The sequence below is a fragment of the Streptomyces sp. NPDC059832 genome (genome assembly GCF_042731715.1).
Taxonomy (GTDB): Bacteria; Actinomycetota; Actinomycetes; order Streptomycetales; family Streptomycetaceae; genus Streptomyces.
The window spans coordinates 1-44,635 of the sequence record NZ_JBHWIY010000047.1; the positions used below are offsets into that span (position 1 = coordinate 1).

Below are 44,635 nucleotides of genomic sequence, written 5' to 3' on the forward strand. Positions count from 1 at the left end.
CCAGGCTCGACCGGCACACCGCCGATCACCCAGAAGAATCCTCCGTCGCGCTGGCAGCATGATCAACCCCCGAAGGACTTACGAACTCGACCACTAAGCTTGGAGCTCCGTGCGCTCACTTCGCGTCCTTCAGGTTGAGAGGGTTGGGTGTACGTGTTGTTGTCCGGCGCAGCCGGTGTCCGGCATTCACAGTTGGCAGACGGTGATGGACATCGGTTGCGCCGGAAGCTTGGACCGGCGAACAGGATGGTGACGCTCGTTCAGGGGAAGAGGGCCTGGATGCCGACGACGGCGGCGCCGCGGGCCCACTCCTCCCAGGGGAGCGGACGCAGGGTCAGCGGGCATTTCGCCGCTGCTTTGAAACAGTGCGCTTCGTAGGCGTCCCTGATGTGCATTCCGAAAAGGTCGTAGGTGTCGAGCCCCTCGCCTGTGACGACGACACGCTCGGGACCTACGAGGTTCACAAGGGTGGCGATGCCGACGCCGATGGCGTGGCCCGCCCTCGCGAAGACGCCCTGTGCGGCGGAGTCTCCACCACGGGCGAGCTGAACGGCGCCGTCGAAGTCCAGGTCCGGGTCGTCGGTGGCGCAGCGGATGGCGGCGAGGACGGCGTCGCTGGAGGCGATGGCCTCGACGCAGCCGACCTGGCCGCAGTGGCACCGTGGCCCGGCCGGGTCGATGCTGATGTGCCCCATCTCTCCGGCGACGCCGTACGCGCCGGCGACCAGCTCACCGTTGATGACGATCCCGGAACCGATCCCCGCTCCGATGGTGACCAGCGCGAAGTACTCGGTACCGATGCCCTCGCCGAACCAGTGCTCGGCGGCGGTGATGGCCTTGACGTCGTTCTCCACGGTGACGGTCAGGCCGGTCGCCGCGGCAACGGTCTCGGCCAGCGGCACGTCGCGCCAACTGGGAAGCACAGAGTAGCGGACACGTCCGCAGGGACGGTCCACGTCGCCGGAGACCGCGATGCCCAGGTGCCGGGTGCGGGCCCGGTACTCGGGTTTCACGTCAAGAAGTTCGGAGACGAGGTCGGCCAGGAGCGCACACACGGCGGCCGGGTCGCGGTCGCCCAGTGGCCGGCTGGCGGTGGTGCGCATCCGGGCCCGCAGGTCGCAGACCGCGCCGTAGAGGGTGTCGGCACTGATCTTCACACCGACGACGAACTCCCGGTCGGGAGTGACGGCCAGCGGGTTCACGGGGCGTCCGGCCCCTGGAGCGGTGCGCTCCGGGGGAAGTTCGTGCAGGTAGCCGTCCTCGATGAGTGGTCGCGCGGCCTTGGTCACAGCGGTCGAGGACAGACCTGTCCGGCGGGCCAGCTCCACCCGACTGAGCGGGCTTTCGGCCAACAGCAGGGCGAGGATGGCGGTTTCGGCCGGTGCCGTCACCAGTGGTCGCGAGTGGTTTGGAAACACGGCGGCAACCTACGATAAATAAATAACTTCGTCCAGTATTGATTTTCTCGTTCGAGCAGCCCTACGCTCTGGCCCAACTCCGGCCACTTCAAACGTCATTCGGCGTTTCCGTTTGCCCGGGTCCTCACCGACGCTCGACACCCCTCGGGACCTCCTGTGCCTCCCACTCCCTCATCCGTTTCCTTCGACCCCACACGCGGGCTGGTGGTCCTGCGGACCCCGAACAGCGTCTACGCCGTGCGCATCGGCGCGGACGGCAGCCCCCGGCATCTGCACTGGGGGGAAACGCTCGACACCGACGCCCTCTGTGGACTGCCCGCAGCCGCCTCACCTGCCGCGAGCAGCTTCGAGACAGACCCCACCCCGGACGAATTGGCCCCGCAGACCGGTGCTCGGTTCGGGCCGGCCGGCCTCCAGGTGCGGTTCGCCGACGGCACCCGGGGTGCCCAGTGGTCCTTCACCGGCCACACGGTCCGGTACGGAGAACTCCGTCTGCAACTGACCGACCGCCGCTACCCGTTGGCCGCCGAACTGGGCTACCGCGTCCGCCCCGGCAGTGACGTCATCGAGCGCTGGGTGGAACTCACCCACACCGGAGCCGACGACTCGGGTCCCATCACCGTCGACCGGCTGGACTCGGCCTCCTGGACGCTACCGGCACTGCCCGACTACCGGCTCAGCCACCTCGTGGGCGGCTGGAACAGCGAGTTCCAGCTACAGCGCGACCGGCTCCCGGTCGCCGAGACCGTGCTCACCAGCCGCCGCGGCGTCACCAGCCACCACGCCAACCCCTGGCTCGCCCTCGACGACGGCACCGCCGACGAGGAAAACGGCGAGGTCTGGAGCACCGCCCTGGCCTGGAGCGGAAGCTGGCGCATCACCGTGCACCGCGACCCGGTCGGCCGGACCGCCTGGACCGGCGGCTTCGGCCACGAAGGACTCAGCTGGACGATCCGGCCCGGCCAGAGCCTGCACACACCCGTCTTCGCCGGCCTCTACACCCCCGACGGTTTCGGCGCCGCCAGCCGCGCCTGGCACACCCACATCCGCACAAGCGTCCTGCCCGCCCCCGACCAGGACCGGCCCGTCGTCTACAACTCGTGGGAAGCCACCGGCTTCGACGTCGGCCAGCCCGGCCAGCTGCACCTGGCCCGGCTGGCCGCACGTCTGGGCGCCGAACTCTTCGTCCTCGACGACGGATGGTTCGGCGGCCGTACCAGCGACCGGGCGGGCCTCGGCGACTGGACACCCCGGCCCGAGGCATTCCCCGACGGGCTGCGCCCACTGGCCGACGAAGTGCACCGCCTGGGCATGGCGTTCGGGCTGTGGGTGGAGCCGGAAATGGTCAACCGCGACAGCGACCTCTACCGTGCCCATCCCGACTGGGTCATCCACGCGGCGACTCGAGACGCGACCGAACTGCGCAACCAGCTCATGCTGAACTTCGCCCGCCCTGACGTCGAGGCCTGGGCCCATCGGACCCTGGACCAGCTGGTGCGCGACCACGACGTCGACTGGTTCAAGTGGGATGCCAACCGGGTCGTCACCGAAGCCGGATGGGCCGGCCATCCGGACCCCGACCGGCTGTGGATCGACCACACCCGCGCCGTATACCGGATCATGGACCGCCTCCGTGCCGACCACCCCGGCCTTCGCATCGAGGCCTGCGCGGGCGGCGGCGGACGGGCCGACCTCGGCGTCCTCGCCCGCACCGACCAGGCCTGGACTTCCGACAACACCGATCCCGTCGACCGGATCAGCATCCAGCACGGCTTCAGCCAGCTCTTCCCCGCTCAGGCCATGGCGGCCTGGGTGACCGACAACCCCAACGTCACCACCGGCCGCACCACCCCTCTCCGGTTCCGTTTCCATGTCGCCATGGCCGGAGCGCTCGGCCTCGGCGGGGATCTCACCGCCTGGTCCGAGGAGGAGCTCGACGAGGCCACCGCGCTCGTCAGCCGCTACAAGCAGATCCGCCCCCTGGTCCAGCACGGCCGCCAGTACCGCCTCCACGGCCCCGACGGAGTGACAGCCGTGCATTATGCGGCCCAGGACGACACCGAACACGCCGTCCTCGCCTGGCGCCCCGCAACCCGCTTCGGCCACCAGGCCCCTGGGCTCGCCCTGCCGGCCCTGGACGCCACGGCCCACTACCTCGACATCGACGAGGGCATCACCCACAGCGGCGCCGTCCTGACCCGCCGGGGCATCGACCTGCGGCTACCCGCCGGCGACTACGCCAGCCGCCTGATCCGGCTGCGCCGCACCGTCTGACCCCCGCCCCCCTTCTCTGCCCGACCCACGAAGGAACCGAGAACATGCCCACACCCCGCGTCCTGGTCGTCGGAATCGACGGCGTCCGCCTCGATCTGCTGCCGATGCTGGAAACGCCCAACCTCGACGAACTCGCGAACGCCGGCTTCCTCGCGCCCGTCCACATCGATGACGACACACCGACCATGTCGGGCCCCTGCTGGACCACGATCGTCACCGGTGTCGGCGTGGCCAAGCACGGAGTCTGGGGCAACAACTTCACCGGGAACCGGCTTGGGGTGTTCCCCGACTTCACCACGCGGCTGGCCGCCGAGCAGGGACTTCGGACCTTCGCGGCCGGCGGTTGGGAACCCCTGTTCCTGGCCCGGCAGGGCGGCCCCGTCTTCGCGGCCCCGAGCAGGCTCGCCTACATCGCCCCGCGCGAGGACACCCCGCAGGGCTGGGAGGAATGCGACCAGAGCGTGACCGACGAAGCCGCAAGAGTTCTCAGCTCCGGCGAAGACCTCGACGCCTCCTTCGTCTACCTCGGCGCTGTCGACGAGACCGCCCACTTCCTCGCCTGCGGAGCCGAGTACCGAAGCGCGATCGAGACCGCCGACCGGCAACTCGGACAGCTTCTCACCGCCGTACGTAAACGTCCCGACGCCCGGTCCGAGGAGTGGACCATCATCGTGGTGACCGACCACGGCCACCGCGACGAAGGCGGCCACGGCGGTCGCAGCACTTTGGAGCGCACCGCCTGGATCGCTGCGAACGGCCCCTGCATCGCCTCCGCCACCCCACCGGACAGCCTCCGCCACGCCGATGTCGCCGCCCACGTCTACGCCGCCCTGGGTATCACGCCCGACCTGCACTGGACGCTCGACGGACGGCCCTTCCACTCCCTCACGCCGCAGACCGCCTGACGCCGGCAGGAAACCGCTGGCCGGCGGAAACCGCCGGCCGGCGCCCCCAAGGCGCGGCAGCCAACCACAAGGACGCCCCACTCGCGTCCCACAGAGAGACCCCCTCCGTGGATACCACGTCCCTCGATTCCATCGACTTGGCCGCCTTCGACCCCGGCCAGTGGGAAGACGGCGCGAACACCCTCGATGTGGGCAACACACGAATCAGCCTGCGTACCCTCGCCGACAGCGCCACCCTGACCCTGTCGCACGACGACGCTGCCGGAACCGAGGCTCTTGTCACGGCAACGGCGGACGGCACCGTGACTCTGCGCCTGGACGGCCCACTGGGCGACGCCGTGGGCTTCTGGCACCCCGACGCCGGCTGGGAGCGCACCCTGCCCGCCGACTGGTCGGCATGGCGCGGCCTGTCACTCGTACGATCCGCACCCGTCGGCTGCCTCCATGACACCGCCGGTCGCAGTCTGCTCGCTCTCGCCACCAACCGCACCGTCCAGGAGACCTGGATCCGCTTCGGTGTTTCCGAGGAGCGCAAGCGCTTCGGCGTGTGGCTGCGCCTCTCCCTCGCCGCCGGGCAGACCTGCCGAGTCCGCATCTCCGCGCCGGGCACCGCCATGGCTGCCGCCCTCCGTCGGCTCCGCCAGTGGCTCGCCGGCCTGCCCGGCGGAGAGCCGCTGCCCGTTCCAGACTTCGCCCGGACGCCCGTCTACTCGACCTGGTACACCTTCACCCAGGACGTGACCGCGGCCGAGGTCGAGGAGGAGGCCGCCCTCGCCGCCGCCCTCGGCTGCGGCCAGCTGTTCCTGGACGACGGGTGGCAACTGCACGGCAACGGCCGCGGCTACGCGGGCTGCGGCGACTGGCAGCCGGACCCCGTCAAGTTCCCCGACTTCCGCGCCCACATCAGTACCGTTCGCCGTACCGGACTGCACTACACCGCCTGGATCGCCCCGCTCCTCCTGGGAGAACACTCCTCCGCCTACCCAGCCTGGGCAGCGTACGCGCCACACCACGTCCCGCACCTCGACTGCCACATCCTCGACCCCCGCCACACCGAAGTGCGCGCACACATCGCAGACACCTGCCGCACCCTGGTCGACACGTACCGACTCGACGGCCTGAAGATCGACTTCCTCGACGAGGCCATGGCCTACGCCGCAGTCCCCGCACCCGACCAGCCTGCCCCCGGTTACATTCCGGACATCGGAGAGGCGATGGCCGCGCTGCTCGCCGATATCCGCGACGCCCTGCGGGCCCTGCGCGGTGACCAGTTCGTCATCGAGCTGCGCCAGCCCTACACCGGGCCGGCCATGACCGCACTCTTGCAACGCACTGCGCGCCACCGACTGCCCGGCCGATCCCGTCGCCAACCGCATCCGGACGCTGGACATCGCGCTGCTCGCACCCGGCGAGCAGTCCACTCCGACATGTTGATGTGGGATCCGCAGGCATCACCGGAAAACCTGGCCCGCCACTTCCACGGGGCCCTGCACTCCGTGCCGCAGATCTCCGTTGGGTGCAGATCTTGTGAGGGTGCTTCGTTGGGGTGATTCGCAGGGGTTCGGGATGTGCCGGTGTGGGGCGGTCTCTACCGTCGGCGAGGTGAGTCGGCCGTGGGTGCGGGCACCGAGTAGGCAGGGTGGTGTGGTGCCGTCGTTGATGGCCGCGTTGGATGCCAGAGAGAGTGAATGCCGGGCCAGGGTCGCGGAGTTGCGCAAGCAGATCGCAGAGCTTTCCGAAGCGGTGTCCCAGGCGGAAGCCGAACTGTCCCGGTTGCAGATCAGGCGGGAGACGGTGAAGCAGGTGCTGGCCGATGGTCCGGTGGCCACACGTGATGTCTCCGTGCCGGCGGCGTCCGGGCCGGTCGATGTTGCCGCGGCGCTGCTGGCCGCCGAGGCCGCAGGCGATGTGACGGTGATGTCGCCGGACTACCAGCGGATCACCGCGCTGTTCGCGATGTCGGGGTCGGCGTGGCGGTGCAAGGACGTGTGCGTGGAGCTGGGGCTTCAGACCGAGGCCCGTCACGTGGAGGGCATGCGCTCGAAGCTGAAGCGCCTGGTGGAGCGGGGGATCCTGGCCGAGACCGCGCCGGGGCTGTTCAGGGTGGACGGACGGGAGTTGGGCTGGTGAGCGCCGCCCTGGAGACCGGCGGTCTAGCGGTGGCCGAGACCGCGTTCGCCGCCTCCCGCGGCCTGTTCGAGCAGGTCGCCACGGATCTGACGTCGCCGGACGCCGCCGCGTTGACGCATGAGGAGCTGTGCTCCGCACAGGGCGCAGTTCCATCCCTGTGTGGCTTTGTCCATGAGAACGGGTTCTGGCTCGCTTTCCGTGATGCGCGCGCTGCGTAACATCTGACGCTCAGATTGGGCGCCGGAAGTTGCCTGAAAAGGACCAGGGCCAATCTTGGCGTGGTTGACAGTGCGGCGTCATGGAAGAGACGTTGCCCCGTCTGGAGGGGCTGTTGTTGCCGTCCATCACGGACGTGTCAGTGCTGTCGCTGGACGTGAGCCATGAGGCGATACGTATTGAGGCCTGCAGTACGGCGGCCGGGGCGGCGTGCCCGGACTGTGGAAGCGAGTCCAGCCGAGTACATAGCTCTTACCTGCGGTTTCCTGCAGACGTGCCGAGTGGGGGACGTCAGGTACTTCTCCATCTACGCGTCCGAAGGTTCTTCTGTCCGCAGCCTTCGTGCGAACGGCTGACGTTTGCCGAGCAGATGTCCGGACTGACCAGGAGGCACAGCAGGTGGACCGAGCGGTTGCGTTCGACTCTCGCCGCAGTCGGTCTCGCCCTCGTCGGCCGGGCCGGTGCCCGGATGGCAGAGGCCTTCGGGGTGTCCATCAGTCGCAGCGCGGTGTTGCGGCTGCTCGACGCCTTGCCCGAACCGGAAGTCCCGGCCCCAAGGGTGGTCGGTGTCGATGAGTACGCGACACGCACAGGACGGGTCTACGGCACGGTGCTGGTCGATGTGGAGACCCGTCGCCCGGTGGATTTGTTGCCTGACCGGCAGGCGTCCAGCCTGGCTGCATGGTTGGCGAAGCGACCTGGGATCGAGGTCGTCTGCCGTGACCGCGCGCTGTTCTTCGCGGAGGGCGCCTCGGCCGGGGCACCCCAGGCTGTCCAGGTCGCAGACAGGTGGCATTTGTGGAACAACCTTGGCGAGGCCGCTGACCGGGCTGTCGCCCACCACCGCCAGTGCCTGCGCGTCCTGGTCCCAGATCGGGAGGAGAAGGCTGAGGAACCGATGCCGCCCGAAGAGAATGCGAACTTTCCATGGCGGAGCGACCGGTTCGCCAACCGCATCCGCGCCAGGCATGCCACCGTCCATGCGCTGCTGGAAGCTGGCCACAGCCGCCGCTCCATCGGGCGTCAGCTCCACATGACCCACCGCACCGTCAAGAGCGTCGCCGACGCTGCCAAGCCGGAGGACCTCTTTCACGGTCAGTGGCAGCACAACAGGACCTCCGTCCTCGACGAGTACAAGCCCTACCTGGACAAGCGTTAGGACGAGGGCTGCACCAACGCCTGGCAGCTCCGGGAGGAGATCGTTCCCTTGGGTTACCGAGGCAGCTACGGCCGGGTCAGCGCCTACCTGCGGGAGAAGCGCACCTCACCGCGGCCGGTCACCGCACAGCCGCCGGCACCCCGCGTGGTGACGAGGTGGATTCTCAGCCGACCCGAGACGCTGACCGAGAGCGAACAGCTCCGGCTCAAGGCCGTCCTGGCCAACTGCCCTGAACTCGACGCCCTGACCGGCCACGTCCGGTCCTTCGCCCAGATGCTCACCGAGCGCCAAGGCGAACGGCTCCCACAATGGCTCGACGCCGTCCGCCAGGACGACCTGCCCAGCCTCCACACTCTCGCCGCAGGCACCGACCGAGACCGCGACGCGGTCATCGCCGGACTCACCCTGCCCTGGAGCTCCGGCGTCGTCGAAGGACATGTCAACAGGATCAAGATGCTCAAGCGCGCCAGATGTTCGGACATGCCGGCTTCGCTCTCTTACGCAAGCGAGTCCTGTTGGCGCACTGATCGATGTCAGATGCGCGCTGTAACTTCCTCACATGGGTGTGTACCTGGTGAGCGTCGGCGCGGAGGAATGGTTCGGTGAGGAGGAAGATGGATGGGGCGAAGTTGCTTCAGCGCTCAACGCTGAACTCAGGCGGCGGGGCCTGCCGCCCTACGAGGACGTACCCCCGGAGACGGACTTCGCCGCTGGCTCAGGGCAAGCCTTCGAGGAGAAGCTGACCCCTTCCATGACCGGGTTCCTCGCCTTGTGCGAGACGCACCTGTCGCAAGAGGAGTCAGAGGTCCTTTGCGGCTGGACCGTACTCGTACCCTTCTCGCTCGATGAGGAGATCTGGTTGCCCATCGACTCCGGCTACCACGAGTCCGAGTCGACCATGGTTGTCGGTGCTCCCCAGGTGCTACCGCTCGCGGAGAAGCTGGCGGCAGCCATCGAATTGCCGCCCGAAACCCCGGCGACATGCGACAACCTCGACGTGAGCATGTGGTTCAGGGAGCAAGCAAAGGAACTGGCCACTACTCGAACAGGACTGTGGGTGACGGACCTGGACGCAGCCTTCTACGTCTCACTGTTCCTGCGCGCTGCCCAGCACTCGATCCGGCGTGGCTGCCCCATCGTCTGCACCTGAGACCCATCTTCGGTCCCGCTGGTCTCCCAGCGGATATCACTCACCGTGCACGCGTCACGGAAAGCGAGCCAGAACCTGAGAAGGTTCTGGCACAACTTCTGTGATGACGGCCGGCCGATCGCTGCATCGGCTCGGTAAGTGAGCGGAAACAGCAGGTCAGCAGGTTGACCCGGCGCGAGCACGAGTACAGGCGGTGCGGCATCACGGAAGGGCGTTGACCCCGGATTTTGGACACCGGAGAGACTTGACCATCGCCGTCCGGCTGGCACACAAACTGGCCCGCCACTATCCGGATGGGCAGCATTTCGTGTCGCTGGACGGATCCGCGTCGTCCTCCACGGCCAGTGTGTCCAGCGCGCTCGGGGTACTGCTGAGGCAGAAGGGCGTTCCCGACGACGAGATCCCGTCCTCCGAGGAGGGGCGCCTGGCACAGTGGCGAACCCTCACCGCGAGGCAGAAGCTGCTCGTCGTGCTGGACGACGCGTGCAGCATCGCGCAAGTGGAGCCGCTCATCCCGCCTTCGCACGACAGCGCGTGCGTCATCACCTCCCGCATCATCCTCAGCGGAATCGACGGGGCCCATCACATCTCGCTCGGGCTGCCGGACGAGAACGAGTGTCTGAAGATGCTCAGCTCCATGGTCGATCAGCACTTCGACGACAGGCAGACGCAGGATGCCCTGGGCGCTGATCCAGATGTGCGCCAACCTGCCGCTGGCGCTCCGCCTGGCAGCGGCGCGGATATCGACACGCGACTTCCTGGATCTGCGCGAGCTCAGCAATCGCCTCTCTTCCTCGGCCTCCGTCTTCGGCGAACTGGAAGTGCCCGGGCGCAGTCTGGTCGGTCGGCTCATGACCTCGTTCACCTGCCTGGAGGAGTTCGATCACGACCGCTATCTGCGGCTCTCGCTCCTGCCCTGCCCCGAGATGGACGAGACCTCGGTCGCGGCCTCGCTCGGCGCATCGGCCGACTGGGCCCGGCGCGCGTGCCGGCGCTTCGCCGACCGGGCGCTGCTGCAACGGACGCGGTCGGGCACGTACCAGATGCACCCGCTGCTGTTGCACGCCGCGCATCTGGAAGTACAGAAGAGCATCCCCTACGAGGAGCAACGCCGCATCGCCCGCGCCGCGTTACACCACTACAAGGCGTCGTACGGGCTGGTGGGAGCCAGCCGCATCAGTCCCTCGCCTAGCGCCGACGGCCATGTGGTGCTGCGGACCCTCACCCGGTCCGCCGAGCTGGCGGCACGCCTGGGCCTCCAGGAGGACTTCGTCGATCTGTGCGTCGCGTGGGAGGGGCTGATCTCCCGGCTGCTGGACACCCAGCAGCAGGAGGCGGTGTGGAATCTCGCGCTCGACGCCTCGCGACAGCACCCGAACGGGTCGGTACGAGCGCATCTGAAGAAGGTCGTCCGAGGCCGTGAGCCGGCCAGGCCGTCCGGTCCCAGGCCGTATCCGTATCTGGATGTGAGCTGACGATGGACCGCATTCTTCCGTATCCGCCTGCCGACGAGGCGCTGTTGTCGCCCGGTTCGTACGGCTCCGCCGCGCGTGAGGAATCCGCCGGGACGACGGAAGTCGTCGTGGGCGGCGGTGGACTGCTGGGGAGGCACATCCTCGGCGTGCTCGGCCGGCGTCGGGTCCGACGGGTGTCCGTACAGTGGGGCGACCATGCCCAGGCGTGCCGACTGCTCTACGCGCTCGGAAGGGACCTGGCAGGGCAGCCGGCCGGTGCCCGTCGCGCACGAGCCCGTGGCGGCGGGTCCGAACGCCGATCTCTCGGTCACCTCGCAGGTGTGGACGGACCTGGCGTCTTCCCCGTTCCTGAACATCGAGGAAGGAATGCGGGCCGTCCGTTCCGATCTCAGGTACCGGCTCGGTCTGAACTGACCGGCTCCGGCGCCCGCTCGCCGGACAGGGGCACCCCGGCGTCGAGACGGCCGACCACCTGGCGGGCCGCTTCGGCGAGTTCGGACGGGCCTTCGACGGTGAAGCGGCAGTTGAAGGTGACGAGGAAGCCGATGAGCGCCGACCAGGACCACGCCCCCATCCGAATCCGGGTGATCCGCTCGTCGATCGCTTCGAAGCTCGCCGCACCCGGAGCCCACTTCGCCACCAGCGTCGCGGGGCACTCCATCAGGACGGTGCCCCAGCACGGCCAGGTGTCCGCGGTGTCCCCCCGGTCGGGCTGGCTCTGAACGAAGCGGGTGATGTCCGCCTCCGGCACTTCCCGCCGGCCGAACCGCCAAGCGGTGGAGGTCAGTTGCCCGATGCGGTCAAGCCGGTAGGTGCGCCAGGAATTCCTGCGTTGGTCGTAGGCCACCAGATACCAGCGCCCGGACCAGACGACGAGCCGATGGGGTTCGGCCAGGACCTCGTCATCCTCCTCCGGGTCGCGGTCGATGGACCGGTAGGCGAACCGCACCAGCTCACGCTGCTGCGCGGCAGCGCTCAGCTGCGCCAGCAGCGCCGGATCGACCTGCGGCGGGGCCAGCTCCCAGGCGTTCTCTATCTGCTCGATCGAGAAGGTCGCCAGCCTGCGGGCCAGGTGCGGAGGCAGGAGCTCCTTGATGGAGTTCAGCGCCCGCTTCGTGGCGTCCCCCATGCCGGTCACCGAGGCCGGAGCCGTCTGCAGGGCCAGCGCGATGGCGATGGCCTGCTCGTCGTCGACTATCAGCGGGGGCAGCCGCGCTCCGCGGGACAAGCGGTAGAAACCGGAGGGGCCCTTGCGCGCCGTCACGGGATAGCCCAGTTCGCGCAGTCGGTTGATATCGCGCCGGACCGTCCGCGGGGACACCCCCAGCCGCTCGGCCAGACCGTCGCCGGTCCACTCCTTCTGGGCCTGAAGCAGGCTGAGCAGTTCCAGCGTTCGGTTGGCGATCACGGATTGCCCTCCAGATTGATGTCAGTAGAGGTCAAAATACGTCCTCTTCTTCTGGCAGGGTGCCACTGGCTCGGAGGCGGGACGCCTCCCCGACACCCTCAGTACCTCGCCCTCGGCGACCGAACCGGGTGCACCCCCATCGAACAGAACGGAGGAACGCTGTGTCCGAGAATCCGGCTCGGCCCTCACCCACCAACCGGGACGCCTGGTTGGGCCTGGTCGCCATTTCCCTCGGTGTCTCGCTGGTGGTCGTGGACTTCACCATCGTCAATGTGGTGATGCCGCCGATCATCGACGACTTGGAGATCTCGGCCTTCGGTGCCCAGTGGATCCAGGAGTCCTACGCGATCATCCTCGCCGCCCTGCTGCTGGTGATGGGCCGCTTCTCGGACATCCTGGGAGCGCGCAGGCTGTTCATGATCGGGACCGTGATCTTCGGGCTGGCCAGCATCGCCGCGGCGGTGTCGCCCACCGGGGAGCTACTGATCGCCAGCCGGTTCGCGCAGGGTGTCGGTGGCGCGATCATCATGCCGACGTCACTGGCGCTGCTCAATCTGACCTTCCGGGGTCCGGACCGCGGCAAGGCGTTCGCCATCTGGGGCTCGACGATCGGGGCGGCCGCCGCGGTCGGACCGCTGCTGGGCGGCTGGCTCGCCGACTACTCCTGGCGGTGGGCCTTCGGCATCAACATCGCGGTCGTCGCGCTGATCCTCGTCGGCGTCATGAAGTTCCTCCAGCCCTCCCCCCGCCAGCCGGGACGGATCGACGCCGTCGGCGCGGTGCTGTCGGTGCTGGGCCTCGGACTTCTCGCGTTCGCGCTGATCGAGGGACGCAACTACGGGTGGTGGGAGCCGCGCAAGGACTTCGGTCCCTTCGGGGACGGCACGGGCCTGTCGGTCATCCCGGTCGCCCTGGTCGTCGCGGTGGCGTGTCTCGCCCTCTTCCTGTTCCTCCAGGTGCGGCTCACCCGGGGCAGCGGCACGGCGCCGCTGATGGACACCTCACTGTTCGGCATCAAGTCCTTCAGCACGGGCAACATCGCGACACTCATCATCGCCCTGGCCGAGTTCGGCATGCTCGCCGTGCTGCCACTGTGGCTCCAGTACGCCCTGGACTACTCCCCGGTCCAGACCGGGCTGCTGGTCTTCGTCGTCGCGGTCGGCAGCTTCTTCGCGAGCGGTGCGAGCTTCGGCATGGCCGAGAAGACCGGGCCGGTCGGCCTGGTCCGGATCGGTCTGGTCCTGGAGGCCGCCGGCCTGCTGATGTTCGGCCTGCTGGCCGACAGCGACTCCCGGTGGTGGGTCATCGCCATCGCCCTGTTCCTGTACGGCATGGGGGTCGGCTTCGCCACCGCCCAGGTCACCAACGTGGTCCTGGCGGACGTGCCGCCGCGGCAGGCCGGCCAGGGCTAGGGAATCCAGAGCGCCGCGCGCCAGCTCGGCTCCGCACTCGGTATCGCGGTCCTGACCTCGACGTTCTTCACGGCACTGGCATCCGACCTGTCGGACCGGCTCGTCAAGCAGGGAACGCCCGAGGCCGACGCCGACCAGCTGTCCTCAGCGGTCTCCGACAGCGCCGGCGCAATGATCTCCGGGCTGGGCGACAACCCGCAGACGGCGTCCGCCGCCGACGCCGCCCGCGACGCCATGTCCCACGCGATCCAGATCAACGGCTACACCTGTGCCGCGCTGCTCGCCCTCGGCATGCTGGCGACCTTCCTCATCCCCCGGCCCAAGCAGGGCGCCCAGCAGTGGGGAGAGGGCAACGCCGCCGAAGCGGCACCGGACACCGGGATCAACACCGGTCGGACCCAAGCCTCCTAGGGCCTGTCCGACCCTGATCCGCCGGACACGGCCCGGAGGCAGTCAACCGAATGACGGCGGTACTCGGCCCACGCCGCACCGTCCGTCTGGCTACACCCCCGCAGAGTGCTGCAGGACGGGTGCCCATGCCCTGTCTCACAGCACTCTGCGTCGTTCGGGCACCGCTTCCCAGGACCATCCCATGGGGATACCTAGCGCCGCCTCTGCATCGGCAACAGAGTGTGACGAGCACGGACTCCCCCTGCAGCGGTGCCCCACCTCTCACATGGCCAACAGCCGAAGGGACATCATGACCATGGCAAATACACAATCGCTGCCCCCGTCGCCGGCACCTGTCAGCCTGCAGCTTCTCGACCTCCTCATGGGGAGTTGGCGTGCCGGTGTCGTCAGCACCTTCGCGGAACTCGGGGTGGCCGACGCCCTGACGCCCGGGGCTCTGGGATCTTCCCAGCTGGCGGTTCGGCTCGGGCTCGAGCGCGACACCGCGGACCGGTTCTTCCGCGCCGCCGCAGCAGTCGGCCTGCTGCGCCGGACCGGCCAGGACACACTGCAGCTGACCGCTCTGGGCCGCGCCCTGACCACCGACGACGCCGACTCCATGCGCAATTTCGCACGGTGGGCGGGCTCCACCGCCGAACGGGCGACCTGGGCACACCTGCCCACCGCGGTGCGCACGGGGCGCTCGCCCTTCGCCGCGATGCACGGTTCGGGCGTCTGGGAGTTCATGGAGTCCAATCCCGACACCGCGGCCATCTTCAACTCCGCGATGACCGAGCTCTCCAAGAGGGTCATCCGTCCCGTGGTCGAGGCGTTCGACTTCTCCCGGTTCGGGAGCGTCACCGATGTCGGTGGCGGGCGAGGGGCGCTTCTGTCCGCCGTGCTGCAGAAGCACTCCGGTATCTCCGGCGTCCTCTTCGACCAGCCGGACGTGGTCTCGCGGGCGTGGCCCGAGCTGTCGGACGCGGGGGTCTCGGACCGCGTGACGGTGAAGGCCGGCTCCTTCTTCGACAGCGTGCCGCCCGGGAGCGACCTGTACGTGGTCTCCAACGTGTTCCACGACTGGGACGACGCTCGGTCCCGCCACATTCTCAAGAACATCGCGTCGGCCATGCGCGAAGGGGCGCATCTCGCCGTCGTCGAGGCCGTGGCTGGTCTGGACGACACGGCGGACCGGGCGATCTCGCTCATGGACATGGACATGCTCGTCCTCTGCGAGGGCAAGCAGCGCACCGTGCAGGAGTTCCGGTCCCTGATGTCCGAGGTCGGTATCGAGCTGGTCGGAGTCGCCCGGGCCGGCCTGCAGTCCGTCATCGAAGGAAAGAAAATCTCATAGGAGGACGCATGCCGATCATCGAGCCGGAGAACGGCTCCCTGACCGTGTTCAACCTGTTCAACACCACGGACTCGGAGAAGCAGAAGACTCTCCTGGACGCCATGCGGGGCATCATCGCCAACGCGAACTACCCGGGCTGGCGGTCGTCCACCCTGCACGCCGGAGTGGCGCGTCCCTGCGCGGCCAACTACATCCAGTGGCGGTCGATCGACGATCTCAAGGAGCGGTACGACGGCGAGAACTTCAAGCACAACACGGTTCCCTACTTCACCGATCTCACCACGTCGGTGCACCTGCTGAAGACCGAAGTGGTGTCCGTCCAGACGAAGGACGGCGGCTCCCTGACGGAAATCGGCCCGGACCGCGACGACTTCACCGTCATCGTCCTGATGGGATGCGATCCCAAGCACCAGAGCGAGCTCGTGTCCATGTTCGAGAAGCCGGACTCCTGGATGCGGCAGGTGCCGGGTTACCGCTCGCACAGTATTCTCCGGGCGCTCGACGGCGACATGGTCGTCAACTACGCGCAATGGGACGACGCCGCCTCCTACGAGGCGTTCCACACCATGCCGGAGGAGCAGCGTCCCACGCACGACCGGCAGATGCGCGCACGCGGCAAGTCCCTGCTGACCTCGCGGGAGTCCAATACCTACGAGGCCGTCTTCTCCCAGTCCCGCCAGGGCGACGCGTCGTGACGGCGCCGATGACTCCGCTCACGGTGGGCCCCGAGGATCCCCGGTACATCGAGCTCTCGCACTCGGACAACCACCGGTTCACCGTCGAACCCGCACAGTTCGTGCTTCCCGTCACGCCGGACGAGACCGTCGCCGCTCTGCGCGGGGCTGTCTCGGACGGGCGTGGCGTCGCCTGCCGGTCCGGTGGCCACTGCGGCCAGGACTTCGTGGGTACGCCGCGCCGTGACCTCGTCCTGGACCTCCACAACCTCAACGGGGTCGGCCTGTCCGAGGACGGACTCGGGGTGCGGATCGGTGCGGGTGCGACGGTCGACCAGGCCCAGAAGGCCCTGTACCGCCGGTGGAACACGGTCCTGCCCCTGGGGGCCTGCTCCGCGGTGGGCATGGGAGGGCTGGTCGCGGGCGGCGGCTACGGTCCGCTGTCGCGGCGGCTGGGGCTGGTGGTGGACCATCTGCGCGCCGTGGAGGTCGCCGTCGTGGACGAATCCCGGCAGGTGCGTCTGGTGACGGCGCGCGCCGACGACACCGGCGACCTCGGCGAGCTCTTCTGGGCCCACACCGGCGGTGGCGGCGGCAACTTCGGCATCGTCACCGCCTACGAGTTCCACAGCCCGGAGCACCTGGCCGACGGGCCGGTCGGCCTGCCCCGCGCCTCCGGCCGGCTGCACGTCCAGAAGATCATGTACCCCTGGGCGGCCCTGGATGAGCAGGCGTTCATCACCCTGCTGCGGCGCTTCTTCGAGTGGCACGAGCGCCACAGCGCGCCGGGAACGCCCGATTCGTCGCTGTTCGCCACCCTCTTCGTCCAGCACCGCAGCTCGGGGTTCCTGCAGCTGATGGTCCAGCAGGACGCCGACGTGGACCCCGAGGGCAGGATTCTGCGGGAGTTCGTCGCGTCGTTGACCGAGGGGACGGGCGCGGTGGGCATCCCCCCGAGGGGGCGTCATGAGCTGGCTGACCGGCACCCGTTACATGAGCCAGGCCGACTGCGGCGACGTCATGGGGGCCCGGTCGGCCTCCAAGTCCGCGTACCACCGCACGACGCCCACCGACGACCAGTTCGCCGTGCTCCACCGGCACCTGAACTCCGACCACCCCGGCCAGGCCTCGTACGTCATGCTCAACAGCTACGGGGGAGAGATCAACCGGCGGGACCCGTCCGACACGGTCGCCGCTCAGCGGGACTCCATGACAGAGGTGCCGAGATCGTCGGCCTCGACGATCCCGGGCAGCGATCCGCCCTCCCGCAGGGGCGTGACGTAGCGGGTCGCTGTGACTTCGGTGAGCATTTTCCCAGGCTATCCGCCCGGCTGAGCCGCGGAGCCCAGGCACTCGATTGGCCCTGTGCTCCCTGGCGGATGACGCCTGGGCCGACTCGACGCCCCTATGGCACGCGGCAGAAAGAGCTCCATGGCTCACGCTGTGGTGATCACGACGTGAACCAGGATCGGACCGGTCGAGCCGGGTGGTGCGGTGGCTGTCGCTCCGATTCCCTCCTGGACCTTGCTCGGGCGGCGGAGGTCAGCAGCTGTGCGCGGCGTTCGCGGGAGACGCTGTCGGCGAAGAGCTCGTCGAGCGCGTGCAAGAGCCGCTCGGGGATGTGGAGTTCGCCTTCGTACGGGGCGTGGAGCTGCGGTCCGTCCCACGGGGCGATGAACCGGGCGGCTTCGGCCCGGGGATTCAGGTCGGGTCGGACCAGTCCCTGGGTCTGCAGTGAGTGGAGTTCATCGGTGAGCACGTCGAGGACGCGGGCGTAGCGGTGCGCGAAGTGGGGATGTGCGGGGTGCCCGGGGTCGATGGCCTCGCACAGCGGGGCGGAGTAGAGCCGTACGCGGTCGGGGACCGTCTCGTTGTACACGGCTCTGCGGTAGGCGTTGACGACCTTGTCGTGCGCAGCGTCAGTTCCTCGACCCGGGCCTGGTACTCGTCACCCGCGTGCGCGATGACCAGTCGCAGGTCCAGGGACCTGAGGAACTCCTCGCTGGAGCCGACGTGTTCCTGCTCGGCTCGTTGGCGCCGGAAGCCGGCCTGGTACATGGCACGACGGTTCGCCGCGTCCTGGGTGACATGGGCGGGGCTGAACTCCGGCAGCCCCGTCAGCTCCGCGGCGCGCTCGGCCTCGTAGGTCCGTACGGCGGCCGGCTCGTGGGCCACGCGGACGCCCTGCACAAGATGTCCACTGCTGTCCGAGGTCGTCGAAAGGACGACGCATGAAGCGGAGGCCGGCACCGCCGCGGGGCGGCCTTCAGCGGATGGCCGAGCGGCCACAACACCGGGTCAGCGCGTCACCACCCGCAGCCTGCCGTGCCGGACGCCGGCAGACTGCGGGCCGGGGGTCCGCGTCCGTCAGCTCGCCCCGGTGCTGTCCCTGGCCTTCAGGATGCTGTCCTCGCCGTCCGGAGGCTCGGTGGGGACGGTGGCGGGCTGCAGCCAATTCAGGGCCGGACCGGTCAGTGCGGTAGTGACCAGGGCCATCATCACCAGCATGGTGAACACCTCGGCCCCGATGACATGCATGTCGTAGCCGATGTTCAGGACGATCAGCTCGGTGAGCCCGCGGCAGTTCATCAGAACACCGATGACGGCGGCCGACCGGGTGTCCTCGCCCACCGCACGGGCCGCGAGGGCGGCGCCGCCCCACTTCCCCGCGACGGCGATCAGCAGGATGGCGGCAGCCCACAGCCACTCGGACGCGTCGTGCAACCCGCCCAGGTCGGTGCGCAGCCCCGTCTGTACGAAGAACAGCGGAAGGAGCAGCGGAACCGCCACCGCGCGAAGCTGGCCGGCCGCGCGCTCGATGGCAGGCGTGCCACGTGGCATCACGCTGCCCAGCAAGAACGCCCCGAAGACGGTGTGCACCCCGATCCGCTGGGTGGCCAGGCCGGCCAGGCACACCGCGCTGAACAGCGCAGCGACCACGGCGGTCTCGTGCCGGGTGGTCCCGGTACCCCACCGCTCGTGGCGGGCCCAGCGGAGAAGCAGCGGCCGTACCCCGAACACGAGGGCGGCCGCGAAACCGGCGGTGAGCGCCGCTGTGTTCACGGCGTCCATCGAGGAGGTACCGGCGGCCAGCGTGACCACGAGGGCCAGCAGGCACCAGGCCATCACATCGCAGATGGCGGCGCAGGACATGGCCAGTGCCCCCACCCGGGTGCCGAACAGCCCTCGCTCGGCGAGGATCCTGGCCAGCACGGGAAAGGCCGTGATGCTCATGGACACGGCGATGAACAGAACGAACGGGAGTCGGCCGACACCGTCCGGAGCCTGGGAACCGTACATCGCGAGGCCCAGACCGGCGCCGAGGAGCAGCGGCAGGGCGATGGACGCCTGGCCGATGGCCAGGGCTGTCCCCCGGTGACCGCGCAGCAGGCCGAGGTCGAGCTCCAGGCCGATGAGGAACATGAACACGAGCAGCCCGATCTGGCCGAGCACGTCGGTGAACGGCAGGACCGACGGGGGCAGCAGCCAGTGCTCCGCAGCGGGCCAGAGCCGGCCGAGGAGAGTGGGGCCGAGCATGATGCCCACACACATCTCGCCCACCACGGGCGGCTGGCCGAGCCGCCTCATCAGCGCACCGCCCGCACGGCAGGCGAGGATCACCGCCGGCACGGCGATCAGCACCATGGGCAACGGGTCAGTGGCCGCCACGAGCGCCGCCTTCTCTCTCGGCCGCGGCTGCGCTTCCGGGCACCGTCGACGCCACCGCCGACCAGGCCGCGTACCGGCGCAGCCCGTACAGCAGCGGTTCGGGGGTCGGGTCGATCGCGATGACGCGGATCACCTCGCCCAGGACCGCGGTGTGGTCACCGACCTCGATGGTGCGGCTGACCCGGCAGTCCGCGACGGTGTGGGCGGCGTCCACCAGATGGGGCCCCGAGGCGCCCAGCGGCAGCCGCCACTCTGCGCGCTCGAACCGGTCGGGGGCGCCGGAGGAGAACAGATCGGAGGTGCCCCGGCCTCGTTCGTGCAGCAGGTTCAGCGCGAACCGGCCGGTCTCCCGGACGGCCTGGCACGTGCGGCTCGCGGTGCGCAGACAGGCCACGATGGTCGGCGGGGACAGTGCGACGCTCGCCAACGAGGAGCAGGTCATGCCGTGCGGGTGGCCCTCCGCGTCCAGGGCCGCGATGACACTGACCCCGCTCGGGAAGGACGCCATCAGTGGGCGTATGTCAGGTTCGTCTGCGGCGGTACATGCCGGGGCGGACAGCGGATTCTGCATGGTCGCTCCCTTGGAATGACTCCGGAAAGAAACGCGGCCCGCCGCCGGCGAGGCGAACGGGCCGCAGGTGGGGTGTGGGGCTCAGGCCTTGCCGTGAAGCTGGCGCAGGTAGTCATAGGTGCTGGGCAGCGTGTCCAGCAGGTCCCGCTGCTGGCGCTTGACCCGCTCGAACAGCGGCTGCGCCCCGGCGACGGACTCCGGCTTGTACGACAGCGCCGGCAGCGGGCTGTCCGGGACGAGGCCGAGACCGGCAAAGATGCAGTAATAGCTTCCGTTGGTCCAGAAATTCCGGAACTCTGCCTCGAAGTTGCCGTAATAGGTGGACTCGTCGGTGACCGGCGAGTTGATCGGCAGACCGGCGCGGTAGGCGGCGATCTTCTCCCGGATGTTCTCGGGCAGCACCAGCTCCTTGTTGGCACGCCAGAACGGCGTGTCATTGCGCGGCGCGTAGTAGAAGTGCGCCTGGATGAAGTCGCGAGTGTCGTCGAACATCGTCTCGATCTCGCGATTGAAACGGCTGACGAGCGTCTCGTTGAAGCTGCGGTCGGGGAAGTGCTTGGCGAGCTGATAGATCGCCGCGGTGATGAAGTAGATGCCGCTCGACTCCAGCGGCTCCACGAAACAGGAGGACAGACCGATGCTGACGACGTTCTTGACCCAGGCACGGCGATTCCGGCCGACGCGGAACCGGATGTGGTTGAACGGCTGGTTCTCCGGGTCCAGGCCCCACATCTCGCTGAACTCGCGAGTGGCCTCGTCCTGGTCGGCGAACTTGCTGGAGTAGACGTAGCCGGTGCCGAAGCGGCCCAGCATCGGAATCTTCCAGGACCAGCCGGACGACATCGCGATCGCGGAGGTGTACGGCTCGACGCCGTTGGCCTCGTCGTCGTGCGGGATGTTCGTCGCCACCGCCGAGTCGCACAGCAGGTGGTCGCTCATGTCGATGAACGGCTCCGCCATGGCCTTGTTGATCAGCAGGCCGCGGAAGCCCGAGCAGTCGACGAACAGATCGGCGTCCAGGACCATGCCCGACTTGGTGTGCAGGGCGGTTACGAAGCCCCGCTCGTCCTGCTCCACCCGGGTCATCTCGTCCTCGGCGTGCCGCACGCCCTGCTTCTCGGTGGCGAACCGGCGCAGGAACTTCGCGACGAGGGCAGCGTCGAAGTGCCATGCATAGCGGGTGGCGTGACGACCGTCGAGCCAGCGCGGGGACAGCTTGGCGTCCATCACCGGGGGCTCTCGGAAGCAGGCGTAGTCGAACGGCTCGTCGGTCAGGCCCTCGTGCTTGTTCTTGTACCAGTAGTGCGACAGAGGCGTGTGGTCGTAGTCGGGGAGCAGACCGAACGGGTGGTAGAAGTGGTCCGGGCCTCCCTGCGGCAGCTGCCGCGCCCCGGCCTCGCCCTGGCCCTCGGTGCGCCAGTTCACGAAGCGCACGGCCGTCTTGAAACTGGCGTTGCACTCGCGCATCCACTCGTCCTCGTTGATGCCGAGGAAGTCGAAGAGCACGCGCTGCAGGTTGGGGACGGTGGCCTCTCCGACGCCGATGCGTGGAATGGTGGGGGCCTCGAGAACCGTGATCTCCACGGTGTTCTGCAGGGCCTTGCCAAGGTAGGCGGCGGTCATCCAACCCGCCGTACCTCCACCAAGGATGACGACTTTCTTGATACGGCTGTCTGCACCGGTCATGAGCGGCTTTCTCCTCCGGACGGAAGCGATGGCGGACGGAATCGGTCACAGCGGTGCGGAGGCCGGATCAGGCCAGCGGGGCAACCGATGCCAGACACGGTCGCCAACCCAGCTATGCCGCCTCTATTCGTCGCCCGGCCCGGAACGTATGGAGCGGATATAGCCACCCCGGACAGCCTGTGGGGGCAGAAGGTCTGCTCGGCGCAACCCGCAATCGAGGATGGCTTGCACACAATGCCGTACGACGAAGGGAAGGCCACCGTCGAGCGCCTCGCCCCCGCACCGGGGGCGAAGGGCATCCTCTCGACGGTGGGTGGCACTCCGCTCATCGAACTGGAGCGGCTGGTCCCGGGTTTCACCTCCCGGATCTACGCGAAGGCCGAACGGTTCAACCCCGGCGGCAGCATCAAGGACCGGTCAGCACTCAGCATGGTGCTCGGCCGGATCCGCTCGGGCGAGCTGGTTCCGGGCAAGTCGACTGTGGTGGAGTCGAGTTCGGGCAATCTGGCGATCGGGCTGGCCCAGATCTGCGGGTACTTCGGGCTGCGCCTCATCTGCGTCGTGGATGCCCGGACCACCGAACAGAACATCCGGATCCTGCGCGCGTACGGCGCCGAGGTGGAGGTCGTCACCCAGCCGGATCCCGAGACGGGGGAACTGCTGCCCCAGCGCCTGCGCCGGGTCGCCGATCTGCTCGACCGGATCCCGCACGCCTACTGCCCCGACCAGTACTCCAACCCGCTCAACCCTCTCGCCCACCAGGCGACCATGCGGGAGATCACCGAGGAGCTGGGCGGCAACGTCGATCACTTGGTACTCACGGTCGGAACCTCCGGCACGCTGAGCGGCTGCGCCGAGTACATCCGCGCCACCGGACTGCACACCGTCGTGCACGCGGTGGACGCCGTGGGCAGCCGCCTGTTCGGCTCACCGGTGTCCTGTTCCCGCCTGGTCCCGGGGCACGGCGCCTCGGTCGTGCCGAAGCTGCTCGATCCGTCGGACGCCGACGACGTCGTCCATGTCACGGATCTGGAGTGCGTGGTGGGCTGCCGCCGCCTGGTGCGACGTGAGGCCATCCTCGCCGGAGGCTCCTCGGGAGCCGTGGTCTCAGCCCTCGAACGGCTGGCCCCCACGGTACGGCCGGGCTCGAACGTCGTCCTTGTCCTGCCGGACGGGGGCGACCGCTACCTCGACACCATCTACGACGACGCCTGGGTCCGTGCGCAGTTCGGCGAGGTCTTCCATCTGTGGAAGGAACCGGAGCGCGGACCGGGCGGTCAGAACCGTGCGAGCCGGCACGGTCCGTCCCGCACCACCGACCACATGACGCAGAGGGAGACCGTGCTGTGCTGATCATCGGCCACCGCGAGGTGCGTGACATCTTCAAGAGGAAAGAACCGGAGATCCTCTCACTCGTCGCGGACGCCTACCGGCTGCACGACGAGGGCCGCTCGGCGCTGCCGCACTCCGTCTTCCTGCGCTTCCCCGGCGACGACCGCAACCGCATCATCGGCCTGCCCGCGCACCTCGGCGGTGAGCAGCCGGTCGCCGGCATGAAGTGGATCGCCAGCTTCCCGGGCAATGTGGAGCGGGGCCAGGAGCGGGCCAGCGCCAGCATCGTGCTGAACTCCATGCGGGACGGTCAGCCCGAGGCGTTCCTGGAGGCGTCGCTCATCTCCGCCAAGCGCACCGGGGCCTCCGCGGCCCTGGCAGCCGGGCTGCTCGGCACCGAGGCGGAGCCGCAGGGCATGTCGCTGATCGGGCTCGGGCCCATCAACCTGGAGGTGCTGCGTTTCACCAAGGCGCGGCTGCCGTCGCTGATCGAGGTCACGCTGTTCGATCTGGACGGCGAGCGCGCGCACGCCTTCGCCGCGAAGGCACGCCGCATCGTGCCGGGTCTCGCCGTGCGGTACGCGGCCACGTGCCAGCAGGCAATCGCTGCCCACCGCCTGGTCTCCTTCGCGACCACGGCGGGCACACCCCATGTGGATCTCACTGCCGCGACCCCCGGGACGACCGTGCTGCACGTGTCGCTGCGTGACCTGTCGGTGCCGGCGGTGCTGGGCGCGCAGAACGTCGTCGACGACACCGACCATGTCTGCCGCGAGCGGACCTCACTGCACCTGACCGAACAGACAATCGGTGGACGGGAGTTCGTCGATGCGGAGATCGGCGCCCTGCTGCGCGATCCGGAGTCCTTCCGGCGTGATCCGCAACGGGTCACGGTCTTCTCGCCGTTCGGTCTCGGCGTCCTGGACCTGGCGCTCGCCCAGTGGGTGACGCAGCAGGCCAGAAAGTTCGGAATCGGGACACATGTAGACGACTTTCTGCCAATGAGCGTGGCAGGAGCACCTCTCTGATCCCGCCGCCCGGTCTAATCCATCGGTGGCCCTGGCCCCGACGGGCCGGCCTTTCGGCGGTCGCCCGTCCCTTCCCCCCTCACCTGGAGAGCCTCCTTCGATGAAGATCCGTTTCCGTGCGTTCCTGCTGTCGGGCGTCATGGTGCTGGCTGCGGCCCCGGTACTGAGCGCGTGCGACCAGTACGACGACTCCGATTCCCGGTCCTTCGACGTGAAGGACCGGGTGACCGGCGTGACCATCGACTCCAGGGGCGGTGACATCACCGTGGTCGCCGGCGACGGCGATGCCGTCAATGTGACCGAGAACCTCAAGTACAAGAGCGACAAGAAGCCCAGCACCGAGCACTTCGTCCGGGGCAAGCAACTCCATCTCGACGTCGCGACGGACTGCGGCAGCAGCCTGGGCTCCGCCGACTGCTCGGTGAACTACCGGGTGGAGGTTCCGCGCGGGGTGGCCGTGGACCTGAAGAGCGGAGGCGGCGACATCCACCTCGACGGCGTCTCCGGCGGCGTCGACGCCTCGGCCGGCGGCGGGGAGGTCAAGGCCGAGAACATGGCGGCCCAGAAGCTGAAGGCGGCGTCCGGCGGCGGGTCCATCGACCTCACCTGGGCCAAGACCCCCGACGACGTCGACGTCAACGCCAAGGGCGGGAACGTCACCCTCCACGTACCGGACAGCGGCTACCAGGTTTCCGCCTCCACCACCCTGGGATCGGAAAAGGTGGAGGTGAAGAAGGACTCGAGCAGCGAACGGCGCATCAAGGCGCGTACCTTCGCCGGAGACGTCAAGGTACTCGTCGCCGGCTGACAGCCATCGTGCGCTCGCGAACACTGGAGAGCCCCCTTTCATGCTGAACATTGCCTGGTACACGCTGCGGAGCCGGCTGTCCGCCTTCACCGGGACCCTCATCGCGCTGATGCTCGGCGCCGCCCTGCTGTCCACGATGGGCCTCGTCCTCGCGGCGAGCATCACCTCGCACGAGCACGGCCCCGGCCGGTTGTCGAAGGCCCCGCTGATCGTCCGCAGCGAGCCGGACCTGAGCATGCCCGACCCGTGGGGCGGCACCCAGAGCGAGCCGCTGAAGGAGCCGGGGGGACTGCCGTCGGCGGTGGTCCGCGATGTCTCCGCGGTCGGCAGAACTGCCACCGACCGCACGTTCTACGCCCAGCTCGAAGCCGGTGGGGCGAGCCGCTCCGGACCGTCCGACCAGGTCGGGCACCCCTGGGCGTCCGCCGCGTTGGGCGGCTACCGGCTCGTCGACGGCCGGGCGCCGTCCGGGCCCGGCCAGGTGGCCGTGCCCAAGAAGTCGGGGGCCTCTCCCGGCGATCAGGTGACCGTACTGACCGCGTCGGGGCCGCATTCGTTCACCGTCTCGGGCGTGACCGAAGACGTCTCCTTCGAGTCGGCCCTGCTCTTCTCCGACGCGGAGGCCGCTGCTCTCTCGCCCCGCGTGGACGCGCTGGTCTCCTACGGTGACGAGCAAAAAGTACGCACCGCCGTCGCGGGACGGGCACAGGTGCTGGCCGGAGCGGACCGCACCCAGGCCGATCCGCGCGCCCACGCCGACGAAGTGGCCCTCGTCGGCGTGTCCACCATGCTCGGCATGGCGACGGGTGTGGCCGCATTCGTCGCCGCGTTCGTGGTCGGCACCACATTCGCCTTCTCGGTGGCCCAGCGCCGCCGGGAGCTCGCCGTGCTCCGGGCCACCGGGGCGACCCCCGTCCAGGTCGGACGGCTGGTGCTCGCCGAGGCAGCACTGGTCGGCGCGGTGGCCTCGGCCGCGGGATGCCTGCTCGGGCTGGCCGGAGGGCCGGTGCTGGCCGGCCGGATGAGCGCCTGGGGGCTCGCGCCCGACTGGTTCCAGGTCCGACTGGGCTGGAGCACCGTGTTGGTGCTGGTCCTCGCCATCCTGATCGGCATGCTGCTCGCGGTGCTGGGTTCGGGTGTCGCGGTGGTGCGGGCGGGCCGCGTCCGGCCGCTGGAGGCGCTGCGGGAATCCGTGGTCGAGCGGCGTGCCATGAACGTCGTGCGCTGGCTGGCCGGCCTGGCCGCGCTGGCCGTCGGCGTGCTGCTGCTGCTGTCCACGCCGCTGCTGCCGCCCGCCTACTGGGGCGACATCACACCGATGGCAGCCCCGGCCCTGATCCTGGCGGGTGCGCTGCTCTGCCCGTTGGCCATCCCCTTCGTCAGCCGGGTCACCACGGCGCCGTTCGCCATGTCGCGGGGCGCCGGCCCGATGCTGGTGCGCGCCAACACGGTGACGGCGCTGCGCCGGACCGCGGCCACGGTGGCACCGGTCCTGATCACGGTAGGTCTCTTCTCCGCGTTGTGGAGTACCTCCGGAACGCTGTCCGAGGTGGCCCACAGCGAGGCGTACGAGCGGGTGCGTTCCAACGACTTCGTGGTGACACCGGACGGCACTCCGGGCCTGAGCCGGGCCGTGGTGGACAAGGTGCGGGCGGTGCCGGGCATCGAATCGGCCACCACCGTGCCGACCGGCGTGTACACGATCCCCGGCCGCAACCTGCTGGTGTTCCCGGCCGGAGCGCCCCTGCTGCCGTACGACGCGTTCACTGTCGATCCCAAGGCGATCGGCAGTCTGCTGACACTGCCGGTGGAGCATGGTGACGCGCGCCGGCTGGACGACAACTCGATCGTCGTGGACGAGACGTGGAACCGGCATGTGGGCGAAGCCGTGACGGTGTGGCTCGCGGACGGTACGAAGAAGAGGCTGAAGGTGGTGGCCGTCACCAAGGCGAGCGCCGGCGGCAGCGCCGCGGTGCTGACCCCGAAGTACGCCGGCCGGGCACTGCCGGACGCGGTGCATGTCAAAGTCGCGGCGGGCGCCGACAGGGACGCTGTGCAGCGGGATCTGGCCGCGGCCGCCCGCGGCATGTCGGCACGGGCGGTGCCGATCACCGAGTACCGGGCGACCGTGAACGACACCGTGAACCAGCAGACACGGATGGCCCTGGTGATCGTCGGGGGCATCGCGATGCTCTACACCGGCGTCGCCGTGGCCAACACCCTGACGATGTCGACCGGGCAGCGGGCCCGTGAACTGGCCGTACTGCGTCTGGGCGGCGCCACGCCGGGGCAACTGCTGCGCATGATCGCCGGCGAGAGCCTGCTGGTGGTCGGTACGGGTGTGCTGATGGCCGCGGTGGTAGTCGGGCTCAACGCGGCCGGGTTGTGGGCCGGGCTGCAACAACTGGTGGTGAGCACGCGGGTGACGCTGCCGGGGCTGCCGTTCGCGCTGACCGCGGGCGTCTGCGCGGTGGTGGCGCTGTTGGCCACGGTGCTGCCTGCCTGGGTGGCGCTGCGTACTCCTGCGGTCAGGCTGACCACGACGGAGTGAACGAGCCGCCCGGCACGACCTGCGCACATCCGCGACGGCGGCTTCCGCGAGCAGGAGCCGTCGTCGCTCCATGAACGGGGCGCGCGTAGCAGGCACACTCCGTACGCGGCAGTCACCTGTCGGCCAACCTGCCCCGGGAAAAGGGTGATTGACGGCCACTTATAGGGGGCGGATAGCTCATCGTCGCAGGATCTCCCTGAGCTCACCCAGAGCTCTCCACCGAGAAAACCCGGGAGACCGACATGAGCGCAGCCAGAGCCGGCGAGGGACTGAGTACGGAGACCAGAGCGGCGATCAAGAAGATCGTCTGTGACGTCCTCGAAGTGGATCCCGCGGACGTCACCGGCACGACCCTCTTCGTGGAAGACCTCGACGCGGACTCGCTCCGCACCATCGAGATCCTGGCCGAGATGGAGCGGCTCCTCGGCTTCGACCTGTCCACCGCGCCGATCGAAGGCATGATCAACCTGGACGGCGTGTACGCCGTCGTCGCGGAGCGCGGAACGAAGTGACGACCAGCCGGAGAGCGGGTGGCCGACGAATCGTGGTCACCGGCATGGGCGTGGTCTCCGGTCTCGGGACGGGGGCTGGGGACTTCGCCCGGTCGCTGCGCGCGGGGCGCAGCGGGATCGGGCCTCTTGAGGAGTTCGGACGGGCCGGCTTCGCGCACTGCAATGCGGGCGAGGTCGGCCGCTTCGAGGCCGCGGACTGGTTCCGCACGGAAGACTCCCGGGAGTACGGAAGGGCCGCCCAGTTCGCTGTGGCGGCCACCCGGCTGGCCATTCAGGAGGCCGGCCTCGACGCGGAGGAACTGCGCCGCCACCGGGTACTCGTTTCCGTCGGCACCACCGACGGCGGTGCCAGGGAGATCGACCAGCTGGCCGAGATCCGCCACCGGACCGGCCAGGTCGCACCGGACCGGGACATCGCGCTGCGTACACCGGCCGAGCGGCTGTCCGACGCCGTCGTCAACGAACTGCGGCTGGAGGACGTCGAGTCGGTCACCGTGCCCACCGCCTGTGCGGCGGGGAACTACGCGGTGGGACAGGGCCTGGACGCGCTGCGTGCCTGCGAGGCCGAAGTGGCGCTGTGCGGCGGCTCGGACGCGCTCTCGCGCAAGACCTTCGCGGGCTTCTACCGGCTCGGCGCGATGGCTCCGGACGTGTGCCGGCCCTTCGACGCCGAACGGAAGGGGATGATCGTCGCCGAGGGCGCCGGCATGCTCGTGCTGGAGCCTCTTGAGGCGGCACTGGCGCGCGGCGCCCGGATCCATGCCGAGGTGTTGGGCTACGGACTCAGCTGCGACGCCCACCACCCGACCGCGCCGGAGCGCGACGGGGTGGCGCGCTCGGTACGAGCCGCGCACCGGGACGCGGGTGTGACCGGCGCCCAGGTCGGCTACATCTCCGCGCACGGCACCGGGACCAAGGCCAACGACGTCGTCGAGACGGCAGCGCTGCGTGAGGTGTTCGGAGCGACACTGCCTCCCACCAGCGCGGTGAAGTCAATGCTCGGGCACACGCTGGGCGCGGCCAGCGCCCTCGGAACCATCGCCTGCGTGCTGGCGATGACGGAGGGCTTCCTGCCGCCGACGATCAACCACCGGCGGACTGACCCGGAGTGCGACGTGGACTGCGTGCCCAATGTGGCCGTGACTGCGAAGCCGGACGTCACCCAGAGCAACGGAATGGCCTTCGGCGGCAACAACGCCGTGATGATCCTGGGGCGTTACGACGAACCAGGGACGACGAGTACGGGGGGAAGCCCATGACAGCCGGCACGGCCGATCGGCCGGTGATCAGCGCCTGGTCGGCGCTGTCCCCCTGGGGGGAGGGCGCCGATGCCTTCCGGGCCGGGCTGGCCGCCGAAGAGAACGCGATCACCACGGTGGACAGCGAGTTCGTGCCCGGCACGCCTGTCCGGGCGGGTGTCGTGCCGGGATTCCCGGTCGACTACCCGGGCACCCGGGGCACGCGCTCGCTGGACCGGCTCACACGCCTCACGCTGCGGCTGAGCGGACTGGTGATCGCGGATCAAGGGGGCTCGCTCGGGAGCAGGCCGGAGGACACCGGGATGGTGCTGGCCACCTCCGGCAGCCTCCGGACCTCTCTGGAGTTCACCGGCCAGTCCTACCGTGAGAGGCAGCCCTTTCACGTCGATGTGGCCCGGTACCCCTCGACCGCCACCAACTGCGCCGCCAGCCGCAGCGCGATCATGCACGGTCTGAAGGGACCCAACACCACGCTGACCGCGGGTCCCGCCGGGGGGCTGCTCGCCCTCGGTCAGGCGGCCAGACTGCTGCGCCAAGGCCGGGCGGAGGTGCTGCTGGTCGGGGCGGCCGAGGAGTACACCGAGGACCGGGCCCTGCTGGAAGAGGCGCTGCACGGCGATGGAGGTACGGCCCCGCCGGTCGCGGAGGGCGGTGCGCTGTTCGTGGTCGAACTCGCCGAGGGGGCCGCGGCGCGCGGCCGTACCGCGCTGGCCACGCTGCTCGGCTGCCGATTCCGCGCCTACCACCCGCGGTCGGGCGGCGACGCCGACGGGGCGCTCCGCCGCTGCGTGACCGACCTGCTGGCCGACACCGGCACCAGCAGCGACGAGCTCACGCTCGTAGTCCGCTCGGACCCGGACGGCCCGCTCGGCGAACAGGAGAACAGCGCGCTCATCAGCCTGCTGGGCGGCCCGGAGCATGGCGTCCGGCAGCTGGCTCCGGGCCACCGCCTGGGATACGCGGGTTCCGCCGGGCCGGCCTTCCAGGTCGCGGCGGCGCTCGCCGCGAACGGCCCGCTCCCCTTGCGGGCCCCCGCACTGATCACCTTCGTGGCCGACGGCAGGGTCGGCGCCGCGCTGCTGGGCGCCCCGGCCGGCCGGCCCACACGACACATGGGAAGAGGAACGACATGAGCGAGACCGGTATGCGACCGGTGGCGCTGATCAGTGGCGGCTCACGCGGCATCGGCCGTGTGGTGGCCCTGCGGCTCGCCCGCGACGGCTACGACATCGCCTTCTGCTATGCGTCCGACCAAGAGGCCGCCGAGGCCACGGCCAAACAGGCAAGGGTACACGGGGCGGACGTACTGGCCCGCCGCGTCGACGTCACCGACCGGGAGGGTGTCGTCGAGTTCGTCAGGGACACCGAGCGGACCCTGGGGCCCGTCGACGCCCTGGTGACGGCGGCCGGCATCATCCGCGACGCTCCCGTGGCCCGGATGCCGGACGCATCCTGGGACGACGTGGTGCGTACCAACCTGGACGGCACCTTCAACCTGTGCCGTGCGGTCGTCTACTCGATGATGCGCCGTCGTACCGGTGCCGTGGTCACCCTGTCCTCGGTGGCCGGCATCCATGGCAACGCCGGGCAGACGAACTACTCCGCCTCCAAGGCCGGCATCATCGGCTTCACCAAGGCACTCGCCAAGGAGGCAGGACGCAGCGGGCTCCGCGCCAACGTGGTGGCTCCGGGACTCATCGAGACCGATATGACCGCGGGGCTGTCCGAGAAGGTGACCAGAGAGCTTCTCGGCTCGATCGCGCTGCGCCGGTTCGGACAGCCCGAGGAGGTGGCCGAACTGGTCGCGTTCCTGGTCTCGGACCGGGCCGCCTACATCACCGGTCAGGTCCTGCAGGTGGACGGAGGGCTGTCGTGGTGAACGCACCCCGGCCGCTGAGCGCGGCCCAGCGAGCTCTGTGGACCGCCTACCGGATGGCCCCGGCCGGCCACGCCTACACCATGCTGCTCTCCCTGCGGATCCGAGGCCGCCTGGACACCGAGGCGCTGGCGAGCGCCCTCGACCTGGTCTGCCGTCGGCACGAGGTGCTGCGGTCGTGTTTCGACGAGGTGGCCGGCGAACCCGTACGGCTGCCCCGTCAGGATCCGCCCGCCGGGCTGGAGATCGTCGACGTACCGGTGGCGAGCGACGGCTCGCTGCTGGACCTCCTGTCGAAGGCGGCCCGGCTGCCGTTCTTCCTGGAACGCACCGGCCCACTGCGTGCCCTGCTGTACCGGCACGGGGACGACGACTTCGCACTGTCCCTGGCCGTGCACCACATCGCCGGCGACTTCTCCTCGTACTCCCTGTTGCTGCACGAACTCTTCGCCGTCTACCGCTCCATGGTGGCCGGCGAGGAGCCGGATCTGCCCGAACTCACCCGCGGTTACGACGAGTACGTCGCGGAGGAGGCCGCCCACCCCGGTACCCCGGCCGGGCGGCGCGACCACGACTACTGGACCGGGCTGCTGGCCGGTGCCGTGACCACCGAGCTGCCCACGGACCGGCCTCGTCCCCCCTTGCCGAGCCACACGGGCGGCACCGTGCACCTGGACCTGGCAGCGCTGTCGGACGATCTGCAGCAGGCCGCCAAGTCCGTGGGGGCGCGGCCCTTCCCACTGCTGCTGGCCGCCTACCAGGCACTGCTCGCCCGGTGGACGGGCGAGCAGGACATCATGGTCGGGACGCCGGCGAGCACGCGTGCCCGGCCCGACCGGACGGTGTTCGGCTGCTATTTGAACAGCATGCCGGTCCGGATCCGCGTCGGCGCCGACGCCACCTTCGCTTCGCTGGCCGCGGAGAGCGGCAGACAGCTGCTGCAGGGCATGCGTCATGTCCGGCTGGCGGCCACCACGGTGGTGACGGGCCGACGTGGGCCCCTGGTGCGGCTGGGGGCTCTGCTGCTGCAAATGAGCGCTCTCGACGCGGAGTTCCCGCCGCCGGCGCCGGGAGAGCCGGAGGGCGCACCGGCGGAGTTCGCGGGCCTTCGGGTCAGCCGCATCGACGAGCCCAGCCAGGAGGGGCAGCTGGACCTGATGCTCACCCTCCACCAGGGCGTGCACGGGCTGGTCGGAGTGCTCACGTACGACTCCGACCTGTTCGACCACGAGAGCGTCGAGCACTTCGCCCGCTGTTACGAGCGTTTTCTGCGGGCCGCGGCGGACGACCCCGGCCGGCGGGTCGGGGAGGTCCCACTGACCGACGAGGACGACCTGGCGGCGCTGCTCGCGCTCGGCGGCGCCTGACGCCCCCGCTGCCCCGCTCCGGGGCAGCCGAAAGAAGGGTGAAACCGCACCGATATCCCCGGCTTCTACGGTCTTCTTCGGGTGCGGGAACCGCCCTTTGTATCCGATTCGCAGCAAGGAGCCGAGGTGGACTTCAGCCTTTTCTATTTCGCAAACGACAGTGACGATCCGGATTCCGCGGGTCGCTACGCACTTCTTCTGGAAGGCGCCCGGTTCGCGGACCGCAACGGCTTCACGGCCGTATGGACGCCGGAGCGGCATTTTCACCGTTTCGGCGGCCTCTACCCCAACCCGGCGGTCACCGGCGCTGCGCTCGCCATGGCCACCGAGCGGGTTCGGATCAGAGCCGGCAGCGTGGTGGCGCCCCTGCACCACCCGCTGCGGATCGCCGAGGACTGGTCGGTCGTCGACAACCTCTCCGGCGGCCGGGTCGGCATCTCCTTCGCCTCCGGCTGGCACCCCGCCGACTTCGTGATGCGTCCCGACGCGCACAGCACGCGCCGCGAGGTGATGGACGAGACGATCGAGACCGTGCGCAGGCTGTGGCGTGGGGAGTCAGTGACCCTGCCGGACGGTAAGAACGAGCCTGCCGAGGTGCGTGTCTTCCCGCCGGCTGTCCAGCGCGAGCTGCCCTTCTGGATCACCAGTGCCGGCAGCGTGGACACCTTCCGAAAGGCCGGCGCCCAGGGCGGCGGTGTCCTCACGCACCTGCTCAGCCAGGACATCGAGGAGCTCCGCACGAAGATCGCCGCCTACCGGGAGTCGTACCGCGCTCACCACTCGGACGGCTCCGGGCACGTGGTGCTGATGCTGCACACTTTCCTCGGCGCCTCCACCGAGGAGGTCCGCGAGCTGGTGCGTGGCCCGCTCTCGGCCTATCTCAAGACCTCCTTCGGGCTGATCTCCGGCTCCATCGGCAGCCGCCCCGGCACCTTCGACTCCGCCGACATCAAGGAGTCCGACGTCGCCTATCTCGTCGAGCGCGGATTCACTCGGTTCTTCGAGCGGCAGGGCATGTTCGGCACCGTTGAGCAGGGCGAGCGTGTGGTGGACCTCCTGGACGAGGCCGGCGTCGACGAGATCGGCTGCCTCGTCGACTTCGGCGTCGGCGTCGAACAGACGCTCAAGAGCCTGGAGTTCCTCGCCGATCTGAAGAACCGCCGCGGCTGAGAAACCGCTCCGGCCGGGAAAAAGGCTCCGGCGTATGGGCGCGATATAGCCGCCCACCGAACAGTTGTACCGGGCGCAGGCCGCGTAGCCGGCCGGCACATCATCATCCGACAGGGAGTCATCCACCATGAGTGAGAGCCACAACGACGAGCGCGCCTATCGCGTGGTCCGCAACGACGAGGAGCAGTACTCGATCTGGTGGGCCGACCGTGACCTTCCCGCCGGCTGGCAGGCGGAGGGCACCGAGGGCCCCAAGGCGGCGTGCCTGCAGCGGATCGAGGAGATCTGGACCGACATGCGTCCGCTCAGTCTCCGCCTGCGCATGAAGCAGAGCCAGGACGAGCGCGACCGTCTCGCTTCCTGACCCCGACCGCGCCGGCCCGGATCCCCCGCCGGGTCGGCGCTCCCTTTTGCCTTCCGGCCCCGACGCCCGCTTCCACGCCTTCGCCGCACGGCGGGCATCCGCCGTCCGGATGCGCACGTGTCCTGCCGCGCTCCCCGACCCGCCGTGCACCGCCGTTCGGCCGCAGCTGTCCAGCAGAGGAATCCCAAGATGACCACGCAGATACGTCAGGACGACGCAACCGACACCCATCTCGCGACGCTCGCCGAAGTCGTCGCGCAGCAGACTGTCTGGACGCCGGACGCCGTCGCGGTCGTCACCGCGACCGGGGACTCCCACAGCTACGCCGACCTCGAGGCACGCGCGCGTCGGCTCGCAGTGCTGCTCAGGCGGTCGGGGGTCACCCGCGAGTCGTTGGTCGGCGTGCACCTGCACCGCGGCCTCGACCTCGTCGTCAGCCTCCTCGCGGTGTGGAAGGCCGGTGCGGCCTATGTACCGCTCGACCCGGCGCATCCGGCCGAACGGCTGGAGTGGATGGCCAAGGACGCCCGGCTCGCCCTGGTGGTGACCGAGTCCGCGCCCGCCGGAACGCTGTTCGGCGTGCCGGCGCTCGGGCTGGCCGAGCAGCGCGAGACCCTGGCCGTCCTGCCCACCGACGCCCCGGACACCCACGCCGACCTCGACGGTGCCGCGTACGCCGTGTACACCTCCGGCTCCACCGGCCGTCCCAAGGGTGTGGTCGTCACCCACGAGGGCATCGCCAACCGGGTCCGGTGGAGCGTGCGTGAGCACGGCATCGGCCCCGGCGACCGGGTGCTGCAGAAAACCACCATGGGCTTCGACGCCGCCACCTGGGAGGTGTTCGCGCCGCTGGTCAGTGGGGCGACCCTGGTCCTCGCTCCGGTGGGTGCCGAACGTGACCCGGCTGCCCTGGTGCGCTGCGCGGTGGACCGGAACATCACCGTGCTGCAGGTGGTGCCGTCGGTGCTGCGGCTGCTCGTCGACGAGCCCGCCTGGGCGGATCTCACCGGTCTGCGGCTGCTGTTCTCGGCCGGTGAACCGCTCCACGCCGAACTGTGCCGCCGCGCCCTGGACCGCTGCGCCGGCACGGAACTGCGTATCTGGAACACGTACGGTCCGACCGAGTGCTCCATCGACATCACTGCCCACGCCTACGCCGCCGGGCAGGACAGCGGCCCCGTCCCGATCGGTCGCCCTCTCGACGGCATGCGGGTGCTGGTCCTCGATCCCAATGGGCGTCCGGTACCGGTCGGGGTCATCGGCGAGCTGTACGCCGCCGGCGCCGGTGTGGCCCGCGGCTACCTGGACCGCCCGGGACTGACTGCCGAGCGTTTCGTGCCGGACCCCTACGGGCCGCCCGGCTCCCGGCTCTACCGCACCGGCGACCTGGTTCGATGGCGTTCGGACCGGACCCTGGAATACCGGGGCCGCGCCGACGAGCAGGTCAAGGTCAACGGGGTCCGGGTGGAACCGGGCGAGGTCTCCGCGGCCCTGGTGACGCACCCGGACGTCGAGGCGTGCGTCGTCGTCGCCGCGCCCGCCCATGACGGCGGGAACCGCCTGGTCGCCTACAGCGTCACCGGCGACGGGCACCCGCCGCGCGGCTGGCGGGCCTTCCTGTCGGGCCGGCTACCGGCAGCGCTCGTTCCCACCCAACTGATCCAGCTCACCGAGCTGCCACTGACCGCCAACGGAAAGGTCGACCGGGGCTCGCTGCCCGCCCCGGCGCCGGAACTGTCCACCGAGGTCGAGCACATCGCGCCGCGCACCGCCGAGGAACGCGCCGTGGCCGCGATGTGGACCGAGGTGCTCGGCGTGGCCGCCCCCGGGATCCACGACGACTTCTTCCAGCTCGGCGGCACCTCGCTCACCCTGACCCGACTCGCCGCACTCCTGCGGGAGCGGTCCGGCGCCGCGGTCGAACTCGCCTCCCTGTTCACCTCCTCCACGCTTCATGCGCAGGCGAAGCTGATCGCCGAGGCGTCGGCCGACCAGCCGTTCGCCACCGTCCCCCGGGAGGGGCGTCTGCCGCTCTCCTTCGGCCAGCAGCGCCTGGCCGTCCTCGACCGGCTGGAACCCGGCAGCGCCGAGTGGGTCTCTCCTTTGCTGATCGACCTGCCGGAAGGGGCCCGCACCGAGGACGTCATGCGCGCCCTGGACCTGCTGGAACAGAGGCACGAGGCGCTGCGCACCCGCTTCCCGGCCGACCTCGCCGAGCAGGGTCCGTGTGTGGTGGCGCCTGGCCAGGTCGAGCTGACGGAGATCACCGCCGAACGGTCCGCGCTGGGCGACCTGCTGGCCGAGCGGTTCGCTCAGGGATTCGACCTGGAGCGGGGCCCGCTGTGGCGGGCCGCCCTGGTCCGCTTCCCGGAGGGCGCTCCGCTGCTGGTAATCACGGTCCACCACATCGCCTGCGACGGCTGGTCGTCGGTGATCCTTGAGCGCGAGTTCACCGAGGCACACTCGGCATTCGCCTGTGATCGCACTCCCGACCTGCCCGAACTTCCCTTCGGGTACGTCGACTACGCGGCCTGGCAGCGGGCCCGGCTCACCGAGGACCGGCTGTCGGCCCACGCCGCCCACTGGCGGGAGACCCTCGCGGGTCACACCCCGCTGCCGCTGCCCACCGACCACCGGCGCCCCGCCCGGCGCGACCACCGCGGTGCCGTTGTCCCGCTGACCATCCCGGCCGAACTGGTGCGCCCGCTGACGGACCTGGGGCGCGAGCAAGGCGCCACCCTGTTCATGACACTGCTCACCGCGTTCGCCACGCTGCTCGCCCGGCACAGCGGGGAGAGCGACATCGTCGTCGGCACCCCGGTCGTCGGCCGCACCCGGCCCGAGACCGAGAACCTCGTCGGCTTCTTCCTCAACTCCCTTCCGCTGCGCTGCGACATGGATGGCGCCCTCGGATTCGATGAGGCACTGCGCCGGGTGCGCGCCGTGGCACTGGACGCGTTCGCCCACCAGGACCTGCCCTTCGACCGGCTCGTCGAGGAGGTCCAGGACGGTCGCGACCTGTCCCGCACCCCCGTCTACCAGGCGGCCTTCGACCTTCTCGACGCCGAACTCACCACGGCGGGGATCGACTTCGCCGACCTGGCCGAGCTCGGTGACTCCTGGCGGATCGCCAAGACCGACCTCAGCCTGTTTCTGAGGCCCGGCCCGGACGGCGCGATCACCGGTGTGCTGGAGTACTCCACGGCCTTGTTCGAGCACGCCACCGTCGAACGGTTCGGTGCCCAGTTGGTCCGGCTCCTGACCCGGGCGGTGGCGACCCCGTCGACCCGGCTCGCCGATCTGGAAGTGCTCACCGACGAGGAGCGCCACCGCCAGCTGGTGACTTTCAACCGGGGCGCGGGCGAGACTCTCGCCGACCCCGAGGACCGTACCGTCCTGGAGATGATCGAGGTCCGGGCGGCCGAGCAGCCGGGCACCACCGCGCTCCGTGGGGCACAGACCGTCACCTTCGGCGAACTGGACGCCGCCGCCAACCGGATCGCGCACCGGCTGCGCCGCTCCGGCGTCGGCACCGAGTCCGTGGTCGGTGTCCTGCTCGACCGCGGACCGGACCTGATCAGCACGTTCCTCGGCAGTTGGAAGGCCGGCGCCGGCTATCTTCCGCTGGACCCCGAGCACCCCGCCGAGCGCATCGCCACGATGCTCGCCGACGCGGGTGCGGGCGTACTGATCACTTCGGCGGCGCACGGCGCCCGGGTGGCACACCTGTTCCCCGGTGAACTCGTGGTCCTGGACCGTGACCGCGAACTGCTGCGGGAGCTGCCGTCCGAACCGCCCGCGCGTCAGCTCGACCCGCGGGCCACCGCCTATGTGATCTTCACCTCCGGCTCCACCGGCCGCCCCAAGGGCGTGCGGGTCGAACACCGGGGTCTGGCCAACCACGTCGCCTGGGCGGCCCGGGACCTGGCCGGCCGCAGCGGTACGGGCGCGGCTCTGTTCTCCTCCGCCGCCTACGACCTCGTGGTGCCCAACCTGTACGCGGCGCTGGCCGCCGGTCAGCCGCTGCATCTGCTGCCCGCGGACCTCGACCTCGCCGACCTCGGGGCGACGCTCGACGCCCACGCACCGTACAGCTTCCTCAAACTGACCCCCGGCCACCTGGAGATCCTCTCCCACCAGCTGACCGACACCCAGGCCGCAAACCTGGCCGAGGTGGTCGTGGTGGCGGGCGAGGTCTTCCCGGGCGAGGCCGCCTCGCGCTGGCTGGAGCTGCTCGGGCCGGGCCGTCTCGTCAATGAGTACGGACCCACCGAGTGCTCCGTCGGTACCTGTGTGCATCCGGTCGACGGGCCGGTCGAGGGCACCGTGCCCATTGGGCGCCCCCTGCCCGGCATGTCGATGTACGTCCTCGACAGTGAACTTCGCCCTGTGCCGCTGGGCGGTGTCGGCGAGCTGTACGTCGGTGGCACCGGCGTCGCCCGCGGCTACACCGGCCGGCCCGGCCAGACCGCCGAGCGCTTTGTGCCCGACCCCTGCGGCCGGCCCGGCGACCGCATCTACCGCACCGGTGACCTGGCCCGGCAACTCCCCGACGGAACTGTGGAGTTCCAGGGCCGCATCGACCACCAGATCAAGGTACGCGGCCACCGCGTCGAACCCGGCGAGATCGAGTCGGTCCTGGTCTCCCACCCCCGGGTCCGCGAGGCCGTCGTCCTCGCCGGCCAGGGTCTGACCGCCTACGCGGTACCTGCCGGACCGCAGCTTCCGGCGGCCGACGAGCTGACCGCGTACTGCGCCCGGTTGCTTCCCGCGTACATGGTCCCCACCGAGTTCATGGCGATCGACGCCGTTCCGCTGACGCCGAACGGCAAGCTCGACCGGGCCGCGCTGCCGAACCCCGCCGAGGCCGTCACGGACGGGCACACCGGCCCGCGCGACATCGTCGAGGAGCGGATCGCCGCCGTCTGGAGCGGCCTGCTCGGCCGGGAACCCGGCATGAACGACGACTTCTTCCACAACGGCGGCAACTCCATCCTCGGTATCCGCCTGATCTCCGCGATCCAGAACGAGTTCCAGGTCGCGCTGCCACTGCGCGCCCTCTTCGAAGAACCCACCGTGGCCCGGCTCGCCCGCGCCGTCGAGGCGCTCGTACAGGCCGAACTCGACAGCGCGGACGCCGACCAGTCCTCCCCGACCCTCCCCCACTCCTCGCAGACCAAGGAGCACTCCGCATGACCACCGGCGCAGAGCACCCCTCCACCGGCGACCGCCTGCGAGCCGAACTGCTGCGCCGGTTGTCGGGCCGTACCACCGAACAGCAGCCGGAAATCCCGCGCGCCGACCGGGAGCAGCCGCTGCGGCTGTCCCCGGGCCAGCAGCAGATGTGGTTCCTGCAGCGTATGGAGCCGGACAGCCACGAGTACGTCGTCCCGCTGGTTCTGCGGCTTACCGGGCCGCTGGACGAGACCGCGCTGCGCCGGGCCGTGGACGCGGTCGCCGCCCGCCACGAGATTCTGCGTACCCGCTACGACTTCGTGGCCGGCCGCCCGGTTCAGCTCATCGACCCGGCCGGACTCGTGCCCTTCACCACCACCGACCTCGGTTCGCTGCCCCTCGACGAGCGCGAGGCCGAGGCCCGCACCCGGGCCGCGGCCTGTGCCCGCGTCCCCTTCGATCTGGGTGCCGAATGGCCGCTGCGGGTCCATCTTTTCCGGCTGAGCGACCACGACTGGGTCCTTGCCCTGCTCTTCCATCACATCGCCTGCGACGCCTGGTCCACCCAGATCTTCGCCCGTGATCTCAGCGCCTCCTGCCGGGGCGAACAGGCCGGCACGGCGCTGCCGGTGCAGTACGCCGACTACGCCGAGTGGCAGGCCGGACGCATGGACGGGCCCGCGCTCGTCTCACACCTCGCCTACTGGCAGGAACAGCTCCGGGGCATGGTCCCGCTCGAACTCCCCACCGACCGACCGCGCCCGCCGGTACGTGACACGGCCGGCGCGACCACCCGATTCGCTCTGCCGGACGAGCTGTCCGCGCGGCTGCGTGACCTGGCCGCCGCCCATGGCACCACGCTGTTCACGGTGCTGCTCACGGCCTACCAGGCCCTGCTGTCCAAGTACACGGCGAGCACCGACATCGCGGTCGGCACCGTCGTCTCCGGACGCGTACGCCCGGAGCTGCAACAGCTGATCGGCTACGGCATCAACAGCCTGGTGATGCGGGCCGTGTGGGACGGCGACGTCCGGTTCAGCAGCTTGCTGGAGCGGAGCCGCGCGGCCGTCCTGGACGCCTTCGACCATCAGGAGACGCCGTTCGCACGCCTGGTGGACGAGCTCCAGCCCGAGCGTGACCTCTCGCGCACACCGCTCTTCCAGGCCGCGTTCACCCTGCACGAGTCCCGCACGACCGCCTACGACCTGCCAGGCGTGCGCGTAGAGGCCTTCGACGTGCCCACCTCCGTGGCCCGGTTCGACCTCCAGTTGCAGATCGAGGAGTCCCCGGAGGGGTCCCTGCACGGCCAGTTCGAGTACGCCACCGCGCTCTTCGACCCGGCGACTGCCGAGCGGTTCGCCCGCCACATGGTGCGCCTGCTGCGCTCCGTGGTGGACACCCCGGAGGCCCGGCTCTCCGAGCTGACCGTCCTCGACGAGACCGAACTCGCCGTCCTCATCGACCCGCTCACCACCGATGCGGCCGACACTCGCCTCGTCCACGAAGCCTTCGAGGCGCAGGCCGCGGCCACCCCCGACGCGATCGCGGTCGTCGCCGACGGCACCGCCCTCAGCTACGCCGAGCTCAATGCCCGTGCCAACCGGATCGCGCACCGGCTGATCGCCCTCGGTGCGGGGCCCGACCGGCTCGTCGGCATCTGCGTGGAGCGCGGGCCCGAGCTGATCCCCGCGATCCTCGGTGTCCTGAAGTCCGGCGCCGGATACCTCCCGCTCGACCCGGCCAACCCGGCCGAGCGCCTTGGCTACGTCGTCGCCGACGCAGGGCCCGTCGTCATACTGACCGAGTCCGCGCACGTGACCACGGTGGAGAGCATCCACGACGGCCGACTGGTGATCCTGGACCAGGAACGCGAGACCGAGGCCTGGGCAGCACTGCCGGAGACGGATCCGGCCCGTGCGGGCCACCCCGATCAGCTGATCTACGTCATCTACACCTCCGGCTCCACCGGCCGCCCCAAGGGCGTCTGCCTCAGTCACCGCAATGTCCTGCGGCTGCTGACCAGCGCCTACCGCCACTACGGATTCGCCGACGACGACGTCTGGCCGCTCTTCCACAGCTACGCCTTCGACGTCTCCGTATGGGAGATGTGGGGGGCCCTGCTGCACGGCGGCCGGCTCGTGGTCGTTCCCGCCGCCGTGACCCGTTCGCCGGACGAGTTCCTCGACCTGCTCGTCGAGCAGCAGGTCACCGTGCTCAACCAGACGCCGTCCGCGTTCCGTGCGCTGGTGTCCGCGGCCGCCGACGGCGATGAACGCATCGAGAGGCTGCGGCTGCGCGCCATCGTCTTCGCCGGCGAGAAGCTGCATGTCCCCGACCTGCAGCCCTGGGTGGACCGGCTCGGCCTGGACCGCCCGGCCCTGCTCAACATGTACGGAATCACCGAGACCACGGTCCACACCACCTACTACAAGGTGGGCCCCGCGGACCTGAGCCCCGACGCCGGCAATCCCGTCGGCGTCCCCCTCGACGACCTCAGGGTGCATCTCCTCGACACCTGGGGCGAGCCGGTCCCCATCGGCGTCTTCGGCGAGATCCACGTCGCAGGTCCAGGTGTGGCCCGCGGCTATCTGGGCCGGCCTGCGCTGACCGCGGAACGCTTCGTACCCGACCCCTACGGCCCGTCCGGCTCCCGCCTCTACCGCAGCGGCGACATCGCGCGGCGCCTGCCCGACGGCTCCCTGGAGTTTTGGGGCCGCGCCGACGGCCAGGTCAAGATCCGCGGCTACCGCGTCGAACTCGGCGAGATCCAGGCCGCGTTGATGGAGCTCGACCCGGTGCGCGACGCGGTCGTCGTGCTCCGCGAGGACGTCCCGGGCCAGAAGGAGCTGGTTGCCTACACAGTGTCGGCCCCGGATGCCTCCTGCGAGCCGGCCGAGCTGCGTGAACTCCTGGGCGTCCGGCTGCCGCCGTACATGGTGCCGGCCGCCTTCGTCGCCCTGGAGCGGCTGCCGCTCACCACCAACGGCAAACTCGACCGGCGCGCCCTGCCCGCCCCGAGCGGCGATGCCCGCCGGGCCGGCGGCACCTACACCGCACCACGTACGCCCACCGAGGAACGTCTGGCTGCGGTCTGGGCGCAGGAACTCGGCCTGGACAAGGTCGGTGTCGACGACGGGTTCTTCGACCTCGGCGGCGACTCCATCCGGGCCGTCGCCCTGGTCGGCGCGGTCCGCTCGGCCGGTCATGACATCACCGTCCGCGACGTCTTCGAGTACCGCACCGTCGCCCGCCTCGCCGAACTGCTCACCGGCCGCTCCGCCCCCGCGGTGGTCCCCGACCCCGTACGGCCGTTCACGCTCATCGACGCGGAGGACCGGGCGCGGCTGCCCGAAGGGGTGGCCGACGCCTACCCGCTCTCCCAGATGCAGGCCGGCATGGTGCTCGAGATGTCCATCGACAACGGGCAGAACAATTACCACAACGTCACCAGCTTCCGGATCCGCGACGAACGCCCCTACGACCACCCGTCGCTGGTCGAGGCGGCGCGGATCGTCGTGGCCCGGCACGAGGTACTGCGCACCTCGCTGTCTCTGACCGGCTACTCCATCCCGATGCAGCTGGTCCACGAGTACGCCGAGATGTCCGTGGGCACTCAGTCGCTGCACGGCCTGGCCGAGGAGGGGATCAGGGACGCCGTACGCGCGTACACCGTCCGTGAACGCGCCCGCGTCTTCGACCTCGCCGTCCCCGCCCTGATGCGGCTGTTCGCCCACGACACGGACAACGGCAGTTGGTGGTTGTCCATCACCGAGTGCCACCCCGTTCTGGAGGGGTGGAGCCACCACTCCATGCTGATGGAGATCCTCGATGTGTACGGCGCCCTCCGTGACGGCCGTTCGGTCGAGGAGCCCGAGCGTCCTGGGACCCGGTTCGTCGATTTCATCGCCGCCGAACTCGACGCCCTGGACGACGAGAACGACCGTGCGTACTGGTCACGCGTCGTCACCGACCACGCACCGCTGAAGGTCCCCTCCGGCTGGGGCGACGGCACCGACACGGCCCGCACCACCCACCAGGCCGCGATCCCGGTCAGCGATCTGGAAGACCGGCTGCGCGCGTTCGCCGCGCGAGCCGGGGTGTCGATGAAGAGCGTGCTGCTGGCGGCGCACCTGAAGGTGATGAGCCAGCTGACGGACGAGACCGCCTTCCACACCGGGCTCGTGTGCGACGCCCGTCCCGAGCTGCCCGGCGCCGACCGCGTCTACGGCATGTACCTCAACACGCTGCCGTTCCCGTTCGAGGCGGGCCGTGCCGCGACCTGGCGCGAGCTGGTGACCCAGGTATTCGCTGCCGAGGTCGAGCTGTGGCCGCACCGCAGGTACCCGATGCCGTCCGTACAACGCCTTGCCGATGGTGGCCAGTTGCTCCACGTCTACTTCAACTACCAGAACTTCCACCAGGTCGACACCGATCTCGTCGACCACGAGGCCGCGATCGACGACAGCCCCACCGAGTTCCCGCTGACCGTCTCGAGCCGGGGCGGCCAGGTCATCGTCACCGCGGACGGGCGTTCGGTGTCGGCGGTGAACGCGGAGCGGATCGCCGCGATGTACCGGCTGGTACTGGAGGCCATGGCCACCGACCCCGACGGAGACGCTCGAACCACCCTTCTTCCGGCCGGTGAGCGGGAGTCGGTACTGGAACGGTGGAACACCGCCGACACCGAAACCCCGGCGGGTTGTGTGCCGGAACTGTTCACCGCGCAGGCCGCACGTGTCCCCAACGCGACAGCAGTCACCTCGGGCGACACATCACTCACCTACGCCGAACTCGACCACCGCTCCGCCCGACTCGCAGCACACCTCACCTCCCTCGGCCTGGGCCCCGGCGACATAGCCGCCGTCCTGCTCGAACGAGACGTCAACCTCCTCGTCGCACTCCTCGCCGTACAACGCACCGGCGCCACCTACCTCCCCCTCGACACCACCCACCCCACCGCACGCCTCACCGGCATCATCGAAGACGCCACCCCCACCACCCTCATCACACAGAAATCCCTCCACACACTCGCAGAACAAATCCACAACAACACACCACACATCCTCATCGACGACACCACCGAAAACACCACCGAGAACACCACCGAACCATTCACACCCACACCCACCGACCCCGCCGCCATCGCCTACCTCCTCTACACCTCCGGCTCCACCGGCCGCCCCAAGGGCGTCCAGATCACCCACGGCGCACTCGGCAACCTCCTCACCGGCATCCGCCGCGTACTCGGCGACAACACCACCACCGAAACCTGGCTCGCCTCCACCTCCGTCTCATTCGACAT

The 44,635-nt window shown here is 69.8% G+C and carries 34 protein-coding genes and 1 pseudogene; 29 read left to right on the forward strand and 6 right to left on the reverse strand.

All coding sequences use genetic code 11. From position 1 onward, the window contains the following. Positions 1–260: 260 nt before the first annotated feature. Positions 261–1,418 carry an ROK family protein gene (locus ACFV8T_RS40850; RefSeq protein ID WP_385337703.1) on the reverse strand — a complete coding sequence of 386 codons (1,158 nt, stop codon included), beginning with the start codon at positions 1,416–1,418 and terminating at the stop codon, positions 261–263. 204 nt (positions 1,419–1,622) lie between these two features. On the opposite strand from ACFV8T_RS40850, the gene ACFV8T_RS40855 reads away from it, so the two are divergent. The 10 genes from ACFV8T_RS40855 to ACFV8T_RS40900 all read left to right on the forward strand — a co-directional run bounded on the left by ACFV8T_RS40855 (position 1,623) and on the right by ACFV8T_RS40900 (position 11,141). Next, the gene (locus ACFV8T_RS40855) at positions 1,623–3,692 is read left to right on the forward strand and encodes an alpha-galactosidase (RefSeq protein ID WP_385337706.1); all 2,070 of its coding nucleotides are present in this window, start codon (positions 1,623–1,625) and stop codon (positions 3,690–3,692) included. Positions 3,693–3,736: 44 nt separating this feature from the next. After that, positions 3,737–4,597 (forward strand): alkaline phosphatase family protein, encoded by an 861-nt coding sequence (locus ACFV8T_RS40860; protein ID WP_385337708.1) that lies wholly within the window; start codon positions 3,737–3,739, stop codon positions 4,595–4,597. A gap of 107 nt (positions 4,598–4,704) precedes the next feature. Further along, complete coding sequence (locus tag ACFV8T_RS40865) at positions 4,705–6,147, forward strand: alpha-galactosidase (protein ID WP_385337710.1); 1,443 nt, start codon at positions 4,705–4,707, stop codon at positions 6,145–6,147. A 94-nt stretch (positions 6,148–6,241) separates the two neighbouring features. Beyond that, complete coding sequence (locus tag ACFV8T_RS40870) at positions 6,242–6,727, forward strand: hypothetical protein (RefSeq protein WP_385337713.1); 486 nt, start codon at positions 6,242–6,244, stop codon at positions 6,725–6,727. Beyond that, positions 6,724–6,945, forward strand: a complete 222-nt coding sequence (locus ACFV8T_RS40875; protein WP_385337715.1) for a hypothetical protein — start codon at positions 6,724–6,726, stop codon at positions 6,943–6,945. Before ACFV8T_RS40870 ends, ACFV8T_RS40875 begins: the two co-directional genes overlap by 4 nt. Positions 6,946–7,025: 80 nt before the next feature. Continuing rightward, on the forward strand, positions 7,026–8,102 hold the full coding sequence (locus ACFV8T_RS40880) for an ISL3 family transposase (RefSeq protein ID WP_385337718.1): 1,077 nt from the start codon (positions 7,026–7,028) through the stop codon (positions 8,100–8,102). A 147-nt stretch (positions 8,103–8,249) separates the two neighbouring features. Next, a complete protein-coding gene (locus tag ACFV8T_RS40885) occupies positions 8,250–8,708 on the forward strand; it encodes a transposase (RefSeq protein ID WP_385337787.1) in 459 nt (152 codons plus the stop codon). Continuing rightward, positions 8,662–9,252: a hypothetical protein gene (locus tag ACFV8T_RS40890; RefSeq protein WP_385337720.1), complete on the forward strand. Its 591-nt coding sequence runs from the start codon at positions 8,662–8,664 to the stop codon at positions 9,250–9,252. Before ACFV8T_RS40885 ends, ACFV8T_RS40890 begins: the two co-directional genes overlap by 47 nt. 674 nt (positions 9,253–9,926) lie before the next feature. Continuing rightward, the gene (locus ACFV8T_RS40895) at positions 9,927–10,727 is read left to right on the forward strand and encodes a hypothetical protein (RefSeq protein WP_385337723.1); all 801 of its coding nucleotides are present in this window, start codon (positions 9,927–9,929) and stop codon (positions 10,725–10,727) included. A 195-nt stretch (positions 10,728–10,922) separates the two neighbouring features. Continuing rightward, positions 10,923–11,141, forward strand: coding sequence for a hypothetical protein (locus tag ACFV8T_RS40900; RefSeq protein ID WP_385337726.1), 219 nt, complete (start codon positions 10,923–10,925; stop codon positions 11,139–11,141). Here the strand turns inward: ACFV8T_RS40900 and ACFV8T_RS40905 are convergent. Continuing rightward, complete coding sequence (locus tag ACFV8T_RS40905; protein ID WP_385337729.1) at positions 11,116–12,135, reverse strand: helix-turn-helix transcriptional regulator; 1,020 nt, start codon at positions 12,133–12,135, stop codon at positions 11,116–11,118. The two genes, ACFV8T_RS40900 and ACFV8T_RS40905, sit on opposite strands and share 26 nt — an antisense overlap. Before the next feature lie 161 nt (positions 12,136–12,296). Between ACFV8T_RS40905 and ACFV8T_RS40910 the strand changes: the two genes are divergently transcribed. From ACFV8T_RS40910 to ACFV8T_RS40935, 6 genes and pseudogenes are all read left to right on the forward strand, one after another. Beyond that, positions 12,297–13,547 carry a DHA2 family efflux MFS transporter permease subunit gene (locus tag ACFV8T_RS40910; protein WP_385337731.1) on the forward strand — a complete coding sequence of 417 codons (1,251 nt, stop codon included), beginning with the start codon at positions 12,297–12,299 and terminating at the stop codon, positions 13,545–13,547. Positions 13,548–13,718: 171 nt separating this feature from the next. Further along, positions 13,719–13,958, forward strand: coding sequence for a hypothetical protein (locus ACFV8T_RS40915; protein ID WP_385337734.1), 240 nt, complete (start codon positions 13,719–13,721; stop codon positions 13,956–13,958). A 295-nt stretch (positions 13,959–14,253) separates the two neighbouring features. Next, on the forward strand, positions 14,254–15,291 hold the full coding sequence (locus tag ACFV8T_RS40920; protein ID WP_385337737.1) for a methyltransferase: 1,038 nt from the start codon (positions 14,254–14,256) through the stop codon (positions 15,289–15,291). A gap of 8 nt (positions 15,292–15,299) precedes the next feature. Then, positions 15,300–15,986: an antibiotic biosynthesis monooxygenase family protein gene (locus tag ACFV8T_RS40925; RefSeq protein WP_358942607.1), complete on the forward strand. Its 687-nt coding sequence runs from the start codon at positions 15,300–15,302 to the stop codon at positions 15,984–15,986. Between the two features lie 8 nt (positions 15,987–15,994). Beyond that, positions 15,995–16,402: pseudogene (locus ACFV8T_RS40930) on the forward strand (FAD-binding protein); the annotation flags it as partial. A gap of 529 nt (positions 16,403–16,931) precedes the next feature. Continuing rightward, positions 16,932–17,249 (forward strand): hypothetical protein, encoded by a 318-nt coding sequence (locus ACFV8T_RS40935; RefSeq protein ID WP_385337790.1) that lies wholly within the window; start codon positions 16,932–16,934, stop codon positions 17,247–17,249. A 166-nt stretch (positions 17,250–17,415) separates the two neighbouring features. Here the strand turns inward: ACFV8T_RS40935 and ACFV8T_RS40940 are convergent, their stop codons facing one another. The 4 genes from ACFV8T_RS40940 to ACFV8T_RS40955 all read right to left on the reverse strand — a co-directional run bounded on the left by ACFV8T_RS40940 (position 17,416) and on the right by ACFV8T_RS40955 (position 21,891). Continuing rightward, on the reverse strand, positions 17,416–17,844 hold the full coding sequence (locus ACFV8T_RS40940) for a hypothetical protein (protein ID WP_385337740.1): 429 nt from the start codon (positions 17,842–17,844) through the stop codon (positions 17,416–17,418). Between the two features lie 488 nt (positions 17,845–18,332). Further along, the gene (locus tag ACFV8T_RS40945; RefSeq protein ID WP_385337743.1) at positions 18,333–19,634 is read right to left on the reverse strand and encodes a cation:proton antiporter; all 1,302 of its coding nucleotides are present in this window, start codon (positions 19,632–19,634) and stop codon (positions 18,333–18,335) included. Continuing rightward, positions 19,621–20,205, reverse strand: a complete 585-nt coding sequence (locus ACFV8T_RS40950; protein ID WP_385337746.1) for a flavin reductase family protein — start codon at positions 20,203–20,205, stop codon at positions 19,621–19,623. The genes ACFV8T_RS40945 and ACFV8T_RS40950 overlap by 14 nt, the downstream gene beginning before the upstream one ends. An 81-nt stretch (positions 20,206–20,286) precedes the next feature. Then, positions 20,287–21,891, reverse strand: coding sequence for a tryptophan halogenase family protein (locus ACFV8T_RS40955; RefSeq protein ID WP_385337749.1), 1,605 nt, complete (start codon positions 21,889–21,891; stop codon positions 20,287–20,289). Positions 21,892–22,125: 234 nt separating this feature from the next. On the opposite strand from ACFV8T_RS40955, the gene sbnA reads away from it, so the two are divergent. The 13 genes from sbnA to ACFV8T_RS41020 all read left to right on the forward strand — a co-directional run. Next, the gene (gene sbnA, locus ACFV8T_RS40960) at positions 22,126–23,244 is read left to right on the forward strand and encodes a 2,3-diaminopropionate biosynthesis protein SbnA (protein ID WP_385337752.1); all 1,119 of its coding nucleotides are present in this window, start codon (positions 22,126–22,128) and stop codon (positions 23,242–23,244) included. After that, the gene (gene sbnB, locus ACFV8T_RS40965) at positions 23,238–24,251 is read left to right on the forward strand and encodes a 2,3-diaminopropionate biosynthesis protein SbnB (RefSeq protein ID WP_385337755.1); all 1,014 of its coding nucleotides are present in this window, start codon (positions 23,238–23,240) and stop codon (positions 24,249–24,251) included. The genes sbnA and sbnB overlap by 7 nt, the downstream gene beginning before the upstream one ends. Before the next feature lie 100 nt (positions 24,252–24,351). After that, positions 24,352–25,059 carry a DUF4097 family beta strand repeat-containing protein gene (locus ACFV8T_RS40970; RefSeq protein WP_385337757.1) on the forward strand — a complete coding sequence of 236 codons (708 nt, stop codon included), beginning with the start codon at positions 24,352–24,354 and terminating at the stop codon, positions 25,057–25,059. A gap of 40 nt (positions 25,060–25,099) precedes the next feature. After that, positions 25,100–27,610 carry an FtsX-like permease family protein gene (locus ACFV8T_RS40975; RefSeq protein WP_385337760.1) on the forward strand — a complete coding sequence of 837 codons (2,511 nt, stop codon included), beginning with the start codon at positions 25,100–25,102 and terminating at the stop codon, positions 27,608–27,610. A gap of 242 nt (positions 27,611–27,852) precedes the next feature. Beyond that, positions 27,853–28,122 carry an acyl carrier protein gene (locus ACFV8T_RS40980; RefSeq protein ID WP_385337763.1) on the forward strand — a complete coding sequence of 90 codons (270 nt, stop codon included), beginning with the start codon at positions 27,853–27,855 and terminating at the stop codon, positions 28,120–28,122. Beyond that, complete coding sequence (locus ACFV8T_RS40985) at positions 28,119–29,381, forward strand: beta-ketoacyl-[acyl-carrier-protein] synthase family protein (protein WP_385337765.1); 1,263 nt, start codon at positions 28,119–28,121, stop codon at positions 29,379–29,381. The genes ACFV8T_RS40980 and ACFV8T_RS40985 overlap by 4 nt, the downstream gene beginning before the upstream one ends. After that, the gene (locus ACFV8T_RS40990; protein ID WP_385337768.1) at positions 29,378–30,514 is read left to right on the forward strand and encodes a beta-ketoacyl synthase N-terminal-like domain-containing protein; all 1,137 of its coding nucleotides are present in this window, start codon (positions 29,378–29,380) and stop codon (positions 30,512–30,514) included. The genes ACFV8T_RS40985 and ACFV8T_RS40990 overlap by 4 nt, the downstream gene beginning before the upstream one ends. After that, positions 30,511–31,260 (forward strand): 3-oxoacyl-[acyl-carrier-protein] reductase, encoded by a 750-nt coding sequence (gene fabG / locus ACFV8T_RS40995; RefSeq protein ID WP_385337771.1) that lies wholly within the window; start codon positions 30,511–30,513, stop codon positions 31,258–31,260. The genes ACFV8T_RS40990 and fabG overlap by 4 nt, the downstream gene beginning before the upstream one ends. Further along, complete coding sequence (locus ACFV8T_RS41000; protein WP_385337774.1) at positions 31,254–32,624, forward strand: condensation domain-containing protein; 1,371 nt, start codon at positions 31,254–31,256, stop codon at positions 32,622–32,624. The genes fabG and ACFV8T_RS41000 overlap by 7 nt, the downstream gene beginning before the upstream one ends. Before the next feature lie 126 nt (positions 32,625–32,750). Then, on the forward strand, positions 32,751–33,794 hold the full coding sequence (locus ACFV8T_RS41005) for a MupA/Atu3671 family FMN-dependent luciferase-like monooxygenase (protein WP_385337777.1): 1,044 nt from the start codon (positions 32,751–32,753) through the stop codon (positions 33,792–33,794). A 127-nt stretch (positions 33,795–33,921) separates the two neighbouring features. Then, the gene (locus tag ACFV8T_RS41010; protein WP_385337779.1) at positions 33,922–34,158 is read left to right on the forward strand and encodes an MbtH family protein; all 237 of its coding nucleotides are present in this window, start codon (positions 33,922–33,924) and stop codon (positions 34,156–34,158) included. A 189-nt stretch (positions 34,159–34,347) separates the two neighbouring features. Further along, positions 34,348–39,354 (forward strand): amino acid adenylation domain-containing protein, encoded by a 5,007-nt coding sequence (locus ACFV8T_RS41015; protein WP_385337782.1) that lies wholly within the window; start codon positions 34,348–34,350, stop codon positions 39,352–39,354. Further along, positions 39,351–44,635 (forward strand): amino acid adenylation domain-containing protein (locus ACFV8T_RS41020; protein ID WP_385337785.1); only part of this gene is annotated, 5,285 nt, incomplete at its 3' end. The genes ACFV8T_RS41015 and ACFV8T_RS41020, both read left to right, overlap by 4 nt.

Bases quoted from the DNA above. Each gene is read 5' to 3' on its own strand.
- ACFV8T_RS40860 (WP_385337708.1), top strand. From the start codon at position 3,737: ATGCCCACACCCCGCGTCCTGGTCGTCGGAATCGACGGCGTCCGCCTC.
- ACFV8T_RS40880 (WP_385337718.1), top strand. From the start codon at position 7,026: ATGGAAGAGACGTTGCCCCGTCTGGAGGGGCTGTTGTTGCCGTCCATC.
- ACFV8T_RS40890 (WP_385337720.1), top strand. From the start codon at position 8,662: ATGGGTGTGTACCTGGTGAGCGTCGGCGCGGAGGAATGGTTCGGTGAG.
- ACFV8T_RS40895 (WP_385337723.1), top strand. From the start codon at position 9,927: ATGCCCTGGGCGCTGATCCAGATGTGCGCCAACCTGCCGCTGGCGCTC.
- ACFV8T_RS40900 (WP_385337726.1), top strand. From the start codon at position 10,923: ATGCCCAGGCGTGCCGACTGCTCTACGCGCTCGGAAGGGACCTGGCAG.
- ACFV8T_RS40915 (WP_385337734.1), top strand. From the start codon at position 13,719: ATGATCTCCGGGCTGGGCGACAACCCGCAGACGGCGTCCGCCGCCGAC.
- ACFV8T_RS40920 (WP_385337737.1), top strand. From the start codon at position 14,254: ATGGCAAATACACAATCGCTGCCCCCGTCGCCGGCACCTGTCAGCCTG.
- ACFV8T_RS40925 (WP_358942607.1), top strand. From the start codon at position 15,300: ATGCCGATCATCGAGCCGGAGAACGGCTCCCTGACCGTGTTCAACCTG.
- ACFV8T_RS40935 (WP_385337790.1), top strand. From the start codon at position 16,932: ATGAGCTGGCTGACCGGCACCCGTTACATGAGCCAGGCCGACTGCGGC.
- ACFV8T_RS40950 (WP_385337746.1), bottom strand. From the start codon at position 20,205: ATGCAGAATCCGCTGTCCGCCCCGGCATGTACCGCCGCAGACGAACCT.
- ACFV8T_RS40955 (WP_385337749.1), bottom strand. From the start codon at position 21,891: ATGACCGGTGCAGACAGCCGTATCAAGAAAGTCGTCATCCTTGGTGGA.
- sbnA (WP_385337752.1), top strand. From the start codon at position 22,126: ATGCCGTACGACGAAGGGAAGGCCACCGTCGAGCGCCTCGCCCCCGCA.
- ACFV8T_RS40970 (WP_385337757.1), top strand. From the start codon at position 24,352: ATGAAGATCCGTTTCCGTGCGTTCCTGCTGTCGGGCGTCATGGTGCTG.
- ACFV8T_RS40975 (WP_385337760.1), top strand. From the start codon at position 25,100: ATGCTGAACATTGCCTGGTACACGCTGCGGAGCCGGCTGTCCGCCTTC.
- ACFV8T_RS40980 (WP_385337763.1), top strand. From the start codon at position 27,853: ATGAGCGCAGCCAGAGCCGGCGAGGGACTGAGTACGGAGACCAGAGCG.
- ACFV8T_RS40990 (WP_385337768.1), top strand. From the start codon at position 29,378: ATGACAGCCGGCACGGCCGATCGGCCGGTGATCAGCGCCTGGTCGGCG.
- fabG (WP_385337771.1), top strand. From the start codon at position 30,511: ATGAGCGAGACCGGTATGCGACCGGTGGCGCTGATCAGTGGCGGCTCA.
- ACFV8T_RS41010 (WP_385337779.1), top strand. From the start codon at position 33,922: ATGAGTGAGAGCCACAACGACGAGCGCGCCTATCGCGTGGTCCGCAAC.
- ACFV8T_RS41015 (WP_385337782.1), top strand. From the start codon at position 34,348: ATGACCACGCAGATACGTCAGGACGACGCAACCGACACCCATCTCGCG.